Origin of the sequence: Spiribacter onubensis (genome assembly GCF_040838425.1) — a bacterium.
In the GTDB taxonomy this organism is placed as follows: Bacteria; Pseudomonadota; Gammaproteobacteria; order Nitrococcales; family Nitrococcaceae; genus Spiribacter; species Spiribacter onubensis.
Map to the genome: position 1 here is coordinate 278,185 of NZ_JBAKFI010000003.1, position 56,531 is coordinate 334,715.

General features: G+C 66.3%; 50 protein-coding genes (2 of these 50 only partly in view). 23 read left to right on the plus strand and 27 right to left on the minus strand.

Annotation, left to right across the window (positions count from 1 at the left end; all coding sequences use genetic code 11):
- Window positions 1-346, minus strand: partial view of a ligase-associated DNA damage response exonuclease gene (locus tag V6X63_RS07490; protein ID WP_367966152.1) — the beginning only. Its footprint begins 659 nt before the window's first position; the window shows 346 of its 1,005 coding nt (coding positions 1-346); it begins with the start codon at window positions 344-346; its stop codon lies beyond the left edge, outside the window.
- A 35-nt stretch (window positions 347-381) separates the two neighbouring features.
- Between V6X63_RS07490 and V6X63_RS07495 the strand changes: the two genes are divergently transcribed.
- A complete protein-coding gene (locus V6X63_RS07495) occupies window positions 382-1,149 on the plus strand; it encodes an SDR family NAD(P)-dependent oxidoreductase (RefSeq protein WP_367978534.1) in 768 nt (255 codons plus the stop codon).
- 11 nt (window positions 1,150-1,160) lie between these two features.
- Here V6X63_RS07495 and V6X63_RS07500 read toward each other — a convergent pair whose 3' ends face one another.
- Genes V6X63_RS07500 through V6X63_RS07520 form a run of 5 tightly spaced genes read right to left on the minus strand, consistent with a single transcriptional unit; the run spans window position 1,161 to window position 6,041 of the window.
- Window positions 1,161-2,582 (minus strand): M20/M25/M40 family metallo-hydrolase, encoded by a 1,422-nt coding sequence (locus V6X63_RS07500; protein WP_367978535.1) that lies wholly within the window; start codon window positions 2,580-2,582, stop codon window positions 1,161-1,163.
- A gap of 51 nt (window positions 2,583-2,633) precedes the next feature.
- Complete coding sequence (locus V6X63_RS07505) at window positions 2,634-4,424, minus strand: SLC13 family permease (protein ID WP_367978536.1); 1,791 nt, start codon at window positions 4,422-4,424, stop codon at window positions 2,634-2,636.
- Between the two features lie 21 nt (window positions 4,425-4,445).
- Window positions 4,446-5,366: an ABC transporter substrate-binding protein gene (locus V6X63_RS07510; protein ID WP_367978537.1), complete on the minus strand. Its 921-nt coding sequence runs from the start codon at window positions 5,364-5,366 to the stop codon at window positions 4,446-4,448.
- A 15-nt stretch (window positions 5,367-5,381) separates the two neighbouring features.
- The gene (locus V6X63_RS07515; protein ID WP_367966157.1) at window positions 5,382-5,564 is read right to left on the minus strand and encodes a hypothetical protein; all 183 of its coding nucleotides are present in this window, start codon (window positions 5,562-5,564) and stop codon (window positions 5,382-5,384) included.
- A gap of 30 nt (window positions 5,565-5,594) precedes the next feature.
- Window positions 5,595-6,041, minus strand: a complete 447-nt coding sequence (locus tag V6X63_RS07520; protein ID WP_367966158.1) for a ProQ/FINO family protein — start codon at window positions 6,039-6,041, stop codon at window positions 5,595-5,597.
- 131 nt (window positions 6,042-6,172) lie between these two features.
- Here V6X63_RS07520 and V6X63_RS07525 point away from each other — a divergent pair, with 131 nt between their 5' ends.
- From V6X63_RS07525 to V6X63_RS07535, 3 genes are read left to right on the plus strand one after another with little or no spacing between them, the layout of a single operon-like run.
- Complete coding sequence (locus V6X63_RS07525) at window positions 6,173-6,592, plus strand: hypothetical protein (RefSeq protein ID WP_367966159.1); 420 nt, start codon at window positions 6,173-6,175, stop codon at window positions 6,590-6,592.
- A gap of 1 nt (window position 6,593) precedes the next feature.
- Window positions 6,594-7,274, plus strand: a complete 681-nt coding sequence (locus V6X63_RS07530) for a uracil-DNA glycosylase family protein (protein ID WP_367966160.1) — start codon at window positions 6,594-6,596, stop codon at window positions 7,272-7,274.
- Window positions 7,271-8,086: a creatininase family protein gene (locus V6X63_RS07535; protein ID WP_367966161.1), complete on the plus strand. Its 816-nt coding sequence runs from the start codon at window positions 7,271-7,273 to the stop codon at window positions 8,084-8,086. Before V6X63_RS07530 ends, V6X63_RS07535 begins: the two co-directional genes overlap by 4 nt.
- Here V6X63_RS07535 and V6X63_RS07540 read toward each other — a convergent pair.
- A complete protein-coding gene (locus V6X63_RS07540; RefSeq protein WP_367978538.1) occupies window positions 8,077-9,192 on the minus strand; it encodes a GTP cyclohydrolase II in 1,116 nt (371 codons plus the stop codon). The two genes, V6X63_RS07535 and V6X63_RS07540, sit on opposite strands and share 10 nt — an antisense overlap.
- A 59-nt stretch (window positions 9,193-9,251) precedes the next feature.
- On the opposite strand from V6X63_RS07540, the gene V6X63_RS07545 reads away from it, so the two are divergent.
- Window positions 9,252-10,082, plus strand: coding sequence for a RibD family protein (locus V6X63_RS07545; protein ID WP_367966163.1), 831 nt, complete (start codon window positions 9,252-9,254; stop codon window positions 10,080-10,082).
- On the opposite strand, the gene V6X63_RS07550 is transcribed toward V6X63_RS07545, so the two are convergent.
- The 5 genes from V6X63_RS07550 to V6X63_RS07570 are packed head-to-tail and all read right to left on the minus strand — an operon-like array spanning window position 10,063 to window position 14,173.
- Window positions 10,063-10,941, minus strand: coding sequence for a lysylphosphatidylglycerol synthase transmembrane domain-containing protein (locus V6X63_RS07550; RefSeq protein ID WP_367978539.1), 879 nt, complete (start codon window positions 10,939-10,941; stop codon window positions 10,063-10,065). The two genes, V6X63_RS07545 and V6X63_RS07550, sit on opposite strands and share 20 nt — an antisense overlap.
- A complete protein-coding gene (locus V6X63_RS07555) occupies window positions 10,929-11,747 on the minus strand; it encodes a class I SAM-dependent methyltransferase (RefSeq protein ID WP_367978540.1) in 819 nt (272 codons plus the stop codon). The genes V6X63_RS07550 and V6X63_RS07555 overlap by 13 nt, the downstream gene beginning before the upstream one ends.
- Window positions 11,740-12,792, minus strand: a complete 1,053-nt coding sequence (locus V6X63_RS07560; RefSeq protein WP_367978541.1) for a glycosyltransferase family 4 protein — start codon at window positions 12,790-12,792, stop codon at window positions 11,740-11,742. Before V6X63_RS07560 ends, V6X63_RS07555 begins: the two co-directional genes overlap by 8 nt.
- The gene (locus tag V6X63_RS07565; protein ID WP_367966167.1) at window positions 12,789-13,193 is read right to left on the minus strand and encodes a 6-pyruvoyl trahydropterin synthase family protein; all 405 of its coding nucleotides are present in this window, start codon (window positions 13,191-13,193) and stop codon (window positions 12,789-12,791) included. The genes V6X63_RS07560 and V6X63_RS07565 overlap by 4 nt, the downstream gene beginning before the upstream one ends.
- Before the next feature lie 2 nt (window positions 13,194-13,195).
- Entirely contained in the window at window positions 13,196-14,173 is a 978-nt protein-coding gene (locus V6X63_RS07570) for a zinc-dependent alcohol dehydrogenase (protein WP_367966168.1), read from the minus strand.
- Between the two features lie 64 nt (window positions 14,174-14,237).
- Between V6X63_RS07570 and V6X63_RS07575 the strand changes: the two genes are divergently transcribed.
- Genes V6X63_RS07575 through V6X63_RS07585 form a run of 3 tightly spaced genes read left to right on the plus strand, consistent with a single transcriptional unit; the run spans window position 14,238 to window position 16,541 of the window.
- A complete protein-coding gene (locus tag V6X63_RS07575; protein WP_367966169.1) occupies window positions 14,238-14,954 on the plus strand; it encodes a CDP-alcohol phosphatidyltransferase family protein in 717 nt (238 codons plus the stop codon).
- An 11-nt stretch (window positions 14,955-14,965) separates the two neighbouring features.
- Complete coding sequence (locus V6X63_RS07580; RefSeq protein WP_367966170.1) at window positions 14,966-15,565, plus strand: YceI family protein; 600 nt, start codon at window positions 14,966-14,968, stop codon at window positions 15,563-15,565.
- Window positions 15,558-16,541: a patatin-like phospholipase family protein gene (locus V6X63_RS07585; protein ID WP_367966171.1), complete on the plus strand. Its 984-nt coding sequence runs from the start codon at window positions 15,558-15,560 to the stop codon at window positions 16,539-16,541. The genes V6X63_RS07580 and V6X63_RS07585 overlap by 8 nt, the downstream gene beginning before the upstream one ends.
- On the opposite strand, the gene V6X63_RS07590 is transcribed toward V6X63_RS07585, so the two are convergent.
- Window positions 16,538-17,551, minus strand: coding sequence for a phosphoribulokinase (locus tag V6X63_RS07590; RefSeq protein ID WP_367966172.1), 1,014 nt, complete (start codon window positions 17,549-17,551; stop codon window positions 16,538-16,540). The genes V6X63_RS07585 and V6X63_RS07590 overlap by 4 nt on opposite strands.
- Window positions 17,552-17,695: 144 nt before the next feature.
- On the opposite strand from V6X63_RS07590, the gene rraA reads away from it, so the two are divergent.
- The 3 genes from rraA to V6X63_RS07605 are packed head-to-tail and all read left to right on the plus strand — an operon-like array spanning window position 17,696 to window position 19,045.
- On the plus strand, window positions 17,696-18,175 hold the full coding sequence (gene rraA, locus V6X63_RS07595; protein ID WP_367966173.1) for a ribonuclease E activity regulator RraA: 480 nt from the start codon (window positions 17,696-17,698) through the stop codon (window positions 18,173-18,175).
- A gap of 29 nt (window positions 18,176-18,204) precedes the next feature.
- Window positions 18,205-18,663 (plus strand): CBS domain-containing protein, encoded by a 459-nt coding sequence (locus V6X63_RS07600; protein ID WP_367966174.1) that lies wholly within the window; start codon window positions 18,205-18,207, stop codon window positions 18,661-18,663.
- The gene (locus V6X63_RS07605) at window positions 18,650-19,045 is read left to right on the plus strand and encodes an RNA-binding S4 domain-containing protein (RefSeq protein WP_367966175.1); all 396 of its coding nucleotides are present in this window, start codon (window positions 18,650-18,652) and stop codon (window positions 19,043-19,045) included. The genes V6X63_RS07600 and V6X63_RS07605 overlap by 14 nt, the downstream gene beginning before the upstream one ends.
- 3 nt (window positions 19,046-19,048) lie before the next feature.
- On the opposite strand, the gene uvrA is transcribed toward V6X63_RS07605, so the two are convergent.
- From uvrA to V6X63_RS07620, 3 genes are read right to left on the minus strand one after another with little or no spacing between them, the layout of a single operon-like run.
- A complete protein-coding gene (gene uvrA, locus V6X63_RS07610) occupies window positions 19,049-24,586 on the minus strand; it encodes an excinuclease ABC subunit UvrA (protein ID WP_367978542.1) in 5,538 nt (1,845 codons plus the stop codon).
- Window positions 24,579-26,600 carry a tRNA(Met) cytidine acetyltransferase TmcA gene (locus V6X63_RS07615; protein ID WP_367978543.1) on the minus strand — a complete coding sequence of 674 codons (2,022 nt, stop codon included), beginning with the start codon at window positions 26,598-26,600 and terminating at the stop codon, window positions 24,579-24,581. Before V6X63_RS07615 ends, uvrA begins: the two co-directional genes overlap by 8 nt.
- On the minus strand, window positions 26,600-28,444 hold the full coding sequence (locus V6X63_RS07620; protein ID WP_367978544.1) for an ABC transporter ATP-binding protein: 1,845 nt from the start codon (window positions 28,442-28,444) through the stop codon (window positions 26,600-26,602). Before V6X63_RS07620 ends, V6X63_RS07615 begins: the two co-directional genes overlap by 1 nt.
- Before the next feature lie 231 nt (window positions 28,445-28,675).
- Here V6X63_RS07620 and leuA point away from each other — a divergent pair, with 231 nt between their 5' ends.
- Window positions 28,676-30,376, plus strand: coding sequence for a 2-isopropylmalate synthase (gene leuA / locus V6X63_RS07625; protein ID WP_367978545.1), 1,701 nt, complete (start codon window positions 28,676-28,678; stop codon window positions 30,374-30,376).
- Here leuA and recQ read toward each other — a convergent pair.
- Genes recQ through lexA form a run of 7 tightly spaced genes read right to left on the minus strand, consistent with a single transcriptional unit; the run spans window position 30,319 to window position 39,732 of the window.
- On the minus strand, window positions 30,319-32,145 hold the full coding sequence (gene recQ / locus V6X63_RS07630; protein WP_367966180.1) for a DNA helicase RecQ: 1,827 nt from the start codon (window positions 32,143-32,145) through the stop codon (window positions 30,319-30,321). The genes leuA and recQ overlap by 58 nt on opposite strands.
- Complete coding sequence (locus V6X63_RS07635) at window positions 32,142-32,789, minus strand: OmpA family protein (protein ID WP_367966181.1); 648 nt, start codon at window positions 32,787-32,789, stop codon at window positions 32,142-32,144. Before V6X63_RS07635 ends, recQ begins: the two co-directional genes overlap by 4 nt.
- A 59-nt stretch (window positions 32,790-32,848) precedes the next feature.
- Window positions 32,849-35,944, minus strand: a complete 3,096-nt coding sequence (locus tag V6X63_RS07640) for an error-prone DNA polymerase (protein WP_407826375.1) — start codon at window positions 35,942-35,944, stop codon at window positions 32,849-32,851.
- A 5-nt stretch (window positions 35,945-35,949) separates the two neighbouring features.
- Entirely contained in the window at window positions 35,950-36,876 is a 927-nt protein-coding gene (locus V6X63_RS07645) for a DMT family transporter (protein ID WP_367966183.1), read from the minus strand.
- Between the two features lie 40 nt (window positions 36,877-36,916).
- A complete protein-coding gene (locus tag V6X63_RS07650) occupies window positions 36,917-38,365 on the minus strand; it encodes a Y-family DNA polymerase (RefSeq protein WP_367978554.1) in 1,449 nt (482 codons plus the stop codon).
- A gap of 37 nt (window positions 38,366-38,402) precedes the next feature.
- Window positions 38,403-39,077: a translesion DNA synthesis-associated protein ImuA gene (imuA, locus tag V6X63_RS07655; RefSeq protein WP_367966184.1), complete on the minus strand. Its 675-nt coding sequence runs from the start codon at window positions 39,075-39,077 to the stop codon at window positions 38,403-38,405.
- 25 nt (window positions 39,078-39,102) lie between these two features.
- Window positions 39,103-39,732 carry a transcriptional repressor LexA gene (gene lexA, locus V6X63_RS07660; RefSeq protein WP_367966185.1) on the minus strand — a complete coding sequence of 210 codons (630 nt, stop codon included), beginning with the start codon at window positions 39,730-39,732 and terminating at the stop codon, window positions 39,103-39,105.
- 89 nt (window positions 39,733-39,821) lie between these two features.
- Between lexA and relA the strand changes: the two genes are divergently transcribed.
- The 6 genes from relA (at window position 39,822) to V6X63_RS07690 (ending at window position 46,705) form a co-directional block, all read left to right on the plus strand.
- A complete protein-coding gene (relA, locus tag V6X63_RS07665) occupies window positions 39,822-42,038 on the plus strand; it encodes a GTP diphosphokinase (protein WP_367966186.1) in 2,217 nt (738 codons plus the stop codon).
- A gap of 19 nt (window positions 42,039-42,057) precedes the next feature.
- Complete coding sequence (locus V6X63_RS07670; RefSeq protein WP_367966187.1) at window positions 42,058-43,710, plus strand: ExeM/NucH family extracellular endonuclease; 1,653 nt, start codon at window positions 42,058-42,060, stop codon at window positions 43,708-43,710.
- Window positions 43,711-43,782: 72 nt separating this feature from the next.
- Window positions 43,783-44,574: an ABC transporter ATP-binding protein gene (locus tag V6X63_RS07675; protein ID WP_367966188.1), complete on the plus strand. Its 792-nt coding sequence runs from the start codon at window positions 43,783-43,785 to the stop codon at window positions 44,572-44,574.
- Complete coding sequence (locus tag V6X63_RS07680) at window positions 44,574-45,311, plus strand: ABC transporter substrate-binding protein (RefSeq protein WP_367978546.1); 738 nt, start codon at window positions 44,574-44,576, stop codon at window positions 45,309-45,311. The genes V6X63_RS07675 and V6X63_RS07680 overlap by 1 nt, the downstream gene beginning before the upstream one ends.
- Window positions 45,312-45,329: 18 nt before the next feature.
- On the plus strand, window positions 45,330-46,022 hold the full coding sequence (locus V6X63_RS07685; protein WP_367966190.1) for an ABC transporter permease: 693 nt from the start codon (window positions 45,330-45,332) through the stop codon (window positions 46,020-46,022).
- Entirely contained in the window at window positions 46,019-46,705 is a 687-nt protein-coding gene (locus V6X63_RS07690) for an ABC transporter permease (protein WP_367966191.1), read from the plus strand. The genes V6X63_RS07685 and V6X63_RS07690 overlap by 4 nt, the downstream gene beginning before the upstream one ends.
- Here V6X63_RS07690 and V6X63_RS07695 read toward each other — a convergent pair.
- Window positions 46,644-47,321, minus strand: a complete 678-nt coding sequence (locus V6X63_RS07695; RefSeq protein WP_367966192.1) for a GNAT family N-acetyltransferase — start codon at window positions 47,319-47,321, stop codon at window positions 46,644-46,646. The genes V6X63_RS07690 and V6X63_RS07695 overlap by 62 nt on opposite strands.
- Before the next feature lie 108 nt (window positions 47,322-47,429).
- On the opposite strand from V6X63_RS07695, the gene V6X63_RS07700 reads away from it, so the two are divergent.
- The 4 genes from V6X63_RS07700 to ppx are packed head-to-tail and all read left to right on the plus strand — an operon-like array spanning window position 47,430 to window position 51,025.
- On the plus strand, window positions 47,430-47,990 hold the full coding sequence (locus tag V6X63_RS07700; protein ID WP_367966193.1) for a hypothetical protein: 561 nt from the start codon (window positions 47,430-47,432) through the stop codon (window positions 47,988-47,990).
- 26 nt (window positions 47,991-48,016) lie between these two features.
- On the plus strand, window positions 48,017-48,412 hold the full coding sequence (locus V6X63_RS07705) for a DUF2721 domain-containing protein (RefSeq protein ID WP_367966194.1): 396 nt from the start codon (window positions 48,017-48,019) through the stop codon (window positions 48,410-48,412).
- Window positions 48,409-49,482, plus strand: a complete 1,074-nt coding sequence (locus V6X63_RS07710; RefSeq protein ID WP_367966195.1) for a GGDEF domain-containing protein — start codon at window positions 48,409-48,411, stop codon at window positions 49,480-49,482. Before V6X63_RS07705 ends, V6X63_RS07710 begins: the two co-directional genes overlap by 4 nt.
- A 13-nt stretch (window positions 49,483-49,495) precedes the next feature.
- Complete coding sequence (ppx, locus tag V6X63_RS07715) at window positions 49,496-51,025, plus strand: exopolyphosphatase (protein ID WP_367978547.1); 1,530 nt, start codon at window positions 49,496-49,498, stop codon at window positions 51,023-51,025.
- On the opposite strand, the gene ppk1 is transcribed toward ppx, so the two are convergent.
- The 3 genes from ppk1 to sthA all read right to left on the minus strand — a co-directional run bounded on the left by ppk1 (window position 51,026) and on the right by sthA (window position 55,006).
- Entirely contained in the window at window positions 51,026-53,104 is a 2,079-nt protein-coding gene (gene ppk1 / locus V6X63_RS07720) for a polyphosphate kinase 1 (protein ID WP_367978548.1), read from the minus strand.
- Window positions 53,105-53,173: 69 nt separating this feature from the next.
- Window positions 53,174-53,599, minus strand: coding sequence for an acyl-CoA thioesterase (locus V6X63_RS07725; protein WP_367966198.1), 426 nt, complete (start codon window positions 53,597-53,599; stop codon window positions 53,174-53,176).
- A 9-nt stretch (window positions 53,600-53,608) separates the two neighbouring features.
- On the minus strand, window positions 53,609-55,006 hold the full coding sequence (gene sthA / locus V6X63_RS07730; protein WP_367966199.1) for a Si-specific NAD(P)(+) transhydrogenase: 1,398 nt from the start codon (window positions 55,004-55,006) through the stop codon (window positions 53,609-53,611).
- Between the two features lie 137 nt (window positions 55,007-55,143).
- Between sthA and V6X63_RS07735 the strand changes: the two genes are divergently transcribed.
- Window positions 55,144-56,531: the 5' portion of a malate synthase G gene (locus tag V6X63_RS07735; protein WP_367966200.1), read on the plus strand. Its footprint extends 790 nt past the window's final position; the window shows 1,388 of its 2,178 coding nt (coding positions 1-1,388); its start codon is at window positions 55,144-55,146; its stop codon lies beyond the right edge, outside the window.

Consider the following 56,531-nt stretch of genomic DNA (forward strand, 5'->3'; position numbering starts at 1 on the left):
CGCGTTTATAGTCGCCCGAGGCGACCCAGACCTCGCCGCGGTATTCGACGCGCACCTGTGCCGAGCCCAGGATATGACCGGCCGGATGCAGACTGACGGCCACCGGACCGAACTGCAGTGGTGCGCCATAGTCGACACCATGGATCAGTCCGTTCGGGCCCAGGCGGCGGCGCAGCAGGCCCAGGCCCGGGCTGGCGGCCCAGTACTGGTCGCTGCCGGCACGAGCATGGTCGGCATGGGCATGCGTGATCACGGCGCGGGAGACCGGGCGCCAGGGATCAATGTAGAAATCGCCGGCGGCACAGTAGAGACCCTTATCCGTCGGCTGTATGAGCGGCGGGGACATGACCCCCATTGTAGCGCGGCTTTAGGAGTAGTTTGATGGATACGCTGAGCCCTGAATCCACCGCCCTGGTTGTGGGGGCCGGTGGCGGTATCGGTCATGCCTTTGTGCGCCGATTGCTGGCGGAAAGCCGGGTCGGGCGGGTCTGGGCGGCGACCCGCTCGCCGCGGAACCCGGATCTCGTGGCACTCGGCGAGGCCTATGGCGATCGTCTGGCACCCGTGGCGGTGGACATCCTCGACGAGCAGAGCATCGCTGATCTCGCCCGTCACATCGGCGACATCGATTCAAGGCTTCACCTGCTGATCAACGCCTTCGGGTTCCTCCACGACCGGGAGGCGGATATCTGGCCCGAAAAGCGTCTCGAGGACATTACCCCGGAGGCGATGTTGCGGAACTATCGTGTCAACACGCTGGCACCGGCGCTGATCGCACGATACTTCCTCCCGCTGCTCAATCACCGCGAGCGAGCGGTATTCGCCAGCCTCTCGGCCCGGGTGGGCAGCATTGGCGATAACCGGCTGGGTGGTTGGTACAGCTACCGTGCCAGCAAGGCCGCCCAGAACATGTTCACCCGCGGGCTGGCCATCGAATGCGGGCGCCGGGCAAAACGGGTGATCTGTCTCGCATTGCATCCCGGCACCACCGACACCGGCCTGTCCGAACCCTTTCAGGGACGCGTGCCGGAAGGAAAGCTGTTCAGTCCGGATTTCGCCGCCGGCAAGCTCCTCGAGTGCATCGACAGTGCCGGGCCGGCCGACTCCGGTGGCTTTTTCGCCTGGGATGGCGCGCCGATTCCCTGGTGAGGTCCGCCGGTTCAGCCGGCGGCGGATTGCGCCGCCAGTGCCTCGGCGACCACGCCGCAGAGGCGCCGGGCCATGGGCAGATGGAGGAATTCGTTCGGGCCATGGGCATTGGAACCTGGCCCGAGCACGCCGGTGACGAGGAAATGGGCCGCCGGGAACTGCCCGCCGAGCAGGTTCATCAGGGGAATGCTGCCGCCTTCGCCCATGAAGACGGCGGGCTTGCCGAACCAGTTTTCTGAGCCGCGGGCGAGGCTGTCGCCGAGCCAGCCGGAGAAGGACGGGGCATTCCATCCATTGGCACCGCCGGCGGCCCGGAAACTGACCTCGGCACCCTGTGGCGGCTCATGGGTCAGTGCCTCGGCCACTGCCCGGCCGGCGGCATCGCCGTCCACGGTGGGTGGCAGGCGCAGCGACAGCCTCAGCGTGGTCTCCGGTCGCAGGACGTTGCCGGCCTCGCTGCTCTCCGGCAGACCACTGGCACCGATGACTTCCAGCGCCGGCCGCCAGGTACGGTTGAGTATGAGCGTCTCAGCATCATGGCTGTTGGCGCGGGTGCCGCCGGCCCAGGGGAATTTCCCGGCCAGTGCGTCACCGACCACGGCGGCGGCCAGTGCGGCCTGCTCCCGGCGCTCGTCCGGGATGTCGGCCTGCAGTGCCGGGAGTCGGATATCCCCGGTCGCCGAATCCTCAAGGCGTTCCAGCAATGCCCGCGCAATCCGAAAGCTGGACGGCACGACGCCGCCCGCGTCGCCGGAGTGCACACCCTGATCCAGTACCCGCACAGTCAGGTCGCCGGCGGCCATCCCCCGCAGCGAGGTGGTCACCCAGAGCTGGTCATAGTTGGCGCAGCCGGAGTCGAGGCAGACCACCAGGCCCGGATCGCCGATGGGCCCGGCGAGATGCGCGAGGTAGGCGGGCAGGTCGGGGCTGCCGCTTTCCTCCGCGCACTCGATGAGCAACATGCAGCGGGGGCAGGGAACGCCCTGTTCGTGGAGCAGACGCACTGCCTCGAGTGAGGAGAACAGGGCATAGCCATCGTCGGCCGCCCCGCGGCCGTAGAGGCGATCATCCGCGATGACGGGCTGCCAGGGACCCTTGTCGGCGTCCCACCCGCTGGCCTCCGGCTGCTTGTCGAGATGCCCGTAGAGCAGGGTCTCGCCGGCGCCGGTACCGGGGATATCCACCCACAGAACAGGCGTGCGCCCGGCCAGCCGGATCACCTCGACGCGACTGCCTGCCGGCGCCTGGCGCCGACACCAGTCCTCGGCAAGTGCGACGGCCTCGTCGATATGGCCATTCCGCGCCCATTCAGCGTCGAAGGCCGGCGATTTGGCCGGGATCCGGATGAAGTCCTGCAGCGCTGGGAGGATGCTGTCCTGCCAGTCGGATTCGACCATCTCCCGTGCCATGCCGGGATTGAATTCGTGGGCCATGGGACCTCCGTTTGCTCTTGCGGCCTGCGCCCACAGGGTATCGGTCCACCGCTAGAGCGGCCAGACCCGCGGGATGATCAGCAGCGCCATCGTCATGACAATCAGGTTCAGTGGCAGGCCGAAGCGGAGGTAGTCGGTAAAGCGATACGCGCCGGGGCCGAACACCATCAGATTCGTCTGGTAGCCGATGGGGGTGGCGAAGGCGGCCGAGGCGGCGATCATGATGGCAATCACAAAGGGCGTTGCGGAGACGCCCAGTGACTCCGCGGCGGCCATGGCCACCGGGAAAATCAGCACGGCCGCGGCATTGTTGGTGACCAGTTCGGTGGCCACCAGCGTCAGCAGATAGATGGCGGCCAGCGTCAGCATTGGCCGATCCGCCGTCAGGGCCATCACCTGGCTGCTGATGGCCGTGGCGGCGCCGCTGTTATCCATGGCCTGGCCAATGCCCAGCGCCGCGCCGATCACCAGCAGCACATTCCAGTCGATATTGCGGATGGCTTCGCCCAGATCCATGCAACGGGTGACGATCAGTGCAATGGCGGCCAGGAGGGCGGCATTGAGCATGCTCACCCAGGGAGTGGTCGCCAGTCCGACCATACCGATGAGGATGGGGAGCGCCAGCCAGGCCTTTTCATGCTGCGGTGGGGCCGAGTCCTCCACGCCGCTGACCAGATAGAAGTCACGCGCATCGCGCTGACGCTCCAGAAAACTGGGATGGGTTTCCAGCAGCAGCGTGTCGCCCGGGCGCAGGACGATGTCGCCGATCTTGCCGGGCAACTGGCGGCCGCCGCGGGCGACGGCGATGACGGCCGCCTCGTAGCGTTCACGGAAACGGCCGGCGCGGATGCTGCGGCCGACAAGAGGACACGCCTCCGAGACAACCGCTTCCACCAGACAGCGCTCGCGACGTGGCTCCTCGAGATCTTCCACCGCATCGGTGGCCGGTTTCAGACCGCGCATTTTATGCAGATCGACCACCGATTCCAGTACGCCGACGAACACCAGACGGTCGGTGCCCTGAAGCTGTTCGGTGGGTCCCACCGCCGGAATGACGCGGCCGCCCCGTTCGATCTCGGCAAGGAAAAGCCCGGGCAGATGGCGCAGCCCGGCCTCTGCGATGCTCTTGCCCACCAGCGGCCCATCCGCCGTGACCTCGACCTCTACGGTATACCGTCTCGGGTCGAGGCGGTCCGCAGTGACGTCACGACGGTCGGGCAGCAGCCATGGCGAGGCGATCAGCAGGTAGGCCAGCCCGGTCAGGGTGACCGGTATGCCAACCCAGGCCAGATCGAACAGCGCGAGACCCGGCGCCGCGTTCTGTGTGCGCAGGAGGTCATTGACGATCAGGTTCGTGCTGGTCCCGATCAGGGTGCAGGTGCCCCCCAGGATGGCCGCATAGCTGAGCGGGAGGTACAGCCGCGAGGCCGGTAGTTGCAGCCGCCGCGCCAGATCGTCCACCACCGGCAGAAACAGGGCGACGATGGGCGTATTGTTGAGAAAGGCACTCAGGCCGGCCACGGGGGTCAGCAGCCGCCACTGCGCTGAGCGCAGACCCTTCGCCCGGCCGATGAGCGGGTTTGCGATCAACGCCACTGCGCCGGTGCGGGTCAGTCCAGCCGCCACCACGAACAGCAGCCCGACGGTGATCAGGCCACTGCTGCCGAAGCCCTCGGCCGCTGCCGCGGGCGTGAGGAGCCGCTCAGTGCCACTGATCGCGGTGGTGGTGATCAGCACCGCGAGTCCACTGAACAGAATCCCGACCGGCGAGGCACGACCGCTCACCAGTCCGCCCAGCACCGAGAGGACGACGGCAATCGTCAGCCAGCCTTCCCAACCCATGGACATCACTCCCTTGCCCGATCAGGCCACTCCATCGAGCTCTTCGCCGCGGGCCTGACGCCAGTATCCCGGCGCCGGATTCGGCTGGCCGGTGCCGAGAATATGGGCCATGAGCTCCAGCCCGGTGAAGGCCGCCGGGCCCGGTCGGCTGAAAAAGCGGTTGCCGTCGACCAGATAAACCGCGTGAGTCCGGACGGCCGCCAGATTCTCCCAGCCAGGCCGCGAGCGCATTGAAGCCAGCCCCCGGGCGGCGCCGGCCACGGATTGTCCGCACGGCAGCATGATAATGACCTCGGGGTCGAATCGCCGCACCGTGTCCCACTCGACCACGACCGAATGATCGCCGGGCCCGCCCAGTGACTCGCCACCGGCGGTGACGACCATATCGGGGATCCAGTGGCCGCCGATGAACAGCGGATCGGGCCATTCGACGGTCAGCACCCGCCTTGAAGGGGCCTTATGCCGACGCACGGCCTGACGGCGCCGGTCGAGGCCGTCGATCAGCGCATCGCCTTTGTCCGGAACCCCCGCCGCCCTCGCTACCCGGCGGATGTCCTCAAGCAGACCGTCCAGATCCCGACCGTCGAGGGCCAGTACCTCGGCGTCGCCGATGGCCTCGGCGGTGAGGCTGCCGGGTGTCGCGGCGCAGACGTCACAGAGTGACTGGGAGAGGATGAGATCGGGATCAAGCTCGCGGAGGGCCGCCTGATCCGCCTGAAACAGCGGCCTCCCCGATGCCAGACGATCCCGTACCTCGCGGTCGATGGCGGCCGGGTCGGTCTCCCGGGGGTCCAGAGCGGCGAGGCTGACCCGCCGGCGCCCCATGACCGAGAGGGGTTGGTCGCATTCCGCGGAGATGCCGATCAGCCGGTCCTCGAGGCCGAGGGCCGAGACGATCTCGGTGGCGCCTGGCAGGAGGGATACGATCCGGTCTGGCTGCATGGGGGTGCGGCGGGGCTAGCGGCGCCGCCGCTGGGCCGCATGGTGGCTGTCGATCCATGCCTGCTTTTTGAGATGGGACTGCAATTCCTGTCGCAGCTGCTCTTCGAAGGCACGCGCTTCGAGTTCGCTGTCCACCTGGGCGCGAAGCGCGTCCAGCGCCTCACGGCTCATTTCCGCCAGATTGATTTGTCGCTCCACTGATCTGTTCTCGTCGCTGATGGCGATGGTCTAGTGATTGAATCGGTCGGCGAGCTGCTGGAGCTTATCCCGCCGGCGCTGCTCCGCCGCCTCCTCGGCTCGCAGCCGCCGCCGCTCCGCCGCTCTCGCCTTCTGTTCGTCGCGCTGCCCGCGCGCCCGGGCGATGGCCTGGTCGGTCACCGCTTCGACCGTTTCGCCGGCGAGGTTGATCCGTTCGTGGCCGGCGATGATGGCGTTCAGATAGGCCGGTGACCGGGTGTATCGTGCCAGGGCCTGGCGGATCAGCCACGTCGGAACGCCGCTTTCCCCGTCGTCGTCGTCCAGTGCCTTGCGGATATCCTTCTCGATACCGATCGCCAGTGGCCTGACCCTGTCACGCTTGGCCGTGAAACAGGCGGGGAAACGCTTGATCAGTTCATCGATGAACGCCCGCGTGCGTTCGGCACGGCGGCGTCGCTGATTGGCTGTGTTGGACATGGCTAGAGGCCGGTCGCTCCGGATTCGGACTGTCGATCCGGAGCATACGCCATACGCGCACGGGTCAACAGACCGCCAATCGGGTTGTATGATGCCAGAACGTCAGAACAATTGCCGTTGGGGTAGATCCGATGAGCGCAGACACCGTGATCCCGAAAAAGCAGCTCCTGAAGATTCTCGAGGATAGTCCGTTCGAGCATCTATCCAGCAGCGTCCACGTCATGGACAACCAGCGTGGCAGCGGACATGAGCTCGCCGGGGTATCGCTGTACTCCAATGCCCGCGGCTGGATGGCCCAGGTCAACTGGCGGGCCGTCGTCGAGGCCGATGAAATCACGCTGCGCGTGGGCGACGGCGACAGCGGCGAGCGTGCCTATGAACTGCGTGATGAGCATCACACGAGGCTGGCGGTGGGCGACGAAGGGGGCGATCCGGTCAGTGCCGACGAGGTCTCGGCGCTGGTGGCGCAGTCGCCGCTGGCGAAGAGCTGGGAGGAGGATGTCGTGGGCGTGCTCAAGGAGACCCGGGAGCGCCAGGCGACTCTGCACTGACATGCGCCATCTCCCCGCCGGCCTGCTTGACCGGTTCCGCGACGCCGCCCATGAGTTGCCACAGCGGGACGACGCCGTCTACGCGCAGGCCGGGCGCGACCCCCGCGATCCGATCTTCGGGCTCGGGCCGCGGGATGCCGGGATCGCCTTTTTCGGCCGTGATCCGGGACGGGACGAGGTGCATGTCGGGGTGCCGTTCATCGGCGCCGGAGGCCGTCAGGTCCGACGCGTGCTCTACCGGCGGCATCATCACGGCGAGATGATTGATACCGGCGATGCACTGAAGGCCGGCGAGGGCTACTTCTGGGCCAATACCGTGCCGTACAAACCGGAGGGCAACCGGGCCTGGCCCATGCGTGTCAAGCGGCAGTTCCAGCCGCTGGTGGCCGAGGTGCTGCTCTCTCTCTGGGATGGACGTCATGTCATCAGTCTCGGTCGGGAGGCGTTCCACTGGTTTGGTATCGGTCAGCATCGCGAGATCCGTCAGCATCTCCTGCATCACTGGCGACAACCGGATCGTTTTGAGACCTCGCTGGCCATTGAGTTTGCGGGTCCGCAAGGGGCGGCGCGCACCCTGGAAATCCATCCGCTGCCGCATCCATCGCCGCTGAATGCCATCTGGTTCAAGCGCTTCCCCGGGCTGCTCGCGCAGCGGCTCGAAATGCTGGAGGGTGGGGTATGACGGTTCGTCTCTGGGCGGAACTCGACAGCGCCGGCCTGGCGGATTACCGGTCACCTGAATCGGTTGCCCTGCTGCCACTGGGCGCGGTCGAGCAGCACGGACCCCATCTACCGCTGAATACGGATACGCGGATCGCCCAGGGGCTGGCCGAGGAGGCCATGAACCGCTGCCCGTCGGCATTGCCGCTGCTTTGCCTGCCCGTGCTGAGCATTGGCCAGGGGATCGAGCATGCCGGGCATGCCGGGACGCTGGCGCTCGAGGCGGCGACGTTCGAGGCCGTCCTGTACGATCTCGGCGCGTCCGTGGCCCGCTCTGGACTGCGGCGGCTGGTTCTCTTCTCCGCCCATGGTGGCAATCTGGCGGCCGTCGACACGGCGGCCCTGCGTCTACGCCGGGATTTCGGTCTGCTTGTGGTCAAGGCCTGCTATTTCGATTTCCCACCCCTCGCGGACGCCATGCCAGAGCGTGAGCTCCGGGAAGGCCTGCACGGCGGTGCGCTGGAGACGGCCTTGATGCTGCACTTCGACCCGGACAGGGTGGATGTGACGCGGCTCGGGCATCATCCGTCGATCGAGTTCGATGCGCTGGCCGACCATCATTGGCTGGGTGCCGAGACGCGGGCGGCCCGATTCGCCTGGCTCGCTGAAGATCTCAATCCGTCGGGCGTCTGTGGTGACAGTCGACTGGCCACATCAGCGCTGGGCGCGCGTCTTGCTGGACACTATGGCGCAGTCCTGGCCGGCGTGATCGAAGAGACGGCAGGCTTTCCTCTGGACCGGCTCAAGCCGCCGCCGGCTGACCCTCAGCGCTGATCGCCGTCCGCCGCCGAGTCGGCGAATACCTCCTCAAGCCAGTGTCCTGCCCGGTCGGCCTTGGCCGTGAGATATCGCGCGTTGTGGCGGTTCAGTGCACCATGGACCGCCTCGCGGCCGGCGATATCGATACCCGCCGCTTCCAGCGCCGCAATCTTTCCCGGGTTGTTGGTCATCAGGCGGACCCGACTGATACCCAGGTCATCCAGCATCGCGGCGGCAACCTCGTAGCGTCGTTCATCTTCGCCGAATCCGAGCAGCTGGTCGGCGTCCACGGTATCCAGACCGGCGTCCTGCAGGCCGTAGGCACGCAGCTTGTTGGCCAGGCCGATGCCGCGCCCTTCCTGGGCAAGGTAGAGGAGAATGCCGCCGCCCTCCTCGGCGATGGCATGCACGGCGCTGCGCAGCTGCTCACCGCAGTCGCAGCGCAGCGAGCCGAACAGGTCACCGGTCAGGCAGGCGGAGTGCATGCGTAGCGCCGGTGTCTTCGGCCACTGCCGGGGATCGCCGATGACCAGAGCGACATGCTCAAGCAGCCCGTCCGCCTCCCGGTAGAGGACGAAACGCGATTGTTCCGCGCCAGACAGTGGGACCCGGGCTTCGCTGACGCGCTCCGGGTGACGACCGCTGTCGGAGAAGAACCGCGTTGCGTCCCGACGGTCGATGGAGAGGATCTCGCCCCGTTGTATCTCGCCAGCCAGTCGGTCGTGGTCCGGGTCACTGGCGATCGCCAGGAGCGCCGGCAGGAGGGTTGCGCGTCGCGCCAGCCCCAGCGCCTGTCGTTCGCCCTCGGTCAGCGGCCTGACCGTCGCGCCGGTCGGCCGGGCATCCCGGCCCCGGGCAAGTTGCCGTGCGGTTTCCATCAGGCCGGCCTTCGGGACGGCGACGGCGATGCCTTCACCGGTCTGACCATCCAGCACGAGGGCCTCGGCACGATGGGCGGTGAGCAGTACGCTGGGAGCACCGGTGGCGAGCCCGAGGGCCTGTTCAAGCCGGGCTTCAGTGAGGTTCTCCAGAGCCAGTATCAGCGACCCGCCAGCTTCATCGGCCAGGTGAACGGGTTCGCCGCGCCTGAGATCGATCAGTGCGCGCCGGATACGCTGCATGGTTGCTCCTTCATTTCGGTCTCTGGCGATAGACCGCCCGGGACTGTAACAATTCCGTGATGATGACACAGGATGACGCGCCCACCATGCCAGAGAGACCCGATCGGACCTGGTCCGAGTTGCTTGCCGCCTGCCACGATGGCCGGATGGCGCAGTGGGCGGAAGCGGCCGGCACACCGGTCGCCGCCGATCTGTCGGGGCTGTCTCCGAAGGAGGCGGCGCAATCCTTGTGGCACCGCTATGCGCCGCTCGCCCGGCCGGTCGGACAGGGCGTGCGGGTGATCGCCCAGCTCGGTCAGAGCCTGGATGGCCGGATCGCGACACCCACGGGCCATTCTCACTACGTGACGGGTCCGGCAGACCGCGCCCACCTCCATCGACTGCGCACACTCAGCGAAGCGGTGCTTGTCGGCGCCGGTACGGTCATGGCCGATGATCCACGACTGACGGTGCGCGAAGTCACCGGGCCCCAGCCCATTCGGGTGGTCTCTGCCGGGCGTGCGGGAATCGACCCGCAACGGGCGATCTTCCGCGACGGCATGACACCGACCTGGGCCGTCGCACCGGCTGCGGTGTCCATGCCCGCGGTGGACCGCCGGATCCATCCGGCGGATATGACGCCGGCATCCATCCTGGCCGCGCTGGCGGAGGCGGGTATCCGGCGTCTGCTCGTGGAGGGCGGCGCGAAGACGGTGTCGGCGTGGCTGGCGGCGGGGCTGGTGGATCATCTCTATCTGACGGTGTCGCCGGTCATCATCGGCTCCGGACCCACCGGCCTGCAGTTGCCTGCAATCAGTCACATGGATGAGGCCTGGCGACCGCCGACCGAGCAGTTTGCGCTCGGTGAGGACCGACTCTATCGCCTGGATTTCACCGGCGCATCAGGGTGATCAGCCCCGGTGTGCTGGCCAGCAGGGTCAGTCCGCCATAAAGGACTGCGGCGCTGATCCCCTCGGTGGCGGGTAATCCGGCCATTGGCCAGAGCAGCGCGGCCGCCCCCTCCCTGAGCCCCCAGCCGGCGATGCTGGCCGGAATCAGCATGGTGAACAGGACCAGGGGGATCAGCGGCAGCCAGTCACCGGGACTGCCCGATGGTGCCAGTGCCATCACGCAGCAGGCGTAGACGGCGATGTAGCTACCGGCGACCAGCAGCGATGCCAGCAACTGCACCGGCAGGACCGTCGGCGTCAGCAGCGCGCTGCGAACCGCCTGCCACCAGTCCCGAAGCCAGGCTGGTCTCCAGCCGCTGGCGATGACCAAGGCCGTGCCGCCGCTCAGCACCGCGACGCCCGTCAGTGCCGTCCCCGCCACGGTGCCGACCCGCACCAGGCCGTCGCCGGGCGGCCATAGCCACCAGGCCAGGAGGGCCAGCCCCGCCATGGCCAGCTGACCGGAGAAGCGTTCGATGACGACAGCCTGAAACGCCGGTGCCCGCCGGGGGGCATCCCTGCCATGCCGCCAGGCGCGCTGGGCGTCGCCCATCACGCCCCCGGGCAGGACCTGGTTGACCAGCGTCGCAAGGTAGTACTCGCGCACGGCGGTGCCCGCCGCCAGCGTGAGCTGCAACCTCGCCGCGGTGAACTGCCAGCGCCAGGCCGACAGGATGACCTGCACGACGGTGATCAGGAGTCCGCCCAGTACCCATCGGGGGTCGATACGTTGCAGCTGGCTCACAACGCCGTCTCCGAACTGCAGGGCGATGAAACCCAGAATGCCGGCGCTGACGAGCAGTCGGATCAACCGCGGCATGGCAGTGCCAGGATGTCCTGATGGCCGACATGGATATGACTCCGGCCGACATCGGTCAGGCGCGCTGCCAGCCAGGCATTGAGGCGCTCGCTTTCCGCTGGCCGTCGGGCCATGGCCGCTTCGTACCATCCCTGCAGCAGCAGGCGCTGCAGCGGCGCCTGGGCGGGTGTCAGCCGCCAGTCACTGCGCCGGCGGATCACCGTCGCCCCCCGCCGGCTGAACGCGGCATCCGCCATGGCGGCTGCATCCGGTCCCAGCGCCCTGCCCATGTCCTTCTCACCGCGCTGGTGATCGAGCACCGCGGCCTTGATCAGCGCGTCATCCGGCAGCGCCGGCCAGAGCGCCATACGGCCGTCGAAACTCAGGGCCAGGAGGGCCGGCAGGCCCTGTGCCGTGCAGTAGTCGGCCAGTCGCTGGATCCAGTCATCGCTGACCAGGTCGAGCAGGGCCGATGCGGTGACAAGGTCCACTGCCGCCGGAAGGCAGGCCGGGAAATCGGTCAGGTCGGCCGCATGGGGTGTGACGGTGAGGCGCATCGCCCCGGGCCATGCGGTGGTCGGTTCCGTTGCGCGGGCGCGGGTGAGTAGCTCGTCGTCGTGGTCGATCAGCCACCATTGCTGAGGACTCGGCAACCGGGGGGCGAGGTAGCGCAGATTGCTGCCGGCCCCTGCCCCGAGGTCGGCGATGTGGAGGGTACGCGAGGTGGGGAGTTCCTCTGCAAGCCGCTGCGCCAGCTGATCCGGACGTGCGGCGTGGTCGGCGGGTTCGCGGAGCGCGAGCCAGTCGGCAGCAAACTGCTCAGGCATTGTTATCTCGATCCAGAAGGGTCATGAAACGCTGGATGCCCGGCGCCCAGCCGGTGAGCCTGTCCCGCGCCCGCCGAGCCCCCTCGGCGAGTGACTGTCGCAGCGCATGGTCATCCAGCAGACGCTGCAGCGCCCTGGCGAGGGCCGCCGTGTCATCGGGCGGAACCGCGAGACCGGCATCCCGCGGCAGCGTCCTGGCGAGGGCACCCCCCGTGGTGGTCACGACGGGGAGCCCATAGGCCATCGCTTCATTGATGACCATGCCGTAGCCCTCGTAGCGCGAGGGCAGAACGAAAAGATCCGCACCCTGATAGGCGGCATCCAGCCCCGCGGCATCCAGTGTGCCCTCCAGCGCCACGCGGCTGGCAAGACCGAGTGCGTCTCTCTGCGCGCTCAGTGCGGCCGCGTATGCCGGGTTGAGGCCGGCCGGCCCTGCCAGCCGGCACCGCCAGCGCCGATCGGTGATCCGCGAGAGCGCGTCAAGCAGGACGTGCTGCGCCTTGCGCGGCGATAATGCCGCCACGCACAGCAGCGTGGGCGTGCCATCACCGCTGCCGGTCGCCAGTGGCCGGGGTGAGCAGCCTGGTTCGATCACCTCGGTCGCCCCCCGGTGGATGCCCAGTTCCCGGAGGCGACTGGCCGTGAAGCCGCTTGTCGTGATGACGCACCGGGCCTGGGCCACTGCCCTTGTCTCGCGCTCCAGCATTCGCCGGGCAAGGACTGGATCGATCCCGCTCTCGTCGGCAAGCGGGTGATGGATGAGCGCATGCAAACGCAGTCGCCGGGTATGATGCGAGAAGATCTCCGGGAGCCCGCCCAGCACCAGGCCGTCCACCACCACCGTCGTCCCGTCGGGGAGCGCGGCAAGCGCCCCGTCGACAGCGGTCCGGGCGGCCCCATCGGCATCCGGGAAGCGACCCGGCAGTTCGCTGACCGCCACCGAGAGCCCCCGCCCACGCAGACCCTCGACGATCTCACGATCATAGCGGCTGCCACCCGTGGGCCGGTCGAGTGCGCCGGGGACCAGGAAGTGACAGCCGCTCACGCGTGCAATGGTCGCTCATAGGCCGCGGAGGCCACATGGGATTCGTGCAGCGTGACGCGCAGCCGATCCAGGGAGCGGGCGGTCTCGCCGAGATCACCGGCATGGATGGCCGAGGCGAGCGCATCGGCGATATGCCGGGCCAGATACTCCGTCGTGGTGTTCACGCCCTCGAACTCGGCCAGCCCGTCGAGATTGGTGAGGTTGTAACGGCCCAGAATGCGGCGCAGGACCTCGGTGGCCCGGGCGATGTCGACGACCACGCCGTCGGCGTCCAGGTCCTCGCGGAAGAAGGTTGCATCCGTCACATAGGTCGCACCATGCAGTGCCTGAGCGGGCCCGAAGGTCTCGCCGCGGAAGCTGTGGGCAATCATGAAATGGTCTCGGACATTGATGCGGTACATGGTCACTCCTCGTAGCGGATACGATGGCACAGGCCGGCGCCGCTGATGATGGCATCCATGGCCTGTGGCAGCTGTTCAAAGGGTGTTTCGCCGTCGATCAGGACCGCCCATTCGGGGTGGGCGGCCAGCAGCTGCAGCGCCTTGCGAAGCCGACGCCGATGATCCCAGCGGGCTTGCATCAACGGCGGGATCTGACCCACCTGGCTGGAGCGCAGGGTGAGCCGCCGCGAATGGAATGCCTCGCCGATGGGCAGGCTGATCGCACGGTCGCCAAACCAGCTGAGCTCAATGATGGTGGCTTCATTGGCGGCTACCTCAAGTGCCAGTCGCAGGCCGTCCTCGCTCGCGCTGGCGTGGATGATCCGGTCGTTCGCGGTACGGGCCTCATCCGGATGGGCGAAGTCGATACCCAGTCGGCTCGCGGTCTCGCGCCGGGCCGGGTTGATGTCGACAAGCTCTACTTCGCTGCCGGGAATCGCTGAACAGAGCGCGGCGGTGAGCATGCCGACTACACCGGCGCCGATCACGCTGATCCGTTCGCCGGCCTGGGGCATGGCATCCCAGCACGCATTCAGGGCGGTCTCCGCATTGGCGGCCAACACAGCGCGTTCGGCGGGCAGATCCGCCGGCAGGGGCTCGACGCCATCCACCGGCACGATATAGCGCGTCTGGTGGGGATACAGGCAGAAGACTGCTGTCCCCGGCCAGCCCGGCGGCCCCTGCTCGACAAGGCCGACATTGACGTAGCCGTATTTCACCGGCGCCGGGAAGTCGCCGGCCTGGAAGGGAGCCCGCATCCTCCTTGTCTCGCTACCCGGCACCTGGCCATGCCAGACCAGTGCCTCCGTGCCGCGGCTTATGCCGCTGTAGATCGTGCGCACCACGAGTTCGCCGGGGCCGGGTTGTCCAAGCGGCTCGCTGCGATGCTCACCCCTGCCGGGTGCCGTTATCCAGAAGGCCTGAGCATTGCGGTGACTCATCGCCGGGGCGTGCTCCCTTGCTGCTAGACTCGTGATTCTCGTTTCCGATGAGCGGAGGGTAGCATTGGTTCCGCGTCGCGCTGCCGATATCCCGTGGCTGATCCTGCCCGACCTGCTCGTGGCCGCCATTGTGCTGACCGCGGCGGCGGGCGGATTACGGCTGTCACTGGATCTGCCCGTGGGGGTCCTGCCGCTGGCGCTGCTCGCCTATGCCGCCATGGCGATCATGCTCTGGCGGCTATGTGGCAATCGTCCGCTGACGCCGGCTGATCGCGTCACCCTTGGCCGGGGCCTGCTGGTCATGCTGCTCATCGGGTTGCTGCCGGCCGCCGGGGGGCTGCGGGAGGAGCCCGTCCTGCCCTTCGCCCTGGCGCTGACGGCAGTGCTGCTCGATGGCCTGGATGGCTTCGTGGCGCGGCGGCTGGACTGTGTCACCCAGGCCGGTGCCCGTTTCGATATGGAGCTCGATGCGGTGCTGCTGCTGGTGTTGTCCGTCTGGATCGTGCAGATGGGGCTCGCTGGCCCGTGGGTGCTCGGTATTGGCGCCTGGCGTTACGTTTTCATCCTGGCCGGCCGGCTTCGTCCCGAACTCCGCCGGCCCCTGGCACCGTCTCAGCGTCGGCGGGTGATCTGCGGCATCCAGGGGGTGGGGCTTGCATTCTGCCTTGCCCCGGGCGTACCGATGGCCTGGGTACCGATAGTCGCTGCCGCATTGCTCGCCCTTTTGAGTTATTCGTTCCTGGTGGATGCCGCGGCATCATGGCAGGCAGGCAACAGATGAGGAGCTGGATCATGACAAGGATGGCGCTCAAGTCGCTGGTAATGGGTTTTCTGCTCTCCCTCGGCATCGGTGCCGGTGCCCAGGCCGCACCGGAGCGTTTCGTGCTCGACGAGAGCCACGTCAGCGTGGGTTTCCTGGCGGGACATGCACGCTTTGCCAGTGTGCTCGGACAATTCACCGACGTCTCCGGCGGCTTTGTCTACGATGCCGAGGCCCAACGACTGGTGTCCGGCAGTGTCACGGTGGACGCCGCGAGCGTCTTCACCGGCCATGAGGACCGCGATGGCCATCTTCGCGATGGCGATTTCCTGGCGGTCGAGCAGCATCCGGTGATCCGGTTTGAGGCAACCGGTTATGAACCGATCGGTGAGGGCGAGGGTACCCTGCGGGGTGATCTGACGCTCCTCGGCGAGACCCGACCGATCGAACTGGCGCTCACCCTCAACCGCCGTGCTCCGCATCCCATCGGTGGGGCCGATACGCTCGGCGGCTCGGCCCGCGGCAGCATCAATCGGAGTGACTTCGGCATGGATTACGCCCTCGAGGGTGATCTGGTGGGCGATCGGATCGATCTGATCATCGAGTTCGAGGCCATCCGCGAGGATGGCTGAGGCGGTCACTGACGTCCGTCAGCCGCGCATCGGGCTCGCGCTGGGCGGCGGAGCGGCCCGTGGCTGGGCGCACATCGGGGTGATCCGCGCTTTGCAAGAGGCGGGTATCGAGGCCGATATCATTGCGGGCACCTCGGTGGGTGCCATCGCCGGCGCCATGTTCGGCAGCGGGCATCTCGACGCCTTCGAGCAGTGGGTGCGGTCGCTCAACCGCCGCGATGTCCTGGCCTATATGGATTTCGACATCGGCAATGGTGGCTTCATCCAGGGGCGGCGCCTGATGGCACGCTTTCACAAGACGTTCGATACCATGGATTTCGCGGATCTGGATCGGGCGCTGGGCGTTGTCGCCACTGACCTCTACAGCGGTCAGGAGCGCTGGTTGCGGGAGGGTGATCTGGCCACCGCGGTGCGGGCCTCAATGGCCCTGCCGGGGGTATTCACGCCGGTGCACGTCAAGGGGGAATGGCTGGTGGATGGCGGCCTGGTCAACCCGGTGCCAATCTCGCTCTGCCATGCCATGGGCGCTGATCGCGTCATCGCCGTCAATCTCAGCGGTGGACTGGTGGGGCGGCGCATTCAGTCGCCGGTCGCACGGACAGGGGCACAGGGGGGTGATCACGGGGACGACGAGACGGCCGCTCACTCCGGCGGCGCACCAGACGCACCGCTTGCCTGGTGGCATCGCTTCTCCAGTGGCTTCCGGGACAGCGCCGAGGCCCTTCAGGCTCAGTTCCAGCGCGGCGAGCAGGATACGGCGCCAGGTGTTTTCGATGTCATCGCCACGGCGGTGAACGTCATGCAGGATCGCATCACACGCAGCCGCATGGCTGGTGATCCGCCGGATCTGCTCATCAGTCCCCGGCTTGCCCATATCGGTCTGCTGGAGTTGCACCGGGGCGAAGAGGCCATTGCCGAGGGCTATGACTGTGTACAGCGCATGCGTCCGGCCGTGGAGGCGTTTCTCGAGGATTAATCAGCGAGTGCAGACACCCGGGTGAGAACCGGCCAGGCCACCAGCATCTGGGCGAAGCGGACAGTGGCGGGCCTCGGTGGCTCGTCGGGCCGTTCACCGGCCGGCATGTCCAGCCCGGCGAAGGCGCAGATGGCCTGTTCCAGCGTCTCCAGCGCGGCTGGTGCCATGTAGCCATCAACGTGCAGCACGTTAACGGCCCGGCCCCGGAATTGGCTTGGGACCGTGGCCAGCATGAAGGGCATGGCGTGCTGGCGCGTCATGTTGGTGAGGTCGACCGGCAGGAAGAGTGACTGCTGATCCTCATCCCTCGGTTCGACGATCACCTCGAGGTGATAGCAGGTCTCGGATAGGTCGGCGTCCAGCCGGCCGAGTGCCAGCCGTCCCAGCTCGCTGGGGTGGATGCGCAGGATCACGTCCGCCACATCCTGCTGGCCGGCGATCCAGCGCTCATACTCATGGGCCCGACGGCTGATCTCGGCCTCGGCGTCCGCCGGTGCATAACCCCGTTCCCGTGTATCGCGGCGATGTTTCCATTCACGTTTGACCGAGGCGGCCGTGTCTACATAAACGGAGAAGTCGAGCAGCGGCCGGAATTCCGGGTAGAGGGTGTGCAGGCCCTCGACCATGACGATCGGCGTCGGACTGTGCAGGCGGGGAGGCTGAAAGCGGCCTGTGGCATGGTCATAGACCGGGATCTCCACCGCCTCGCCGGCACGCAGGCAGCGGAGATGTTCCACCGCCTGTTTCAGGTGGTTGGCGTCGGGGTCGAGTGGCGTTCGCCCGGAGATCCGGCGGGTGGCACGATCCTCGGCGTGATAGCCGTCGAGACTGATCTGACTGACCCGATCGGCACCCAGCAGCCGCTCCAGCCCTTGCGTGTACGTGCTTTTGCCGCTGCCGCTGTCGCCGGCGACGCCCACCACGATCGGCTGCTGCCGGGTGGCCAGCCGGGCGGGCAGCTGATTGGCGCCGGGACGCGGCGCCCTGTCCTGGGCGGTATGGGTTGTCATGGGGAACCTTCGATGCGCTGGGCGGGGTCGCCGCTGTCCGGAGATTCGCTCCCGCCACGGTACCCTGTCAAATCCGGCGGACCGGGAGTTGCTCATGGGCAAGCGGGCGGTTAGCTTTGCGGTTGCGGATGAAGGAGTTTTCCGATGGCGATCAAGACCACCGATCTGTGTGACGAGTATGTCGAGCAGCTGCGCATCCTCTCCCCCATTTTCGGGGATTACGGCGGGCGGCATGGATTTGCCGGCATCATCGAGACGGTGAAGACATTCGAAGACAACTCCCGGGTGCGGGAGATGCTGGATACCCCGGGGGAAGGGCGGGTGCTGGTGGTCGACGGGGCGGGGTCGCTGCGCTGCGCCCTGGTCGGTGACCAGCTCGCCGCCAAGGCCCGCGACAATGGCTGGAATGGTCTGCTCGTCTACGGCTGTGTCCGTGATGCGGCCGACCTGGCTGATCTGGACATCGGCATCAAGGCGCTCAATACGCATCCCTGCCGTAGCGAGAAGAACAACGTCGGTGAAGTAGGGGTCGCCGTGACCCTGGCCGGCGCCACCATCAAACCGGGCGAGTGGCTGTGCGCCGATCGCGACGGTATCGTCATCGCCGCGGAGGCGCTGGTATAGACGCAGAGCCCCTGGCAAGGAGAGAGGAAATGGCGGAATCCATTCGATCACTGCTGCGCGAACGCCCGGCGGCACTTCATGCCCTGGGCCCCGACAGCACCGTGGCCGATGCGGTCGGACTGATGAATCGCAACAACATCGGGGCGGTTCTGGTCATGACACCGGATGAGGCGCTTTTAGGCGTTTTCACCGAGCGCGATGTGCTACGGCGGGTGCTGGGTGAGCGTCTCGATCCTGCTGCCACGCCGCTGGAATCCGTCATGACCCGAAAGGTCTTCTGGATCCCCCCGACAGCCAGCGTGGACGAGGCGATGACGGTGGTTTCGGAGCGCAATGTGCGGCATCTGCCGGTGATGGAGCAGGAGCGGGTTCTTGGCATGATCTCGGTGCGAGACCTCACCGCCGCCGTGGTCCGGGAGCGCGAGCTGCAGGTCGCGGAGCTCACCAGTTACATGCATGGCAGTTACGGGGGCCATGTCGGAAGCTGACGCAGTCCGCCTCGACCGTTGGCTGTGGGCGGCTCGGTTCTTCAAGACCCGCCGCCTCGCCGTGGATGCCATCAAGGGCGGAAAGGTGAGCGTTGACGGGGCCCGGGCCAAGCCCGCAAGGGCCGTCAAAGTGGGTCAACGCCTGATCATCCGCAAGGGGCCACAGACCTTCGAGGTGGATGTCGAGGGCCTCGCCGCGCAGCGCGGCCCGGCGCCGGAGGCGCAGAAGCTCTACACGGAGACCGCTGCCAGCGAGGCGACCCGTGAGCAGCAGCGTGCCGAGCTGCGGGCGGCGGCCGCTGCGCAGCCTCGGCCCGACCATCGCCCTGAACGCCGCGATCGCCGGCGGCTTGCGGCGTTCAAGCGCGGCGGCCAGGACTGACGATCAACTGACTGCCTCGCCGGAGCGGCCTGCCTGCCGGGTGGACATGAACTCTGCGAGAAGGCGGCCGGTATGCGATTCGCGATTTCGGCATGCCTGCTCCGGCGTGCCCTGAACCACGATACGCCCGCCGCCATCTCCGCCCTCCGGCCCGAGGTCGATCAGCCAGTCGGCCTCGGCGAGTACGTCAAGGTTATGCTCAATCACGACAACGCTGTGACCGGCATCAACGAGCCGGTGCAGCACCGCGGTGAGCCGTGCGACATCGGCGATATGCAGACCGACGGTCGGCTCGTCGAGGATGTAGAGCGTGTTCGCCGCCGCGAACCGCCCGGTCTCCGGCCGGGCCTTGGCCAGTTCGCTCACCAGCTTGATGCGCTGGGCCTCGCCGCCGGACAGCGTCGGGCTGGGCTGACCCAGAGTGAGGTACCCCAGCCCCGTATCCCGCAGCAGCCCCAGGGTGTGATGCAGCCGTTTATGTGCCGCAAAGAAATCCACCGCGGTCTCTATGTCCATGTTCAGTACATCGCCGATCGAACAGCCCCGCCAGGTCACGGCCAGGGTCTCCGGCGTGAAGCGCTGGCCGTGACAGGTCTCGCAGGGCACGGTGACGTCCGGGAGGAAGTTCATCTCGATCCGCCGCATGCCCTGCCCCTCGCAGTCCGGGCAGCGGCCCTCGCTGGTGTTGAATGAAAAGCGTCCTGGCCCGTAACCACGGACGCGGGCCTCTTCCGTCTGGGCGAAAAGGCGGCGTATCTCGTCGTAGATGCCGACATAGGTCACGGGACAGGAGCGCGGCGTCTTGCCGATGGGCGTCTGGTCGACCTCGAGGACACGATCCAGTGACTGCCAGCCGCTGATTTCCCGACAGCCGTGGGGTGGAGCACTGGCATCTCCCGCACGGCCAAGTCGGGCGCGCAGACTGCCATGGAGCACCTCCCGAACCAGGGTGCTTTTACCGGATCCGGATACACCGCTCACTGCCGTCAGGCGGCCCAGCGGGATGCGCGCATTGACCTCGCGGAGATTGTTGGCCTGAACTGCCAGCAGCTCGATGGCTTCCGTGGCGTGGGCATCGCGGCGTTCGCCGCGCTGTGGGTGATGCATGGGATTGCTCAGGGCGCGCCCGGTGACCGAATCGGGATTGGCCAGCAGGTCCTCGAGCCGGCCCTCGGCCACGATCCGTCCGCCCTGCACACCGGCGCCGGGGCCGAGGTCAATGACATGCTCGGCGCGGCGGATCGTATCCTCGTCATGTTCGACGACGACCATGGTGTTGCCCTTGGCCTCCAGGGCCGCCAGCGTGTCGAGGAGCATCCGATTGTCGCGGGCATGCAGTCCGATGGTCGGTTCATCGAGGATGTAGCACACACCCTGGAGGTTGGAACCGAGCTGGGCCGCCAGCCGGATGCGCTGGGCCTCGCCGCCGGAGAGCGTCGGCGCCGCCCGATCGAGGGTGAGGTAGCCGAGGCCGACCGCCGCCAGGAACCCGAGCCGCCCCTGCAGCTCGGACAGGATGTCGCGGGCAATCGCGGCGTCCCGACCGGTCAGTTCGATATCGCGGAAGAAGGACTCGGCCTCGGCCACCGAGAAGCTGCCGTACTCGGCAATACCCCGATCGAGAAAACGCACGGCCAGTGCCTCCGGCCGCAGGCGATGGCCCTTACAGGCCGGGCATAGCCGCGGCCCCTCATCCTGCTCGCTTCGCCACTGGCGCTCCTCGCCGGTCTGCTCGGCATCGAAGCCCTTGAGCACGACGCCGGTGCCGAAGCACGTCGGGCACCAGCCATGCCGGGTGTTGTAGGAGAACAGCCGCGGATCCAGCGGGCTGAAGCTGCGATGGCAGCCGGGGCAGGCCCGCTCCGTGGAATAGAGGGTGGTCTCCCCCGTCGCTCTGGCCACCTTGACCTGGCCCTTGCCATAACCGAGGACCTGCGCCAGCGCGGCACCCAGTGTGTCCTCGTCGGCAGGATCCGGCTCGAGGGTGGCGACGTGCAGATCGATATCATGTTCCTGGTAACGGTCGAGGCGAGGCCAGTCGGCGGTGGGCAGATCCTCGCCATCCACCCGTAGGTGGCTGAAGCCTTTGCCGCCGGCCCACTGGGCCAGGTCGGTGTAGTACCCCTTGCGCGCCACGACCAGCGGTGCCAGGAGCGTGACCGCTTCGCCGCGATGCGCCTCGATGAGGTGGGCGGCGATGGACTCTCGGCTCTGCTCGCGGATGGGCAGATCGCAGTGGGGACAGTACTGGGTGCCCAGTTTGACGAACAGAAGACGCAGGAAATGGTGCAGCTCAGTCATCGTGGCCACGGTGCTCTTATGGCCACCGCGGCTGGTGCGCTGCTCGATCGCCACCGTCGGTGGAATGCCAAAGACGGCATCCACGTCGGGCCGTGCTGCTGGCTGGACGAACTGCCGCGCATAGGCATTGAGCGACTCCAGATAGCGCCGCTGGCCTTCGTTGAAGAGGATGTCGAAGGCCACGGTGCTCTTCCCGGAGCCGGACAGCCCCGTGATCACGGTGAGACGGTCCTGCGGTATACGCAGGTCGATGCCGCGGAGGTTGTGTTCGCGCGCGTTGCGGATCTCGATAGCCCGTGGTTCCGCCGCGACCGGGTGTGGCCGGTCATCCGCCGGCGTCTGGAGCGGAGGAACGCCCGCCACACGTTCGCTTTGATAGCGTTTCAGCGCATTACCCGTATGGCTTTCGGCAACGCCCATGACCGCCTCGGGCGTTCCTTCCGCAACCAGTCGGCCACCGGCATCGCCGCCCTCCGGGCCCAGGTCCACCAGCCAGTCGGCGGCCAGCATGACATCGAGGTTGTGCTCGATGAGGATGACCGAATGGCCGGCCTGGATCAGCCGCTCCAGCGCGGTGAGCAGGACGCGGATATCCTCGAAATGCAGACCCGTGGTGGGTTCGTCGAACAGGAACAGCTTGTGTCCGCCGCCCCGCTTGCGGGCCCTGGCGAGGTGGCCGGCGAGCTTCAGGCGCTGGGCCTCTCCGCCGGACAGTGTCGGGACCGGCTGTCCCAGCTGCATGTAGCCGAGTCCCACCGCAGCCAGTGGCTCCAGCCCGCGAAGGATGTCCGGTTGGTCGGCGAAGAACAGGCGTGCGTCGTCCACGGTCATCTCGAGGCACTCGGCAATGGACGCCGGCGGCCGATCGCAGCCCGGGGCCGGGGCGATGCGCACCTCCAGGACGGCGTCGCGGTAGCGGCGTCCGTCGCAGCTGGCGCAGCGCAGATAGACATCCGAGAGAAACTGCATCTCGACATGCTCGAAGCCGTTGCCGCCGCAGGCCGGGCAGCGGCCGGCACCGGCGTTGAAACTGAACGTGCCGGCGGTATAGCCGCGCTCCCGGGCGAGGGGATCGCGGGCGAATGCCTTGCGGATCGGGTCGAAGGCACCCACATAGCTGGCCGGGTTGGAGCGTGTGGTGCGGCCGATGGCCGACTGATCGACCAGCACCACCTCGTTGATGGTCTCAGCGCCACGGATGGCCGCGTGGTCGCCGGGTGGGTCGACCGCCTCGCCCAATGCCTTGCGCAGCCCCCGGTAGATGATGGACTCGAGCAGCGTGGACTTGCCCGAACCCGACACGCCGGTGAGACAGACGAGCCGATGCAGGGGCAGGCTCACGTCGATGCCGCAGAGGTTGTGTTCGCTGGCGCCCTCGATGGCGAGCCACTGGTCAGGTGAATGCCGATCCGTGCGTCGTTCGGCGGCCTCGACGCGACGACGGCCCTGCAGATAGGCGCCGGTCAGCGATTTTCCATCGTTGAGGAGAGCGGCCGGCGAACCGTTGAAAACGATATCTCCGCCATCGCGGCCGGGCCCCGGACCAATGTCGATGATGCGATCGGCGGCCCGCATGATGTCCGGGTCATGCTCGACGACGAGCAGGGTGTTGCCGGCATCGCGCAGGCGGTGCATCACCGAGGTGATGCGCTGGATGTCCCGGGGGTGCAGCCCGATACTCGGCTCGTCGAGGACGAACAGGGTATTGACCAGCGAGGTGCCAAGCGCCGTGGTGAGATTGATGCGCTGCACCTCGCCACCCGAGAGGGTCCGCGACTGCCGGTCGAGTGTCAGGTAGCCGACACCGACCTCTTGCAGAAAACCGAGGCGCATGCGGATCGCCTCGAGCAGCAGGGGAACCGCTTCGTCCAGCGGCGCAGGGAGTACGAGCTGCTCGAAGAATCGCGCGGCGCGCGCCAGGGGCAGGCTCATGAGATCGTGCATGTTCAGGCCCGGCAGTCCCTGGAAGACCGATTCGGGCATGGACACGCCGCGGGGGTGATGGCGCTCGTCGGGGGGCACCGCGAGGGCCGCTTCATCATGGCCGCCGAGGCGCCAGAGCAGCGCCTCGGGCTTGAGACGTGCGCCCTCGCAGTCCGGACAAAGGTCGTAACTCCGATATTTGGACAGCAGTACGCGCACATGCATCTTGTAGCTCTTCGACTCCAGCCAGTCGAAGAAGCCGCGCACGCCGTACCATTGGCCGCGGCCGCCGCCTTCGCCCTCGATGACCCAGTCGCGGTCCGCCGCCGGCAGATCCTGCCAGGGGACATCGGTGGCGACGCCATGGCGGCGGGCATGACGCATCAGATCCTTCTGGCACTCCGCGGACTTGCCGGACTGCCAGGGCCGGATGACGCCACCGGCCAGGGTCTTGCGCGGATCCGGAATGACCAGGCCGTAGTCGATGCCCATGATCCGGCCAAAGCCGCGGCAGGTTTCGCAGGCGCCCATGGGCGAGTTGAACGAGAAAAGACTGGGGCTGGGGTCGCGGTAGTGCCGATTGCAGTCAGCGCAGTGCAGCGCCTGTGAGAATCGATGCTCAGCAATCGGTTCACGCTGGTCATCGAGCTCAAGCACCACCAGATGGCCACGGCCGTGCTGAAAGGCCGCCTCGGCGGCTTCGACCAGCCGGTCGCGCCGGGATTCCTCTACCCGGATACGGTCCTGGGTGACGCGCAGGCGCCCGTCCGGCTGATCGCTTATGCGGGTATAGCCCTGTCGCTCCAGCAGGCCACGAATCTCGCTGCAGTCATAGTTGTCGGGAACGTCCACATCGAAGGCGATCACGGCCCGCACGCCCGGACAGCGTTCCCGGAGCCGCTGATAGACCCCCTCGGCCGTGTCCCGCGTCACCGCCCGCCCACAACCACCGCAGTAGAGCCGCGCCCCGCGGGCAAACAGCAGCTTGAGATGGTCATTGAGTTCGGTCATGGTCCCCACGGTGGAGCGGGAAGTGCGAACCGGGTTGGTCTGATCAATGGCAATGGCCGGCGGGATACCCTCAACCCGATCCGTGGCGGGGCGGTCCATGCGATCGAGGAACTGCCGGGCATAGGGTGAGAACGTCTCGACGTAGCGGCGCTGGCCCTCGGCATAGATGGTGTCGAATGCCAGTGATGACTTGCCGGATCCTGATACCCCGGTCACGACCGTGAATTCGCCGGTGGGCAGGTCCAGGTCGAGGTTGCGCAGATTGTTCTGGCGGGCACCGCGGATGCGGATAGTGGAGTCACTCATCGTCGGTCCTCAGGCTTTGGGCAAGCAGTCTGCGCAGGCGGGCGATCGCCTCGCGGCGGCCGGATAGTCCGGCGATCCGGACCATGGCCGTACTGTCGAGGGGCTGATCCACTGCGGCATCCAGCAGCGCCCGATCAGTGCCGCTGAAGGCCTCGCCGTCTCTTGCCGCCCAACGCGCGAGGGCACCATGGGCGTCCAGCAATGACCGGTGGCCGAATGCGAAGGCCTCAAGATCGACCCGGTCAATCGCGGTCGGATCGCAGCGTGCCGGCAGGTCCTTCTGCAGCCGGGCGGCCAGTGCCGGTGTCACATCGCGCAGACCATGGGCGAGCTGGTCGGGCAGGTGAACAGCCAGTCGCTGGCGGGCCTGTGCCAGAAGCTCGTCTCCGCGTTCGTTCAGGGCCTGCAAAAGGATGACCGCATGGGTGCCGCTGCGTGCATCGCGGCGGTTACCGACTCTGGCCGGCCGTAATCCGCAGGCATGCCAGAAGTCTAGCACCTCGGCGGTCATCCCGAAGCTGGTGCCAAGCCAGTCGAGCCCGTTATCCAGGGCATCCTCTCGAGCGGCCTCGACCAGGGCACGGCCGATGCCGGCGCGCCGGCATTCCGGATGCACGGCGATACGCTGGATGCGCAGTCCCTCACGTGTCGCTGCATCGATGATGCCGGCATGGAATGTCAGTGACTGGGCGATCAGGTGCCCGGCCGGCCGGCGCTGACCGGCATGGATGGTCCGGCTGAGTGCCGGCGCCAGTCCGCCCTCGATACGGGCGGCGAGGATCCCGATGACGGCGCCCTGGTCACGGGCCAGCCAGATCCGCATGGAGGGGTCGTCAAGCAGCTGGCGCAGGTCCCGGGGGCGGGTCTGGTAATGCCCGGCGACCAGCAGACCGAAGGCTCTGGCCAGATCCTCCTCGCCGCCCGCCAGATCGGTGGCCGTTACGCGCTCGATCTGCGGTGCGATCACCCTGCCATGCGGCTGCGGATCGGTGTCGAGGAGCAGGAGCCGGTCGACCAGGATTTCGAGGGGATCGTCGGCCGCCCAGCGGATGGGGCGCGAGAGCCGCATGTGCCGGAACGCCCGCGGCTGGGTGGCGAGGGTCTCCGCCAGCCGGACAATCAGGCCACGGCCGCTGCCCTCGTAGCCGTGCACGGTGCCGGTCATCACGCAACGGGGGTTTTCCTCAATCAGCCGCGCCACCAGCGGGAGGGGCAGCGCGGCCGCCTCGTCGATGAGCAGCACTGATGGGTCCGGTTGCACATCCTCGGGCGCGAGGAACGTCGGAGGGCTTTCCCCCGCGCTGGCGAGTGCCGTGGCGGCGGCCGCCCGCGACGGTGCCGTCAGCCGTAGATCGCCTGCGCTCCCGATGGCGCGGGCGGCAAGGCCAAGCACGGCCGACTTGCCACGCCCGCGATCGGCGGTGATCAGCAGGGTTGCCGCGTCATCATTCGCCATCATGCCGGTGATCGCCTCGATGACCTCGCTCTGCGCTGCCGTGGGCTCCACCGTGCCCATGCGCTGACGGCCCGTCGGGCGGGGCAGCGCCTTAATGTCGGCGTTCGCTGTCTGCCGCCGGACCGCCGGCGAGCCGCTGAGATGCCGGATCATTCGGCTGATGAATACCGATCCCGCCGGGGCGGGAGATACACCCTCGCTCAGCAGGCGTGTCAGCGCGGGGTCCGGATGTAATGCCCAGTCCTCCGCCGGCGGCGTGAGCAGCAGGCAGTGACCGCCGCCGGAGATGGCGCCGGCGAGGGCGCCGAGGTCATCCGGATCGAAGCCCGAATGCGCATCGATCACCCCGGCGGCAAGGGTCTGGCCCAGGAGTGATCGGCCCTGGCCCGGCGGCACTGCGTGAATCCGCCCGGAGCCAGATTGACCATCGCCTCCCGCGCCCGTCCCGATCCAGCCGATGGTGTCGGGATCATGATCCACCAGCAGATCAAGTGCCTGTCGCCGGCATTCGGCTGCGGTGCCTTCGATCCACAGCAGATGGCGGAGCATCCCGGTCATTACTGATAGCCCGCGGCCTGGAGCCGGAAGAGCCGCGCGTAGCGGCCATCGGCATGCAGCAGCGACGTATGGCTGCCCCGCTCGATGATCCGTCCGCCTTCGATGACGATAATTTCATCCGCCATACGCACGGTGGAGAATCGATGGGAGATGAGAATGGCCATCCGGTCATGGGTGAGTGAGCGGAAATGCTCGAAGATCTCCGCCTCGGCAGCGGCATCCATGGCCGCGGTGGGTTCGTCGAGCACAAGGATATCCGCCCCTTCGCGCATGAACGCCCGGGCCACGGCGATCTTCTGCCACTGTCCCCCGGACAGCTCACGCCCGTCGCGGAACCAGCGGCCGAGCTGGGCATGATAGCCACCGGGGATCGCTTCGATGAATGGTTCGGCCAGGCCCCGGCGGGCGGCGCGCTGCCACCGGCGTTCATCATCGAAATGACGGACGTCGCCGGCGCCGATGTTCTCGCCCACCGGCAGCTGGTAGCGCATGAAATCCTGGAAAATGATGCCGATGCGCTCGCGCAGGGCCTGGCTGTCCCAGTCGCCCAGATCCGTCCCGTCCAGCAGTATGCGCCCGGCCGTCGGGGCGTATAGACCGGCGAGGAGTTTGATCAGTGTGGTCTTGCCAGAGCCGTTGTCACCGACCAGGGCGATGCTGTGGCCCGGCGCCAGATGCAGCGAGACATCGCGCAGGGCGTCATCCTCGCTCCCGGGGTAGCGGAAGCTGACGGCCTCGAAGCGCAGCCCGTCACCCGGTATGGCACCCTCAATGGCATCGCCGGTGCCAATGGTGATTGGCTGCTCCAGATATTCGTAGAGATTGGACAGGTAGAGGTTGTCCTCGTACATCCCACTGATGGCTGTGAGACTGGCGCTTACGGCGCTCTGGCCCTGCCGGAAGACGCTCAGGTACATGGTCATCTGTCCGAGTGTGATCCGGCCGGCCACGGTGGTCATGACGATCCAGGCATAGGTGGCGTAAAAGGCGAGGGTGGCGATCAGTCCCAGACCGAAGCCCCACAGGTCGCGTCGCAGGGTCAGCCGGCGGTCTTCCCGATAGAGACGGCGGAAGATGTCTCGATAGCGCTCCAGCAGCAGTGGTCCGAGCTGGAAGAGCTTGACCTCCTTGGCGCTGTCCTCCCGGGCGAGCACTGTCTCGAGATACATCTGCTGGCGGGTATCCGGGCTGCGCCAGCGGAACAGGCGGAAGGCATCGCCGGAGAATTTCGCCTCGGAGAAGAACTGCGGGAGGCCGGCTGCCACCAGGATGGCCACGGCCCAGGGCGAGAAGCCCAGGAGCAGGCCTGCGAAGCTGGCCAGCGAAATCGCGTTCTGAATAAGCCCGAATGTCCGGTTGACCAGGCTCAGCGGGCGGCTGGATGCCTCGCGCCGGGCGCGGGTGAGCTTGTCGTAGAACTCCGAGTCCTCGAAGTCGGCGAGCTGCAGCGTCTGCGCCTTTTCCAGGATCATGACGTTGACGCGCTGCCCGAGCTGGGCACGGAGCAGTGACTGGACGATCTGGATGCCCCGTTGGGCGCCGGCGATGCCCGCCATGATGCCGCCCTCGAGGGCCACCAGCCAGAGCAGGCGCGGGGGGATGCCGTCGTCCGCGTTGATCGCCGCGACTACGCCGTCGACGATCAGCTGACCGACCCACGCGGCGGCCGCCGGGAGCAGGCCGGCGACGAGGGTCGCGGCGGCGAGGATCAGCGTGAGCGGCCGGCTGGTCTGCCAGACCAGTTCGATGGCGCGCCGGCTGTAGCGGAAGACACCCAGATACTGGCGCCAGCCCCTGGGCGGGTTGCCGTCGCTGGCGGTTGCCGTCTGCGCAGGGGATGCCATCCCGCCAGTCTAACGCATGACTTGACGGCCTGTAGGGATTGGAGGTTAACTCAGGGTCATGATCACGGAATCCATCGTTCGCCCTGCCACCGTGCTTCTCCGCGGCCTGCTCCCCTGGCTGCTGCTGCGCCGCGCGCGCAGTTAACAGACCCCACCCAATACAGCCTCATCGCCCCGTGACCGCCCGAACCGGCGCCATCCGTCCCGTTGTATGACAGGGAGCACATGACGATGCTCGATGACCCAAGCCGCAAATATCAGCCTTTCCGTCCGATCCGTCTCCAGGACCGGCAATGGCCGGACCATACGATCACCCGGTCACCGGTCTGGATGAGCACCGATCTGCGCGATGGTAACCAGGCGCTGTTCGAACCCATGGATGTCGGGCGCAAACGCGCGTTGTACGACTGCCTGGTGGACGTCGGTTTCCGCGAGATCGAGGTCGGTTTTCCGTCCGCCTCGCAGGCCGATCATGACTTTGTGCGTCATCTCATCGACAGTGACGCCATTCCTGAGGGTGTCTGGATCGAGGTGCTCACACAGGCCCGCCCGGAACTGATCGAGCGCACTTTCGAGGCCGTGGCCGGTGCGCCCCGCGTGATCATACACGTCTACAACGCGACCTCTCCGGTATTCCGCGAGGTGGTCTTCCGGCAGAGCGCCGACGGCGTCCAGGCAATGGCCGTCGAGGCGGCCCGGCAGATCCGTGAGCTTGCCGCCATGCGTCCCGAGACGGCCTGGCGGTTCCAGTACAGTCCGGAGACCTTCAGCACCACCGAGCCGGCCTTCGCCCTGTCCGTGGTCGACGCAGTGACGGCGGTCTGGGATGCCTCGGCGGATGCGCCGGTGATCATCAACCTGCCGGCCACCGTGGAGATGGCCTCTCCCAATGTCTATGCCGATCAGATTGAGTGGATGCACCGCCATCTCGCCCGCCGGGACGGTATCGTATTGAGCGTCCATCCACACAATGACCGCGGGACCGGTGTGGCGGCGGCGGAACTGGCCCTCATGGCGGGCGCCGACCGGGTCGAGGGCTGTCTCTTTGGTAATGGCGAGCGGACCGGCAATGTCGACCTCGTGACGCTTGCCCTCAACCTCTATACGCAGGGCGTGCATCCGGGGCTGGACTTCTCGCGCATCAATGATGTGCTGCGCACGGTCGAGCACTGTACTGAAATCCCGGTCCATCCACGGCATCCCTATGTCGGCGATCTTGTCTTCACGGCGTTCTCCGGGTCCCATCAGGACGCCATTCGCAAGGGGTTCGCCGTGCAGCCGGAGGATGGGCTCTGGTCGGTGCCTTACCTGACCATCGATCCGCGCGACCTGGGGCGCAGTTATGAGTCGGTCATCCGGGTCAACAGCCAGTCGGGCAAGGGGGGTATGGCCTACCTGATGGAGCAGGCGTATGGCGTGACGCTGCCGCGGCGTCTGCAGGTGGAATTCTCGCGGGTGGTCCAGGCATACATGGATGCCGGGGGCGGTGAGGTGGCCGCAGAGGCGCTCTGGGAGATCTTCGAGCGCGAGTATCTGAGGCTGGAGTCGCCGATCCACTATATCGGCCACAGCCTGTTCGATGCCGGCGGACGTCAGGGCCTGCGTCTTCGAATCCGGCGTGATGGTCAGGTCATTACCCTGAACGGCTCGGGCAACGGGCCCATCGATGCGCTGCTGGATGCCCTGGGAAGCCCCGTGCGGGTCCGGCATTACGAGGAGCATTCCCTCAGCCATGGTTCCGACGCCGGTGCGGTGTGTTTCATGGAGCTTGCCGCCGGGGGAATCGACGGTGATGTCTACGGTGTCGGGATGGATGCCAATATCGTCACCGCCTCGGTACGGGCGGTCTTGAGCGGGGTTAACCGAATGGCGTCTCAGGCGCCGGCGGTACTCGGCAATGCCGCCAGCGTCGCGAGGAATGCCTCGCCATAGCGTTCCAGCTTGCGCGCGCCGACGCCCGGCAGGTCGGCGAATTCGGCCAGATTCGTGGGGCGTTGCTCGAGCATCGCGAGCAGCGTTGCATCATGGAAGATGACGTAGGGCGGGACGCCCTCGCGCTCGGCAAGGCGCCGACGCTCCGCTCGCAGGGCGGCCCAGGTGTCGGGGTCGACTGTCACGTCGGCCGCGGCAACCCGCATTCGCGGCTGTGCCCGCCGGCTGGGCAGGTCCTCGCGAAGGGATAGCCCGGACTCGCCCCGTAGCAGCGGCCGGCAGGCCTCGGCCAGACGCAGGCCGCCATGACCCTCGGGATCCGGTTCGAGGTAGCCATGCGCCAGTAGCTGCCGGGTGATCGACTGCCAGGTGGCGCGGGGCAGATCGGTGCCGATGCCGAAGGTGCTCAAGCGTTCATGACCGCGCTGGCGGAGCCGCTCGCCGTTCTCGCCGAGCAGCACGTCAATGACGTGAGCAGCCCCGAAGCGTTGCCCGGTTCTGTAGACACAGGACAGCAGCCGTCGCGCCGGATCCGCAGCATCCCATGTACGGGGCGGATTCTGGCAGTTGTCGCAGTTGCCGCAGCGCTCCGGGTATGCCTCGCCGAAATGCGCCAGTAGCGTAGGCCGGCGGCACTGAGTGGTCTCGCAGAACGCGAGCAGAGCCTCCAGGCGCTGTCGTTCACGGCGCTTGTGTCCGGCGCTGGCCTGCGACTCGGAACTCATCTGGCGGATGCGATAGATGTCCTGCAGACCGTAGACAAGCCATGCCTCCGCCGGTAACCCGTCGCGACCGGCGCGACCGGTCTCCTGATAGTAGGCCTCGAGCGTCTTTGGAAGGTCGAGATGCGCGACAAAGCGGACATCCGGCTTGTCGATGCCCATTCCGAACGCCACGGTGGCCACCATCACCAGACCGTCCTCGCGCAGGAAGCGTGACTGGTGATGCCGTCGGAGGGCCGGCTCGAGACCGGCATGGTAGGCAAGCGCCGGGATGTCCCGCGTATTGAGCCAGTCGGCGATCTGCTCGGTGGCCCGGCGTGACATACAGTAAACGATCCCGGATTCGCCGGCATGGCGCTCGCGGATGAAGCGCAGGAGCTGCTCGCGGGGCCGGTCCTTGAGCCCGACCTCGTAACGGATATTGGGTCGGTCGAAACTCGAGACGAAGATCCGTGCATCGGCAGGCAGCAGTCTCTGGCGGATCTCCTCTCGGGTGCGCTCATCGGCCGTGGCGGTGAGGGCGACACGCGGGACGCCGGGAAAGCGACTGCCGAGGATGTCCAGCTGCAGATACTCTGGCCGGAAATCATGGCCCCACTGCGAGACGCAATGTGCCTCGTCGATGGCGAACAGGGCGATCCGGATACCGGACAGGCGCTGCAGGAGGTCGCCGCCGAGCAGTCTTTCCGGCGCCACGTAGAGCAGATCGAGTTCGCCGGCCTCCAGGGCGCGCCCGATCTCCAGCCGCTCCTCAATGGAAAGGCTTGAGTTCAGTGCGGCCGCGCGGACCCCCTGCTGGCGCAGGGCAGCCACCTGATCCGCCATGAGCGCGATCAGTGGCGAGACGACGATGGCCACGCCCTCGCGCAGGAGGGCCGGGATCTGGTAACACAGCGACTTGCCGCCACCGGTTGGCATGAGGACGAGGGCATCGCCACCCGCAGCGATACAGTCAATGATCTCGCCCTGCTGGCCGCGAAAGCACGGATAGCCGAATACCTGCTCGAGCACGGCCCGGGCGGCCGTGCTCGTTTGCGGTGCGGTCAATTGTCGCGGGTGAGATCGAGGACGAGTTCCGTGCGGCGGTTGGGCGCCAGGCAGGCGATCAGCGCGTCGCGGCTCTGGTCATCGGCGCATTCAACGACCGGATCCGCTTCACCGACTCCAGTGGCTCGAATGCGGGCCTCATCCAGTGTCGTCAGGCTCTCCAGATAGTCGGCCACGGCATCCGCCCGCGCCTGGGACAGGTTGCGGTTGTAGGCCTCGCTGCCCAGCCGGTCGGTATGGCCAACGGCCTCTACGTCAGTGATCCGCCAGTCGGCACCGATATCACCAATGGCGGCACGGACGGCGTTCCGGCCCCGCGGCGTGAGCTCAGCCGAGTCGAAGGCGAACAGGACTTCAGAGCGGATCTCACGAACCTGATCGGTCTTTTCCGCCGCTTCTGGGGTTTCCTCAGCGTCATCGTTCATGGTGGTGGCAGGCGCATCTCCCGTCGGGTCACCGCAGGCCGGCGTCGGCTCGCCGGTGCGCGTGGGATCGCGCCAGCACAGACCGTCTTCATTGCGCCAGGGCTGGCCTTCGGCGTTGGTCCAGACCGGATGATAAGTGGTCTCGGCGGTGGCGACGGGCGCGGCCAGCGTCAGCAAGAAGGCGGTGGTGAGCAGGCTTTTCCAATGGAAGTGCTTCATGAGTGGATACCGTCCTGTGAGAAGTGGCCCTTCATAATATCGCCGTCATGCCCTGTAAGTCAGTGGAAATCGCGTGACCGGGTCTGCAGCTCCCCCAGCAGGTGGCTATGATCCTCGAGCCGCCCGGCGACCAGATGACAGACATCGCCGCGGCGCTCCCATATGCCCACCACGCCGAGCAGTCGGGCGCCCACCACCAGTGATCGCTGCCGTGCGGCCAGATCCTTCCAGATCACCACATTGGTACTGCCGGATTCATCCTCCAGTGTCAGGAAGACCACGCCACCGGCAGCCCCGGGTCGCTGTCGATTGATCACCAGTCCGGCCGCGCGGGCGATGCGACGATGTCCGGTCCGGGCCAGTTCGCAGAGGGGGCGATAGCCGCTGCGTCGTAGCCGCTTGCGCAGCAGCGCCAGGGGGTGTCGGCCCAGCGTCAGCCCGAGGCTGCGATAGTCGCCCAGCAGATCTTCGGCTTCCGAAGGGGCTGGTAGCGTCGGGGGCATCTCTGTCCGGGGGGCGGCATCCAGCAACGGACCCTGGGCCTCGATTCCGAGCACCTGCCACCAGGCCTGACGCCGATGTCCACCAATCCCGGCCAGGGCGCCGGCATCGGCGAGCGCACGCAGATTGCCGCGATCGAGTCCGGCGCGATGAGCCAGGTCGCCTATGCTGCTGAAAGCCCCGTCCGTTTCGCGGCTCTGACAGATGCGTTCCGCGGTCGTCCTGCCGAGACCTCGGATCAGCCGGAGGCCAAGGCGCAGCGAGGGCCGTCGGGATGCGTCGTCTTCATCATGCTCAAGGCTGCAGTCCCAGTCGCTGTAGCGAACATCCACACCATGCACGACAACGCCATGGGCGCGGGCATCACGCACCAGCTGCGCCGGGGCGTAGAACCCCATGGGTTGACTGTTGAGCAGGGCGCAGACAAAAACTTCGGGATAGTGCCGCTTGATCCAGGCGGAGACATAGACGAGCAGGGCGAAGCTGGCGGCATGGGATTCCGGGAAGCCGTACTCGCCGAAACCGCAGATCTGCTCGAAGATCCGCTCGGCGAATGCCGGCGCATAGCCGCGCTGGGCCATCCCCTGCAGCAGCCGTTCGCGGAACGGGCCGAGCCCACCCCGTTTCTTCCAGGCCGCCATCGCCCGGCGCAGGGAGTCCGCCTCCCCGGGGCTGAAGCCGGCGGCCACGACCGCCAACTGCATGACCTGTTCCTGGAAGATGGGTACGCCCAGAGTGCGCTCAAGTACGCCACGGACTTCATCGCTCGGATAGTCCACTGCCTCACTGCCGTCGCGGCGGCGCAGATAGGGGTGGACCATGTCCCCCTGGATGGGACCGGGGCGGACGATGGAGATCTCGATCACGAGATCGTAGAAACATGCCGGTCTGAGTCGCGGCAGCATGGCCATCTGTGCCCGTGACTCCACTTGGAAAATGCCCACGGTGTCGGCCTGGCAGAGCATTGCGTAGACGGACGGATCCTCGGCCGGGATGTCCGCCAGCGTAAGACGGCGGCCGTGATGCTGTTCGATGAGCATCAGGCTGCGACGGATGGCGCTCAGCATGCCCAGGGCCAGGCAGTCGACCTTGAGCAGTCCCAGGGTCTCCAGGTCGTCCTTATCCCATTGGATGATGCTGCGTCCGGCCATGGCCGCATTCTCGGTGGGGACCAGCTCGCTCAGCGGCCCCCGGCTGATCACGAATCCGCCGACATGCTGCGAGAGGTGACGCGGAAATCCGAGCAGCTCGCGGGTCAGGGTGAGCATGCGGTGGACCACCGGGTTCTGGGGATCGAACCCCGCTTCGCGCAGGCGCTCGTCATCAATCGCCTTGCCGTCCCACCACTGCATGCTGCCCGCCAGCCGGTCGACCTGATCTCCGTCCAGTCCGAGTGCCTTGCCCACATCCCGCAGCGCGCTACGGGGGCGATAGCTGATGACGGTGGCGGCCAGCGCTGCACGATGCCGGCCGTACTTGCGGTAGACGTACTGAATGACTTCCTCGCGGCGATCATGCTCGAAGTCGACGTCGATATCCGGTGGTTCGTTGCGCTCGCGGGAGATGAAGCGCTCGAATAACAGACTGGAGCGGGCGGGATCCACGGCAGTGATCCCCAGGCAGTAGCAGACGCTGGAATTGGCGGCCGAGCCGCGTCCCTGACAGAGAATGCCCTGGCGTCGTGCGAAGTCGACGATATCGTGCACCGTGAGGAAGTAGGGCTCGTAGGCCAGATCCTGGATCAGTCGCAGCTCGTGTTCGATGCTCTGGCGCACGCGTTCAGGGACCCCCTCCGGCCATCGCCGGTCGGCCCCGGTCTCCACCAGATGGCGCAGCCAGCTCGCGGGGGTATGCGTCGTCGGCACCAGTTCTTCCGGGTATTCGTAGCGCAGCTCGTCCAGGGAGAACCGGCAGCGCGCGGCGATAGCCACCGTCTCGGCGAGCATGGCTGCCGGGTAGTCCCGCCCCAGGCGTCTGCGCGGGCGCAGATGCCGTTCGCCGTTGCTGGCAAGCGCGTCGCCAAGCGCGCTCACCGGCTGCCCATGGCGAATGGCGGTGAGGGTGTCCTGCAAGGCACGCCTTCCGCGCCGATGCATGAGAACGCCGCCGCTGGCCACCGCCGGCAGGTGATATCGGTCGGCCAGCGCCTGACAGTGGTCCAGGCGTTCGCTGTCACGTCCGTCACGCCGGATCTGCGCCGTCAGCCAGCTGCGTTGCGGAAAGATCCGGCGAAGCCATCTGATGTCGCCCTCGTCGGTGCCGGGTTCCGTCACGAGCAGGGCAAGGCAGCCAGGGATGCCATCCTGCAGGTCTTCGCGTTCAAGCCGATAATCGCCCTTTCCCGCCTGGCTTCGACCCAGTGCGATGAGCGCTGAGAGCCGGCCATAGGCATCGCGGTCGGGTGCCAGCAGGATCAGGTGCAGGCCATCCGTCAGGCGGAACTCACTGCCCACGATCAGTCGGACAGGTCGCTCACGGGCGGCCGCATGGGCCCGGACTACGCCGGCGAGGGAGCATTCGTCGGTGATGGCCAGTGCCTCATAGCCCAGCTCATCGGCCCGCCTGATCAGCTCCTCGGGATGGGATGCGCCCCGCAGGAAGCTGAAATTGCTGACGCAATGAAGCTCGGCATAGGCCGGTACCCTTGCGTCCATCATGCTCAGCCGTCCGGCTGATGAGCAGCCCGGGGCAGTGTGAGCAGGGCGACCGAGCCCGTCAGCAGGATGGCGCCGAGTAGTCCGTAGGTGCCCAGCGCCTCATCGAGTATCAGCCAGGCCAGCAGCGCTGCACCCAGCGGCTCCAGCAGCACCAGGATGCTGGAGACAGTGGCGGTGGTATGCCGCAGTCCGTTGAAGAAGAACACATACCCCAGTGTGGTCGGGATCAGGGAAATATAGAGCAGCGCCGGGACGGCGATGGCAGCCCCCGCCAGCACGGGTGCAAAACCGGCCCACAGTGCCAGGGGGAGCATGACCACCGCGCCGACTCCGAACCCGAAGGCGGCGCTCTGCATCGGATGCACGCGTCCGGCGGCATGGCGGCCAATCAATGTAAACCCGGCGTAGAACGCCGCTGCGGCCAGGGCAAGGCTGATGCCCGTCCACAGACCCGAGCCGAGTTGCAACGCCTGGGGTGAAATCACCAGCAGGGCGGTGCCGGTGATGGCGATCAGCATCGCCGTGAGCACTCGACGGGTCAGGGGCTCACGGAGCAGGGTGGCCGCGAGCAGCGCCACCAGTACGGGCGCCAGGCATAGCGTGATCAGCGTGGCGAGCCCGGCGCCGATCATTTTGACCGAGGCCAGATAGCCCACCTGGAACCCGGTCTGCGCGAGTCCGAGGCCGATCAGCCAGCGGCGGTTGCCCGCCGGCAGTTTGATGAATTCGCTGCCCTGATAGAGCAGGCCGATGAGCACGAAAAGCGGTGAAGCAATGACAAACCGGATGAAGGCCACGGTAAGCGGGGAGACATCCGTCTGCTCGAAGAGGATACGGGAGACGATGCCGGTGGTGCTCCAGAGTGTCGCGCCAATGGCAACCAGAAGCATGCCCCGGGTGGCATGGGAAGTGTGGGCCGGCGTCGACATGGCGCCGGAGCATACGATATTCGAACGCGCAGTGGGCATGTCAGGCGAAGATTCCGTGCAGGTACCAGTGCCGCTGACCACGCCGGTCCCGGAAAATCCAGACCCGTTGACCCCGACGGGTCCTCGCACGATAGTAATCGCGGGTTACGTCATGGCCGTCCCACCAGCCGGTTTCAATGCGCTCCGGACCATCCTCCAGCAGTAAAGGCCTGGCTTCGTACTCCGGCTTTCCCCGGGGGCTTTTCAGCAGGACTGGCTGCTTGAGCAGCCAGCATGGGCGCGCAACGGTGGCTGGCACGGCCTTTTGCTGAAGCGCACTCCCGGGTGGGTGGTAGGCCCACGCTTTCTCCGGGCGATGTTCCGGATGTATGGCCAGCCTATGCACCCGAGCCTCTCCCAGCCGGCTATTGAGTGTTTCGACCAGCCGATGCCAGTCGTCGGTGACGTTGCGCTCACGGCCCTCATCGAGCAGATCAAGGGCGGTACTGGTGCCCGGCATGGGATGGAAGCGGCCGGCCCGTAAATGGATGGCGGTCACGTCGCCGGACAGGGTCAGTCCGTCCAGACGCCGATCCAGCAGCCATCTGAGGTGACCGGCATCCCGGCAGGGGGCAAGGACTCCGACGGGTAGCAGGGTGGGGCGGCCCTGGCGATGATGCAGGGCGAAGCGAAGCCGCCTGACACCGGCATCGTGACGTCGCAGGCTGATGCAGAGTCCGTCGATAAGCCGCTGCAGTTCGGGCCGCAGCATATCGAGGTCTGTGGTGGCCTCCATTAATTGCAGCTGACGATCGAAACTGGCAGGAGGCTGCCAGTTCTCGCGCGGATCAGGGCGTTCGCCATGGGCCCGCTGTAGCATCTCCAGCAGCCCCTGTCCCAGACGCCTCGTGGCGCCAGCTCTTGGCAGGGCACGGATATCACCGATGGTTTCGCAGCCGAGGCCGTGCAGGGCATCCGTCATGCGCTGTTCGACAGGCAGAATGGCGACCGAGAGCCCGCTGAGCCGTGGGCCCAGTGCCTTACGCGCGGTGACGGGCGTCTCGTCGCCGGCGCGGGCCAGCAGCCATGCTGCCGTCGGGGTAGGAGCAATGCCCATGGTGATCCGATGGCCAAGTTGCCGGATGCCTTCCAGAATCCGCTGTCGCAGCGGCTCCAGCCCCTGGAAATAGCGCAGGCTGCCTTCGATCTCCAGCAGCAGCGCGGCGGGTGCCTGGAGGCTGACCCTCGGACTGAATCGACCTGCCCAGGTGGCGAGTCGCTCGAGTACATGCCGCTCCCGCTCCAGGTCGCGCACATGGTGATGGCCATGTGCGACCAGTGCCCGGGCGGCCGTCGGCGTCATGTCCGGTTGAATGCCATGACGCCGGGCCTGGTGATTGCAGCCGATGATTCGACCGGCCTCGCTGATGAACAGCGGCTGTTCAGCGTCCCTGTCACCGCTGAAGCATTCAACGGGCAGATGGTAGAAATGCAGGCATAGCCAGAGCATCACGATTCAATCATTGCATGCTCAAGCGACGGGCTTTTCAGCCTTCCAGCGGCAGCGGCTGCTGTGCCCGAACCGGCGTTGTCGACCAGGTGTCCAGTTCGATGGGACCGGCCGGTATGCCACGGCACTTGAGGATACGGATATCCAGACGCTGGCCACTGCTCTCGTCCAGTGTCAGCCGCAGGGCGGCGGGTGAGCGCTCACTCGCGGCCGCCTGGCTGCGGAACAGCAGCCCCATGCTGTCCCCGGATTCGGCGGCCAGCTGCAGCCGGCGCAGGCTGCGGTCATCGCAGCGGCTTGGCCAGGCCAGGACGGCCGCGCAGGTGCCACTGCGCAGGGCCTGCTCCACGGACCACAGGGCCTGTGGCGAGTCGGCGGGATGGATGATCAGAAGCCGTGACAGGTCAATGCCCTGTGCCGCCAGCGCCGGTGCGTAGGGAACGAATGGCGGGGCGATCATGGCGATCCAGCGACCGCCACGTGAGAGCCGGGCGAGGGCGGGCATCACCAGGCGCAGCTCGCCGATGCCATGCTCGTCATGGAGGATTTCAGTCAGCGCGCTTCCGGGAAAGCCGCCACCTGGCAAGGCGCTGTCGAGCGCCGAGAATCCGCTGGGCACATGCGCACCAGCAGGGTGGACCGGAGATGGATGACGCGCGCTGGCGCGCCAGATGCCGGGCTGTTCGAGCAGCTGATCAATGGCCTGTTCCATGATGAACCTCTTGTCGATGCGAACGTCAGAGCCCGGAACGGATTACGCCCACGCCAATGCCCTCGATGGCGAGTTCATCCTGGCGCAGGTCCAGTTCAATGGGCTCGAAGTCGGAGTTTTCCGGGAGAAGCCGGACAAGATGGCCGGTCCGGGAGAAGCGTTTGACGGTGACTTCGTCGCGGATGCGGGCCACCACAATCTGGCCCTCGCGAACTTCAGCAGTCCGGTGCACGGCGAGCAGGTCACCATCGAGAATACCGGCGTCACGCATGCTCATGCCGCGGACCCGAAGCAGGTAGTCGGCGCCCGGCGAAAAAAGACCGGCGCTCACCTGATAATGCTGATCGATGTGGGCCTCGGCCAACAGCGGACTGCCGGCCGCGACTCGGCCGACCACCGGGAGGCCGGGCTCCTCGGTCTCGTCGCCCTCGGCGGGGCTGGAAACGTCGCTCAGACGGATGCCGCGCGAGGCGCCGGGCTGGAGCGTAATGAAGCCCTTGCGGGCGAGGGCGCGCAGATGCTGCTCGGCGGCATTGGCCGAGCGAAAGCCCAGCTCCGCGGCGATTTCGCTACGTGTCGGGGGATAGCCGGTGTCTGCCAGGAATCGCCGGATGAGGTTGAGGATCTGTTCCTGGCGAGGTGTCAATGCATTCATGATGTAACTGCCGATGACAAGACGACTGACTGTTAATCTATACAGTACTGTATGGATATTCAATACCCGCAGGCGGTAGAATTGACTGCATGGTGAAAGTGAATGACAGCCCGACCGTCCGGCGCCCCGGTGATCAGTCCGTTGATCAGTGGCTGGATGCCATGCCGGTGCGGCTCGCCGAAAGCGAGCGCGAGCGTCTGGCCGACGCCTGGCGCTATGCCCGGACGCACTATGGCGATCACACCCGTCCCCTGGGCGATCGGCGTTTCGATCATGCGGTGAGCGTCGCCGATATCCTTGCCGGGCTGGAGCTCGACGCGGATTCGCTCATCGCCGGTCTAATGCATGATCTGCCCGCCTGTGACGGGCCGGATGTCACGGCAATTGCCGAACAGGCCGGCGAGACCGTGGCCAGTCTGGTCGACGGCTGCCTGCGCATGGGGCAGGTCAGTCGTCTGCATGCCGCCGGGACGCCGGATAGCGAGGGCCGGCGGGCCGAAGCGCTGCGCAAGATGCTGCTGGCGATGGCACGGGACATCCGCGTGGTCTTCCTGGTGCTCGCCGAGCGGCTGCACGACATGCGGATGCTGCGCGCGTTGCCCGAGGCCGATCAGCAGCGGATCGCGAGGGAAACGCTGGATCTCTATGCCCCGCTCGCCAATCGCCTGGGCATCTGGCAGATCAAGTGGGAGCTGGAGGACCTGTCCTTCCGTTACCTGGATCCCGACAGTTACAAGCGCATCGCCCGCCTGCTGGCCGAGAAGCGCGTCGATCGCGAGCGTTTCATACAGACCATGAAATCACGCATCGAGGAACATCTCCGCGAGGCGGGGCTCGATGCCGAGGTGACCGGTCGGCCGAAGCATATCTACAGCATCTGGCGAAAGATGCAGCGCAAGGGGCTGGGGTTCGACGAGCTGTTCGACCTGCGTGCCCTGCGGCTTCTGGTGAACAGCGTCCCGGCCTGCTACGCGGCCCTGGGTGTCGTCCACAGCCTCTGGCAGCCGATCCCGCGGGAGTTCGACGACTACATCGCCAGTCCCAAGGAGAACGATTACCGATCGCTGCATACTGCCGTGGTGGGCGATGGCGGGCGGCCGGTGGAGATCCAGATACGTACCCGAGAGATGCATGAGCAGGCGGAGCTCGGTATAGCCGCCCACTGGCGCTACAAGGAAGGACGTGGCGAGGATCCGGATTTTGATGCCCGCGTGGCCTGGTTGCGCAAGCTGCTCGAGTCGCCGCCGGACAGTGATGCCGATGACGATCTCATCGACCGCTTTCGGGCTGAAGTGTTCGAGGACCGGGTCTATGTCATCACGCCAAAAGGGGATGTGGTGGATCTGCCGCGTGGCACGACGCCGCTCGACTTCGCCTACACGGTCCATAGCGAGATCGGTAATCACTGCCGTGGGGCGCGGGTCAACGGGCGCATTGTGCCGCTGACACGGCAGTTGCAGAATGGCGATCAGGTCGAGATCCTGACTTCCCGTAATGCACGGCCCAGCCGAGACTGGCTCAACCCCGCGCTCGGCTATCTCTCCTCACCCCGTGCCAGGGCCAAGGTCCGTGCCTGGTTCCGTCAGCAGAACCAGGACAAGACCGCCGAGCTCGGTCGTGAGTTGCTCGACCGTGAGCTCCACCGCCTGGGGCTGGAGGATGTCAACCTCGAGGAACTCGCGGAACGATCACGGTTCCCGCGTCTGCCGGAGTTCCTGGCGGCCATCGGCCGCGGGGATATCACCGGCGGGCAGATCGCGGGCCTGTTGCGGGACCGCCTGCTGCCGGCCGAGCCGGATGGAAGCGAGGCACTGCTACGCGGTCGCCGCGGCAACGCATCGAAGTCCACCCGGCCGCAGGACGATGTCAGCATCTACGGCGTCGGCAACCTGATGACCCGCATTGCGCGATGCTGTCAGCCGACGCCCGGCGATGCCATTCTGGGTTTCATCACCCGTGGCGAGGGGGTCACCATCCACCGCGCCGACTGTCCCAATGTCCAGCGTCTGCAGGAAACGGCATCCGAACGCCTGATCGATGTGAGCTGGAGTGCCCGTACCGCGCGGCTCTATCCGGTGGATATCATCGTCGAGGCCTATGACCGGCGCGGCCTGATCCGGGATATCTCTTCGCTGCTGAACAATGAAGGGATCAACGTCACGGCGGTGAATACCCGCACCGATCCGGATGATCAGGTGGCACGCATGGCCATTACGGTCGAGGTTGGCGATGTCGACCAGCTGAGCCGGGTCATGCAGCGCATGGCGGGGCTGCGTAATATTCGTGATGTCCATCGCGCGGTCTGAGGCCGTGCCGCGCCGCCCCATGCCCGCGCCCGTGATCTGGCGCTGGCTGGCCATTGCGGCTGTCCTGATTTCCGGTCTCAGCGGTACTGCCCTCGCGGCGCCGACCGAATGCGGTGAGGGCGGTACCACCTCCATCGCACGGATCCGCGGCCTGGACGGCCCGCCTGTTGCGGAGGGCGAGGCGGTGACCGTGGAGGCGACGGTCACCGCAAGCTTTCCCGGGGATCGCGGCCTGAACGGTTTTTACCTTCAGTCGCACCAGCCGGTGGCCGGGATTTTCGTTTACGCGCCCGATCTCGACGCCCGGAATGCACCGCGACCGGGCGAGCGCTGGCGGATCGCGGCCCATACCGGCCGTTACCGGGAACAGATTCAGCTGGAGAGGCTTGAGGCCAGGCGGCTCTGCGGTGGCGGGAAGGCCCGTCCGGCGGTACTGGATCCCGACCGCCCGGAGGCCTACCCCGGGCTGCGCGACCGGCTCGTGACGATCCGCGGTCCCCTGCATGTCGCGGAGGTGTACAACCTCGGGCGTTATGGCACTCTCGCGCTTGCCCGGGGCGGACGGCCGTTCCACCCCAATAACGGCGTCCAGGGAGGACGCCGGATTGATCTGCTGCTGGATGATGGAAGCTACCGTCGCGATCCAAGGCCCGTGCCACACACCGATGCGGCCGGGGTGCGGCGTGCCGGGGATCGGATCGGACCCATTACCGGTATCCTCGCGCATGCGTTCGGCCGCTGGCGGATCCATCCCGTGAAGGATCCAGTCTTCGTGGCAGCCAACCCAAGGCCATCGGCGCCCGCAGAGCACGAGGGCCTGCGGGTGCTGCAGCTCAACCTGCGCAATTATTTCATCGATCGCGATGGCCGCGGTCCCCCGACCGAGGTCGGTTTTGTCCGTCAGCGCGAAAGACTGCGGCAGGTGATCCGGCGGCTGGACGCCGATCTGCTGGTGCTGCATGAGATCCAGAACCAGCCGGCTGCCGTCGAGGATCTGCTGACGTTTCTGAATGCCGGTCAGCCACCCGCAAAACGCTACCGTCAGACGCTTGATGCGCGACGCGAGGCGGTCATTCGCAGCGTTCTGCTTTACCGGCCGCAGCAGCTGGTCCTGGTGGACAGTGGCCGCCAGATGGCTGATGTACACCCGCGTGATCCGGTGACCGGGCGATTCCGGACGGCCGCCGGCGAGCGGCTGCGTGTCGTGGCGGCGCATTTCAAGTCCCGGGGCGGATGCCCGGATGCCGGTGACATCGACCAGGGGGCGGGTTGCTGGGCCGAGCGTCGTCTGCGCCAGAGCCGGAGACTGATCGACTGGCTGGATGAGATGCAGCCATCGGAGGGCGGGGCAGCCGCGCCGATCCTTGTCCTGGCCGACTTCAACGCCTACGCGCAGGAGGCTGCCATCACGGCATGGCTTGATGCCGGGTTCGTCGATCTTCTGGCAGAAGCATTACCACCCGGAGAGCGCTACACCTACAACTACCGTGGGCTGGCGGGCTACCTCGATCACGCACTCGCCACACCGTCTCTCATGTCGCGGATCGATGGCGTCCATGTGTGGCATATCAATGCTGATGAACCGGCCTATCTGGACGACGAGGCAGCGGGTATCTGGCGATCATCGGACCACGATCCAATGGTCATCGACCTCGACTGGTCCGCTCCCTGAGGCCCGGGGAGCGACAGCGCTGTAATCGGCTGCTAGTCTTGTCACCGATCTGAAAAACGCCGGGAGCGCTTGATGGAGCAGGCGGCCATCGAATTGTGGGGCATCAAGAAGCGGTTCGGTGAACTAGAGGTTATCAAGGGCATTGATCTCGCCGCGAGACGCGGTGAGGTCATCGCGCTGATCGGTACCAGTGGGTCGGGCAAGAGTACGCTGCTGCGATGCATTAACCTCCTTGAGGAGCCGGACGACGGTGAAATCATCTTCGATGGCGAAGCCCTTGATCTGAAACGCGGCCGCGACGGCACGCTCCATCCCGCTAACCGTGAGCAGATCACCCGCCTGCGTGCCGGCATCGGTTTCGTCTTCCAGAATTTCAATCTCTGGCCGCATATGACCGTCCTGGAGAATGTGATCGAGGCACCTGTGCATGTTCTCGGCATACCCAGGAAACGGGCGATCGCCGAGGCGGAAACACTGCTCGATAAGGTCGGTCTGGCCGAAAAGCAGCGGACGTACCCGGCGTTTCTCTCCGGTGGCCAGCAGCAGCGCGCGGCCATTGCCCGTACGCTGGCCATGCACCCGGCCGTGATCCTCCTCGATGAGCCCACCTCCGCGCTGGACCCGGAGCTCGTCGGTGAAGTACTCGGCGTCATCCGCCAGCTCGCCGACGAGGGCCGCACCATGCTCATCGTCACCCATGAAATGCGCTTTGCCCGGGATGTCGCCCACCGGGTGGTGTTCCTGGACGCCGGACGTATTGAAGAGGAGGGGCCGCCTTCCCGAGTATTCGGCAATCCGCATTCAGAGCGCTGCCGGGCCTTTCTCGCCACGCATCTTGCTGAACCACAAGGAGAATCCAACTGATGTTCCGTCAACTCTCTGCCATGCTGATCAGCGTACTGTTCGCCGCCCCGGTGTTCGCCGAGGACACCATCCGAATCGCGACCGAGGGCGCCTATCCTCCCTTCAACTTCATCGATGCCTCCGGCGAGGTCCAGGGTTTCGACGTCGAAATCGCCAAGGCCCTCTGCGAAGAGATGGACGCCAACTGCGAACTGGTCACCCAGAACTGGGATGGCATCATCCCGGGGCTGATCGCCGGACGCTACGACGCCATTATTGCCTCCATGTCCATTACGCCCGAACGCCAGGAAGCGGTCAGCTTCAGTGAGCCCTACTATTCCAACAAGCTGCAGTTCATCGCGCCCGAGGACAGCGATTTCGGGCCGGGTGATGCGGCTGGCAGCGCCGTCGGTGCACAGCGTGCGACCATTGCGGCGCAGTGGCTTGAGGAGAACGTGCCCGATGCGGACATTCGCCTCTACGACACCCAGGAGAACGCCTACCTGGATCTGGAGAGTGGCCGCCTCGATGCCGTGCTTGCCGACGTCTACGTGAGCTATGAATGGCTGGATAGCGACGAGGGCGCGGCCTACGAGTTCAAGGGCGACCCGGTCTACGACGATGACAAGATCGCCGTGGCGGTGCGCAAGGACGATCAGGTCCTGGCCGAGCGCTTCAGCGAGGCCATCAAGGCCATCCGTGCTGATGGGACCTATCAGGCCATCAACGCCAACTACTTCCCCTTCGACATCTACTGATCAGGCGGGCGGCTGCGCATGGATCTCCAGGGATTTGGCGCGCAGCTCGCCTCGGGCACCTGGATCACGGTGCAGCTGGCGCTGGCCAGTATGGCCTGTGCCGTGGTCCTTGGTCTGCTCGGGGCCAGTGCCAAGACCTCGGGGCTGGCCCCCCTGCGCTGGCTCGGTACGGCCTACACCGGGATGGTGCGGGGCCTGCCCGAGCTTCTCGTGATCCTGCTGGTCTATTTCGGGGCGGCGATGGTCATCAACCAGACCGCCTCGGCTTTCGGTTACACGCAATACATCGAGCTCTCGCCGTTTGTCGCCGGTGTCATCGCGCTGGCGTTCAACTATGGCGCTTACATGACCGAGGTGTTCCGGGGTGCGCTGGCCACCATTCCCAGAGGGCATACCGAGGCGGGCATGGCGCTGGGCATGGGACGCCTGCGGATTTTTCGCCGCATTGTCCTGCCCCAGGTCTGGCGGGTGGCGCTGCCGGCGAGCGGCAATATCTTCCTCGCCCTGCTCAAGGACACCGCCCTGGTCTCGGTGATCGGCCTTGAGGACCTCATGCGCGAAACCGCGATCGCCGTGGGCTACAGCAAGCAGCCGTTCACCTTTTACCTCGCGGCCGCCTTCATCTACCTGGGTCTTACCGCGGTGGCGACATTGGGCATCCACTGGCTCGAGCGTCGCACGACACACGGCATGAGGACGCTTGGCGGATGAACTGGCAGGTAATGATTGAGAGCCTGCCGGCACTGGCCGAGGGCGCCCTGGTCACCCTGGAGCTGGTGGTGATCTCGGGGGTCTTCGGCGTATTGCTGGCGGTACCCATGGCCATGGCGAGGGTGTCGCCACGCCCCTGGCTGCGGGCGCTGCCCCTGGCGCACATCTACTTCTTCCGCGGGACCCCGCTGCTGGTGCAGATCTATCTCGTCTACTACGGGCTGGGCCAGTTCGAGGCCGTCCGTGACTCGGTGCTCTGGCCCTATCTTCGCGAGGCGTACTGGTGCGCCATCATCGCCTTTACCCTGAATACCTCCGCCTACACAGCGGAAATCCTCCGGGGCGCCATCCAGTCGGTGCCACGCGGGGAGGTCGAGGCAGCGGAGGCGGTCGGCATGAGCCCCGCGCTCATCTGGCGGCGTATCCGGCTGCCCCGGGCATTTCGCATCGCTCTGCCGGCATACAGCAACGAGGTCATCCTCATGCTCAAGGGCAGTGCCCTTGCGAGCACCATCACCCTGATGGATCTGACCGGAGTCGCACGCACCATCATCGCGCGAACCTACACCCCGGTAGAGCTGTTTCTCGCCGCCGGTCTGCTCTACGTGGTGCTGGCCTTCCTCATCCTTGGCGGCTTCCGCCTGGTCGAGCGACGCCTGAACCGGCATCTCCAGCCTCGCTAGAGGCAGCCGCTGCCTCGCCGGACCAGGGTAGTCGCGTCCCCTCTCCGGCGGTCGCCGGCAGGAGCCCGCGGCGTCGAGGATCGGTGACCCATTCGAGGCGCGTTCCGAAGATCCGGAATCCAGCGTGCTGGTAGAAGCCCACCGCCTCCGCCGAATCTTCGCTGCAGGTATGCAACCAGACGCGTCTGGCGCCCATCGACAGGGCGCCGGCGAGGGCGGTCCGCATCAGCCGTCCGCCCAGTCCCTGGCCCCGAACAGCCGGTATCAGGCCAAAGTGCAGGATTTCCGCGTCGAGCGGACTGCGATAGACCAGTTCACAAAAGCCGGCGAATCCGCCATCGGCATCAATCCGCCAGCATTGCCGCGCAGAATCCGCGAGATCGGCGGCGATGCGGGCCCCGCCCATTTCCAGTCGGCCGTACCACAGCCAGGGATTGCCCACGCGGTGATAGGCGTCGAGATAGTCATCGGGTCCCGGGTTCCACGGTTCTGCGGGATGGGTCGGTGGCGTCAGCGCCGCCGGCCATTGCTCGAGGAAAACGACCCGCGAACTGTAGGCGTGGCGCGCATGGTCGTATGTCCGCGAGAAAGGTGGCAGGCGGTCAATGATATTCATTGACCCAGTATAACCAAGCCACCGCATCCGGTATTGTTGACATGCAACCTTGGCGGGCTGGTACCGTGCCATTTCGTCAAATCAAGCCCCTAGCGGATGGAGAATGTCATGTTGAAAGGTAAGCTGCGCAGCCAGGCAATGCGCATCTTCACGGCGCTGGTCTGCGTCGCCGCACTCTCCGGTGGCGTGCAGGCGCAGAATACCGGGGGGCAGCCAGGCGCACAGCAGCAGGAACTGCAGCAACTGCAGCAGACGCTCAGCTCCATCCGCCAGCAGGCCATGGAGGAGAACCCGGGACTGCAGGAGCGCCAGCAGGTGCTTCAGGATCAAATGATGTCGCGCATGCGCGACGAGGGTGTTGACCCGCGCGAGGACGTCAAGCGCCTGCAGGACATTGCCCGCGAACTGCGCGGCGGCGAGGTGGCTGAGGAACAGCGCGCCGGCCTCATGGAGGAGTATCAGAGTACCCGCCAGGCACTCCTCGATGCACGTCGGGCCGCCATGCAGGATGAGCGGATCAAGAATTCCCAGCTCGAGCTGCAGGACGACCTTGTCAGCGCCATGACCGAGCAGAACGCCGATGTGCCGGAGATGATCGATCGGTTCGAGACACTGCGCTCGGAGATGGCCGGCCGCGGTGGTTCCGGTTCGGGCCAGATGACCCGCTGAAGGGCCGGGCAGGGGGCACCGGGGGCATGGATCTGACGCTGGGGACACCGTCGCTGCTGTTCCCGGCCGTCTCCCTGCTTCTGCTTGCCTATACCAACCGCTTCCTGGCCCTCGCCTCCCTCATCCGGGACCTCCAGGCCCAGTACTCGAGCACCCAGCGCCACAGTCTGCTGGCGCAGATCGACAACCTTCGTCGTCGGGTCCATCTGATCCAGTACATGCAGGCCAGCGGCGCCGCCAGTCTTCTTTTCTGTGTGGCGAGCATGTTCCTCATCTTCGGTGGAATGGTCGTCGCGGCCCGCTGGCTTTTCGGCGCCAGCCTCGTGCTCATGATGCTGTCGCTGGCCCTCTCCGTGCGCGAGATCTGGATATCCGTGACGGCGCTTGATATCCAGCTCTCCGAGATGGAGTCTGATCAGTGAACGCCTCACTGGGGCCGTTGCTGCCCACCGAAGACCCACGCCAGTCGCTGCGCGTCCGTCGTTTCCTTCTGGCGGCCACCGTCTATGCACTCACCGTGGCGCTGATGGGGCTGTACGTCCGACAGGGGCTGCTATCGAGCCAGGAATGGCAGCTCCTGAGCCTGGTGATCCTGCTGGTCAACGCAGGGCTTTACGCCCTGTTGCGCAGTGGCCGCAACGAGCGTTTTGGCGATCCCAGCCTGACCGGCGTCCAGATGTTCCTGGTCTGCCTGATCATGGGACTGACCATGTATCTGCTCGATGGCGGCCGCGGTGGTCTGCTGCTGCTGTTCCTGGTGCTGCTGATGTTCGGGGTGCTGCGACTCAATGCCCGCCAGTTCACGGCTCTGGGCGGCTTTGCGCTGCTCTGCTATGCCATCGCCGTGGGGGCGGTATGGCAGCAAAGACCGGAAGACTTCAACGCCCAGGTCGAGTTGCTCCATCTGGTGGCGCTCAGCACGCTGGTGCCATGCGGGGGGTTCTTCGCCAGCCATATCAGCCGTCTGCGTCGGCTGCTCCGGGAACGCCAGATCGACCTGCAGCGTGCCCGCGAGGAGGTGCATGATCTGCGGGTGCTTGATCCCCTCACCGGCATCAGCAACCGCAGCGCCATCATTGCCTTCCTTGACCAGGAGAGGCAGCGCGCGGAGCGGCTGGGGCAGCCCCTCTCGGTGTTGCTGCTGGATCTGCGTCAGTTCAAGCGCATCAACCGGGAATTCGGCCATCGCACCGGCGATGAAATCCTGCGTGAAGTGGCCCGGCGTTTCCGCCGCTGTGTCCGCGACATTGATGGTCTTGGCCGTTACGGTGGCGAGGAATTCCTGATTGTCCTGCCGGATACGCCGGAGGAGGACGCCCGTCAGCTGGGCGGCCGGCTGACCGAATGCGTCCAGGGTCAGCGGTTTCCGCAGTTGCCGGCACGCCAGCGGATGCGGTGCACCATGGGGATCAGTGCGGTTCTGGAATCGGATCAGGATATCTGGCAGGTCATTGAGCGGGCACGTGCCGACAGCGAGTCGGCCGAGACCTGAGGAGAGGGAGCCGATGGGCAGCAAGGACGCCGGCAGTAGGATGCCTGCGAACGAGGCGGCGGAGGTGGCGGCCGTCGATCTGGGATCGAACAGTTTCCACATGATTATCGCCCGACCCGAGGACAACGGGCTCAGGATGGTCGACAAGCTTCGCGAGTCGGTTCGCCTCGCCGCTGGTCTCGACGCCGACAAACGGCTCTCCAGAGAGGCCCGCGCGCGGGCCCTGGGCTGCCTTGAGCGTTTCGGACAGCGTGTCAGGGAATTGCCGGCGGGCTCGGTGCGCGCGGTGGGGACCAACACGCTGCGACAGTCCCGCAACGCGCGCGGCTTCCTGCGGGAGGCCGAAGCGGCCCTGGGTAATCCCATCCAGATCGTCTCGGGTTATGAGGAGGCGCGCCTCATCTACCTGGGGGTGGCCCACAGCATCGCCGATGACGAGGACCGCCGGCTGGTCATGGATATCGGCGGTGGCAGTACCGAGTTCATCATCGGCGAGCATTTCATCCCGCGCGAGATGGAAAGCCTCCATATGGGTTGCGTGAGCGCCACCCGTCGGCATTTCCCTGACGGTGCAATCACTGAAGAGCGCCTTCGTAAGGCCGAGATCGCCGCCCGTCGGGAGCTCGAACCGATCGCCGACCGCTACCGACGCCTGGGCTGGGATCGGGCCATCGGAGCGTCCGGCACCATCCGCGCGATCGAACGATGCCTGCGGACCAACGGCTGGACTGATAACGGGATCGATCGGTCCGGTCTGGATCGCCTGCGCCGGACCCTGGTCAAGGCCGGACACGTGGACCGTATCAAGCTTGATGGCGTCAATGCGGACCGGGCCGAAGTCCTGCCCGGCGGATTCGCGGTCCTCATGGGCGCCTTCCGCCAGCTCGGGCTGACCCGCATGGAGGCCGCGGACGGCGCCCTGCGTGAGGGGCTGCTATTTGATCTGATCGGTCGCATCCGCCACGAGGACGTGCGCAGTGCGAGCATTCTCGCCATGGCACGGCGCTATCATGCCGACGCCGATCAGGCCCGTCGTGTGGCCACCCTCGCGGAGTACCTGCGTGCCGAGGTGGCCCGGGACTGGTCACTGGACGGGGATACGGTCCGGGATATGCTGGGCTGGGCGGCGCAGGTCCACGAGATCGGTCTGGATATCTCCCACAGCCAGTATCACAAGCATGGCGAGTACATCGTCCGTCACAGCGATCTGGCCGGCTTTTCACGCGAAGAGCAGCTGGTCCTCGCGACGCTGGTCCGTGCCCATCGGCGCAAATTCCCCCGAAGTGCCTTTCGTGATCTTCCGGAGGACTGGCAGAAACCGGCCATGCGGCTCGCGGTGCTCCTGCGCATTGCGGTAGGGCTGCACCGTGCGCGTAGCGACGAGCCGCTGCCGGCGGTTGACCTGCGCGCCGCCGGCCGCAAACTCACCCTCGCGTTCCCGGCCCGCTGGCTCGACGACCATGCACTGGTGGAAGCGGATCTGGGCGAGGAGGCCGCCTATCTGGACACCGCCGGCCTTCGCCTCCATGTCGAGCGGTCCTGATCAGCTGCCCTCGCCATAGCCTTCCAGCAGGGCTGTCTGGGCGCTGACGGCTTCCTCGGCTTCGCCCGGTACGAGCCGGTGGTACTCGCCTTCGGCGTCCAGAAGCCAGGCCTGGGTGTTGTCGGCGAGATAGGTCTGCAGGTCCGCGATGACCCGATCGCGGAGTTCGCTTTCGAGTAACGGGAAGGCGGTTTCCACTCGCCGGAAGAAGTTGCGTTCCATCCAGTCCGCGGAACTGCAGAAAATCTCTGGGTCGCCGCCGTTGGCGAAATAGAACACCCGGGTGTGCTCCAGGAATCGGCCGATGATCGAGCGCACGCGGATATTGTCGCTCACGCCGGGCACGCCCGGCCGCAGGCAGCACATGCCACGCACGATCAGGTCGATCTGCACACCGGCCTGCGAGGCGGCATAGAGTGCGCGGATCACCTTGGGTTCCACCAGCGAGTTGACCTTTATGATGATCTGCCCGCCGCGGCCTGCCTCGGCATGGACCTGTTCACGACCGATCTTCTCGATCATGCCGGGATGCAGCGTGAACGGTGACTCCAGTAGATGGCTGAGGGCCGAGACCTTGCCCAGGCTGGTCAGCTGCAGGAAAACGCGGTGGACATCCTCGCCGATGGCGCCATTGGCGGTGAGCAGACCGTAGTCGGTATAGAGCCGGGCGGTACGCGAGTGGTAGTTGCCCGTGCCGAGATGCACGTAATGGCGCAGGCGACGGCCCTCCCGACGGACCACCAGCATCATTTTGGCATGGGTCTTGTGGCCCACCACGCCATAGACGACATGGGCACCGGCTTCCTGCAGGCGGTTGGCCAGGCCGATATTGGCCGCCTCGTCGAAGCGGGCGCGCAGTTCCACGACAACCGTGACTTCCTTGCCCGCCCGGGCCGCTGCCACCAGATGATCCACAACCGCCGAGTCGGGGCCGGTCCGGTACAGGGTCTGCTTGACGGCCAGTACATCCGGATCCTGTGCCGCCTGACGCAGCAGCTCGACGACCGGCGCGAATGACTCGAACGGGTGATGCAGCAGGACGTCGCGCCGACGCATGACCTTGAAGATATCGCCGCCATGGCTGAGTTCGGTGGGCAGCCCGGGGGTAAAGCCCGGGTATTTCAGGTCCGGCCGGTCGACCAGATCGCAGACCGCCAGCAGACGGTTCAGGTTGACCGGTCCGTTGACCTGATAGAGGGCCTCGGGCTCGAGCTCGAATTCCTCGAGCAGAAAGCTCGCCATGTGTTCTGGGCAGTTGGCCGCCACCTCGAGGCGGACCGCGTCGCCGTAGCGTCGCGAGGGCAACTCCCCCTCCATCGCCCGCAGGAGGTCGTCCACTTCTTCCTCGTCGACGTAGAGGTCGGAGTTGCGCGTGACCCGGAACTGGTAGCAGCCGGTGGCGTTCATGCCCGGAAAGAGGTCGGTGACATGGGCATGGATGATCGACGACAGGAAGACGAAGTCGTAGGGGGCGCTGCCATCCAGCTCCGCAGGCAGCTGGATGATCCGGGGCAGCGCCCGCGGGGCCTGGACCACGGCCATGCCGCTGCTGCGGCCGAAGGCATCCTTGCCCTCCAGCGAGACGATGAAATTCAGGCTCTTGTTGAGCACCTGCGGAAACGGATGGGCCGGGTCCAGGCCGAGGGGGCTCAGGATGGGAAGGAGTTCCGTCTCGAAATAGCCCCGGATCCAGTTCTGCTGATCGGCGGTCCATTCGTTGCGACGCAGGAAGCGGATGCCGGCCCCGGCGAGGGCCGGGGTGACCTCATCGTTGAGCAGGCGGTACTGCTCTTCGACGATGGCGTGGGCCCGCTCGCTGATCTCCCGCAGTACCTGCTGCGGTGTGCGGTTATCCGGGCCGCTCTGACCGACGCCCATCTCGCGGGCCTGCCGCAGACCGGCCACCCGGATCTCGAAGAACTCGTCCATGTTGGAGCTGGCAATGCAGAGAAACTTCAGACGCTCCAGCAGGGGGTTGGTCGTGTCGGCCGCCTGCGCCAGCACACGGCGATTGAACTCCAGCAGGCTGAGCTGGCGGTTGAGATACAGGGCGGGCTGGTTGAGATCGTCGGCTTCCATTGCGCTCTATCCTTCTGGCTATCCTCCGAGGTTAGACCAGGATGATTGCCGGCGCATTACGGTCGCGGTTCAGTCGCCCAGTTGCTCGCGGAACCGCGGCGGTGCATCCGCCGGTCGGCGGCGCTGGTAGTCGAAGCAGATGATGCCGGTCCGGGCGCGGGCGATTTCCCGGCAATCCGCCCGCCTGGTCAATCGGTAGAAGAAGTCGCAGCCCCGCCGATGGAATGCCGCGGCACCGATGTCGATATCCAGGCAGTCTCCCGCGAAGCCCTCCGCCCGGAACCTGATGGTGGCATCCGCCACCACCAGTCCCACGCCGCCCACGTCGCCCTCGCCCAGACCGAGCGATGCCAGCCAGGCAGCACGTGCCTCCTGGCAGTACATCAGAACGCGTTCATTGCCCATATGCCCGCCATGGTTGATGTCGGTGACCCGGATGATCAGCGAGTGGCGGTATGGCAGGTTTTCGGGCAGATCGATGCGTTCCCGGGCCATGCGTGTCGCTCAGCTCACCCGGTTGTAGCCGTTGAGCGCCGCCACCCGGTAGCCCTCCGCCATGGTCGGGTAGTTGAATGTGGTGTTCATGAAATAACGCAGCGTATTACCCGGCGCCGGCTGAGCCATGATGGCCTGGCCGATGTGGACGATCTCCGCGGCCTGGTCGCCGAAGCAGTGGATGCCAAGCAGCTCGAGGGTCTCGGCATGGAAGAGAATCTTCAGCATGCCCACCGTCTGCCCGGAGATCTGGGCCCGCGCCAGGTCCTTGAAAAAGGCGTGGCCCACTTCATAGGGCACCCGCTCGTCGGTCAGTTCCCGTTCGGTCCGGCCCACGGAGCTGATCTCGGGGATCGTATAGATGCCCGTCGGCACATCGTGCGCCAGACGGTAGTCGCAATCCCCTTCGAGCATGTGCGTGGCGGCGTAGCGTCCCTGATCGTAGGCCGCGCTCGCCAGGCTGGGGTAGCCGATCACATCGCCCACCGCGTAGATATGCGGCTGGGCGGTCTGGAAGTCCTCGTTGACCTCGATCTGTCCCCGGCTGTTGGGCATGATGTCCAGCGCCTCCAGGCCCATGCCATCGGTGTTGCCGGTGCGGCCATTGGCCCAGAGCAGCAGATCGCCGCGGAGGCGCTTCCCCGACTTGAGTGCCAGCGTTACGCCCGCATCATCGGCCTGGATGCTCTCGTACTCCTCGCGGTGCCGGATCAGCACACCATGCTCGCGCAGATGATAGGAAATGGCATCGGAGATTTCGTCATCGAGGAACGCGAGCATTCGGTCGCGGGTGTTGATCAGGTCCACCTTGACTCCGAGCCCGCGGAAGATCGATGCGTATTCGCTGCCGATGACACCGGCGCCATAGATGATGACGCTGCGCGGGGTGTGATCCAGTTCCAGGATCTGGTCACTGTCGCGGATACGGTCATGATCGAAGTCCACGTCGGCCGGGCGATAGGGCCGGGAGCCGGTGGCGATCAGGAAATGCTCGGCGCTGAGCCGGCTGGCTCGCCCGTCCGGGCCGGTGAGTTCGAGGGTGTGGGCATCCAGGAAGCGGGCTTCACCCTGCCGTACGGGGACATCGTTCCTGAGATAGAAGCGGCTGCGCAGCCCCACCTGCTGCTCGATGACCTGCCGGGCATGGCGCAGCATGGTCGGGAACGACAGGTGCCTCGGTTCGCCGGCCTCACGGAAGAGCGGAGAACTGTTGTATTCCATCAGTCGCCGGACGTTGTGACGCAGTGCCTTGGAGGGAATGGTGCCCCAGTGGGTGCAGCCGCCGCCCACCTCGCGATGGCGCTCGATCATGGCGACGCGCTGACCGCCCTTGGCGAGTTTCATGGCGGCGCCTTCGCCCGCCGGCCCGCTGCCGAGCACAAGGGTGTCGAAGTGTTGATCGCTCATGGCGTCCGCTCCGCAATAAATCCGCAATGATAACAGTCATGCCGCCGGCTCGCCTTTAAGAAGGGGGCTCGCTGGTTTATTTTAGCGACCCGGAAATAAATAACGCATTTCACAAACATCATGACGAGGATGAGGTAATGACGGAGCGCGTGCAGGTGGCAGGTTTGCAAGTGGCGAAGCCACTTTATGAACTGATCGGCAGGGAAGCGATTGCCGGGACCGGCGTGGAAGAGCAGGCCTTCTGGCAGGGCCTGGCGGACATCGTCGCCGAACTGGGGCCGCGGAATCAGGCACTGCTCGAGCGCCGGGAGACGCTGCAGGCCCAGATCGATCAGTGGCATCGTGACAATCCGGGCCGGCATCTTGACCCCGCTTACCGGAGCCACCTCGAGGAAATCGGCTATCTCCAGCCCGAGGCCGAGGATTTCCGGATCTCCACGGCCAATGTCGATGCCGAGATTGCCGAAGTCGCGGGCCCCCAGCTGGTGGTCCCGGTCAATAACGCGCGTTATGCCCTCAACGCCGCCAATGCCCGCTGGGGCAGCCTCTACGACGCCCTCTACGGCACGGACGTCATCCCCGAGACCGAGGGGCTGGAGCGCGGGCCGGGGTTCAACGCCGAGCGTGCCCGGCATGTCGTGGCCTGGGCCGCCGCGTTTCTGGATGCCAGCTTTCCGCTGGCGGCCGGATCGCACGCAGATGTCAGCGCCTATTGGGTAGAGGCGGGTGATCCGGCCTGCACACTCCGTGTGACCCTCGCCGATGGGGGAGAGACGGGCCTTGCCGACAGCGAGCAGTTCGCGGGCTTTTCGGGTGATGCCGCCGCGCCGTCGGGCATTCTGCTGCGACGCCATGGGCTGCATGCGGAGATCAGCATCGATGCCGAGGATCCCATCGGCAGGAACCATCCGGCGGGCGTCCGCGACGTCATCCTGGAGTCGGCGCTGACCGCCATTCAGGACTGTGAGGATTCAGTGGCTGCGGTGGATGGCGAGGACAAGACCCTCGTCTACGCCAACTGGCTGGGCCTGATGCGCGGTGATCTGGAGGAGCGCTTCCACAAGCAGGGACGGGAAGTGGTTCGCACTCTCAACCCCGATCGCCATTACACCGGCGCCGACGGTCATCCGCTGACGCTGCATGGCCGAAGCCTGATGCTGGTCCGCAACGTCGGCCATCTGATGACAACGCCGGCGGTGCTGGATGCCGACGGCAACGAGATTCCCGAGGGCTTTCTCGATGCGCTCTGCACCTCGCTCATTGCGATGCACGACCTTCAGCGCGAGGGAGGGAACAGCCGCACGGGCAGTGTCTACATCGTAAAGCCGAAGATGCATGGTCCCGAGGAGGTGGCGCTGACGGTCGAGCTGTTCGCCCGGGTCGAGCAGATCCTCGGCCTGCCGGAGAATACCCTGAAGGTCGGCGTGATGGACGAGGAGCGCCGCACTACGCTCAACCTCAAGGCCTGCATCCGCGAGGCCCGGGAACGGCTTATCTTCATCAACACCGGCTTCCTCGATCGCAC

What these genes read in the sequence shown, in the direction of transcription:
- V6X63_RS07550 (WP_367978539.1), bottom strand. Translation starts at nt 10,941, where the DNA reads ATGCCGCGGTTGATCCGACTGCTCGTCAGCGCCGGCATTCTGGGTTTC.
- V6X63_RS07600 (WP_367966174.1), top strand. Translation starts at nt 18,205, where the DNA reads ATGGCGGAATCCATTCGATCACTGCTGCGCGAACGCCCGGCGGCACTT.
- V6X63_RS07605 (WP_367966175.1), top strand. Translation starts at nt 18,650, where the DNA reads ATGTCGGAAGCTGACGCAGTCCGCCTCGACCGTTGGCTGTGGGCGGCT.
- V6X63_RS07685 (WP_367966190.1), top strand. Translation starts at nt 45,330, where the DNA reads ATGGATCTCCAGGGATTTGGCGCGCAGCTCGCCTCGGGCACCTGGATC.
- V6X63_RS07700 (WP_367966193.1), top strand. Translation starts at nt 47,430, where the DNA reads ATGTTGAAAGGTAAGCTGCGCAGCCAGGCAATGCGCATCTTCACGGCG.
- V6X63_RS07620 (WP_367978544.1), bottom strand. Translation starts at nt 28,444, where the DNA reads ATGGCATCCCCTGCGCAGACGGCAACCGCCAGCGACGGCAACCCGCCC.
- V6X63_RS07505 (WP_367978536.1), bottom strand. Translation starts at nt 4,424, where the DNA reads ATGGGTTGGGAAGGCTGGCTGACGATTGCCGTCGTCCTCTCGGTGCTG.
- V6X63_RS07525 (WP_367966159.1), top strand. Translation starts at nt 6,173, where the DNA reads ATGAGCGCAGACACCGTGATCCCGAAAAAGCAGCTCCTGAAGATTCTC.
- V6X63_RS07675 (WP_367966188.1), top strand. Translation starts at nt 43,783, where the DNA reads ATGGAGCAGGCGGCCATCGAATTGTGGGGCATCAAGAAGCGGTTCGGT.
- V6X63_RS07695 (WP_367966192.1), bottom strand. Translation starts at nt 47,321, where the DNA reads ATGAATATCATTGACCGCCTGCCACCTTTCTCGCGGACATACGACCAT.
- V6X63_RS07585 (WP_367966171.1), top strand. Translation starts at nt 15,558, where the DNA reads ATGGCTGAGGCGGTCACTGACGTCCGTCAGCCGCGCATCGGGCTCGCG.
- V6X63_RS07580 (WP_367966170.1), top strand. Translation starts at nt 14,966, where the DNA reads ATGACAAGGATGGCGCTCAAGTCGCTGGTAATGGGTTTTCTGCTCTCC.
- V6X63_RS07640 (WP_407826375.1), bottom strand. Translation starts at nt 35,944, where the DNA reads ATGGACGCAAGGGTACCGGCCTATGCCGAGCTTCATTGCGTCAGCAAT.
- V6X63_RS07635 (WP_367966181.1), bottom strand. Translation starts at nt 32,789, where the DNA reads ATGAAGCACTTCCATTGGAAAAGCCTGCTCACCACCGCCTTCTTGCTG.
- relA (WP_367966186.1), top strand. Translation starts at nt 39,822, where the DNA reads ATGGTGAAAGTGAATGACAGCCCGACCGTCCGGCGCCCCGGTGATCAG.
- V6X63_RS07555 (WP_367978540.1), bottom strand. Translation starts at nt 11,747, where the DNA reads ATGCCTGAGCAGTTTGCTGCCGACTGGCTCGCGCTCCGCGAACCCGCC.
- leuA (WP_367978545.1), top strand. Translation starts at nt 28,676, where the DNA reads ATGCTCGATGACCCAAGCCGCAAATATCAGCCTTTCCGTCCGATCCGT.
- V6X63_RS07615 (WP_367978543.1), bottom strand. Translation starts at nt 26,600, where the DNA reads ATGACCGGGATGCTCCGCCATCTGCTGTGGATCGAAGGCACCGCAGCC.
- V6X63_RS07705 (WP_367966194.1), top strand. Translation starts at nt 48,017, where the DNA reads ATGGATCTGACGCTGGGGACACCGTCGCTGCTGTTCCCGGCCGTCTCC.
- ppx (WP_367978547.1), top strand. Translation starts at nt 49,496, where the DNA reads ATGGGCAGCAAGGACGCCGGCAGTAGGATGCCTGCGAACGAGGCGGCG.
- V6X63_RS07650 (WP_367978554.1), bottom strand. Translation starts at nt 38,365, where the DNA reads ATGCTCTGGCTATGCCTGCATTTCTACCATCTGCCCGTTGAATGCTTC.
- imuA (WP_367966184.1), bottom strand. Translation starts at nt 39,077, where the DNA reads ATGGAACAGGCCATTGATCAGCTGCTCGAACAGCCCGGCATCTGGCGC.
- V6X63_RS07680 (WP_367978546.1), top strand. Translation starts at nt 44,574, where the DNA reads ATGTTCCGTCAACTCTCTGCCATGCTGATCAGCGTACTGTTCGCCGCC.
- V6X63_RS07545 (WP_367966163.1), top strand. Translation starts at nt 9,252, where the DNA reads ATGATGACACAGGATGACGCGCCCACCATGCCAGAGAGACCCGATCGG.
- V6X63_RS07510 (WP_367978537.1), bottom strand. Translation starts at nt 5,366, where the DNA reads ATGCAGCCAGACCGGATCGTATCCCTCCTGCCAGGCGCCACCGAGATC.
- V6X63_RS07590 (WP_367966172.1), bottom strand. Translation starts at nt 17,551, where the DNA reads ATGACAACCCATACCGCCCAGGACAGGGCGCCGCGTCCCGGCGCCAAT.
- lexA (WP_367966185.1), bottom strand. Translation starts at nt 39,732, where the DNA reads ATGAATGCATTGACACCTCGCCAGGAACAGATCCTCAACCTCATCCGG.
- V6X63_RS07645 (WP_367966183.1), bottom strand. Translation starts at nt 36,876, where the DNA reads ATGTCGACGCCGGCCCACACTTCCCATGCCACCCGGGGCATGCTTCTG.
- V6X63_RS07565 (WP_367966167.1), bottom strand. Translation starts at nt 13,193, where the DNA reads ATGTACCGCATCAATGTCCGAGACCATTTCATGATTGCCCACAGCTTC.
- V6X63_RS07495 (WP_367978534.1), top strand. Translation starts at nt 382, where the DNA reads ATGGATACGCTGAGCCCTGAATCCACCGCCCTGGTTGTGGGGGCCGGT.
- V6X63_RS07690 (WP_367966191.1), top strand. Translation starts at nt 46,019, where the DNA reads ATGAACTGGCAGGTAATGATTGAGAGCCTGCCGGCACTGGCCGAGGGC.
- V6X63_RS07535 (WP_367966161.1), top strand. Translation starts at nt 7,271, where the DNA reads ATGACGGTTCGTCTCTGGGCGGAACTCGACAGCGCCGGCCTGGCGGAT.
- V6X63_RS07500 (WP_367978535.1), bottom strand. Translation starts at nt 2,582, where the DNA reads ATGGCCCACGAATTCAATCCCGGCATGGCACGGGAGATGGTCGAATCC.
- V6X63_RS07670 (WP_367966187.1), top strand. Translation starts at nt 42,058, where the DNA reads ATGCCCGCGCCCGTGATCTGGCGCTGGCTGGCCATTGCGGCTGTCCTG.
- V6X63_RS07540 (WP_367978538.1), bottom strand. Translation starts at nt 9,192, where the DNA reads ATGCAGCGTATCCGGCGCGCACTGATCGATCTCAGGCGCGGCGAACCC.
- V6X63_RS07520 (WP_367966158.1), bottom strand. Translation starts at nt 6,041, where the DNA reads ATGTCCAACACAGCCAATCAGCGACGCCGCCGTGCCGAACGCACGCGG.
- ppk1 (WP_367978548.1), bottom strand. Translation starts at nt 53,104, where the DNA reads ATGGAAGCCGACGATCTCAACCAGCCCGCCCTGTATCTCAACCGCCAG.
- sthA (WP_367966199.1), bottom strand. Translation starts at nt 55,006, where the DNA reads ATGAGCGATCAACACTTCGACACCCTTGTGCTCGGCAGCGGGCCGGCG.
- rraA (WP_367966173.1), top strand. Translation starts at nt 17,696, where the DNA reads ATGGCGATCAAGACCACCGATCTGTGTGACGAGTATGTCGAGCAGCTG.
- V6X63_RS07530 (WP_367966160.1), top strand. Translation starts at nt 6,594, where the DNA reads ATGCGCCATCTCCCCGCCGGCCTGCTTGACCGGTTCCGCGACGCCGCC.
- uvrA (WP_367978542.1), bottom strand. Translation starts at nt 24,586, where the DNA reads ATGAGTGACTCCACTATCCGCATCCGCGGTGCCCGCCAGAACAATCTG.
- V6X63_RS07725 (WP_367966198.1), bottom strand. Translation starts at nt 53,599, where the DNA reads ATGGCCCGGGAACGCATCGATCTGCCCGAAAACCTGCCATACCGCCAC.
- V6X63_RS07570 (WP_367966168.1), bottom strand. Translation starts at nt 14,173, where the DNA reads ATGAGTCACCGCAATGCTCAGGCCTTCTGGATAACGGCACCCGGCAGG.